Here is a 45,346-nt window from a genome sequence, read left to right as displayed (position 1 = left end):
AAAAGAAGGTCGCTTTTTCTGCGGGGTCTTCACACTGCGCATTCCCACAGGAGTCTCCGTGTTTTTCCTCCGCTAGCTAGTTTCACTACTATATTCACTCATTCATTTCAACCATAGATTTTGGTGGTGACCCAAAAAATAAAGATTGGCTTCTTCTGTTAGAAGGCCAATCTTTTATAAAATATGCCAAATAAAATGAGCATTAATCACGAAACTTTAACTTGGTGCTGTTTCATGTAGCTTCCGACATGCCTTGCAAGGTCGACTATGCGTGTTGAGTAGCCCCACTCATTGTCATACCACGCTAAAATTTTAATCTTGTTATCTTCCATCACCATCGTCGTAAGTCCATCGATAATAGCTGAATAATCGGTTGTTGTATAATCGACAGATACAAGTGGTTCCTCACTGTATTTGATAATTCCTTTCAATTCATTTTCCGAAGCCTTTCGAAAGAATTCATTAATCATTTCCTCTGTTACGGACTCTTCTACATCAATAACAAGATCAATAAGCGAAACATTCGGGGTTGGTACCCTGAGCGCCATACCATGAAGTTTTCCTTCCAAATGCGGTATCACCTCTCCAAGCGCTTTTGCGGCGCCGGTTGATGTTGGAATGATCGACTGTGTGCAACCGCGTGCACGCCGCAAATCTTTGTGCGGATTATCAAGATTTTTTTGATCGTTTGTAAACGAGTGAACCGTGGTCATCAGACCGTTAACAATCGTCAAGTTATCATCCAGAACCCTTATTACCGGTGCAAGACAATTGGTTGTACAGGAAGCATTGGAGATAACTTCATCTTCCTCAGGATTATAGGATTGTTCATTAACGCCCATAACAATTGTTTTATCAATTTGTTTTCCAGGAGCCGTAATAACCACTTTTTTGGCGCCTGCTTGAATGTGACGGCCGGCCTCTTGTTTCGTTTTGAACTTACCTGTCGCCTCAATCACGATATCAATCTCTTGCTCCTTCCATGGAAGTTTATCCGGTTCACGGGAACTAACAATATTAATGAATTCTCCGTCGATCTCCAATCCGTTTTGGAGCGCTTTCACTTCTCCATCAAAAATACCGTGGATACTGTCATACTTGATTAAGTGTGCCAGCGTGTCGGGAGGGTAATTGGCATTGATTGTTACAACATCCAAATCGTGATTTTTTAGCGCCTGACGAAAAACCATTCGTCCAATACGGCCAAATCCATTAATGGCAATTCGGGTTCTACTCATTTTCCATCCCCCAATTTATGTTATACTTTTTAAACTTTATTTGGAATTAGTATAACACATTACAATGAGAATGTGCCATTTTTTTATGAAAGATTTTTCGCGAAATTTATAGAATGCTTAATTGCTTATGTTAAAATAAGTATAAATTATTACCCACAGGGGGCGAGCGGCATTGATGAATTCATACAACAGACCGAAAGTAATGGTCCTTGGTACATTTCATATGCGTGATACACCAGATTTACACAGGGCCAAGAATGACGACATACTAACTAAAAAAAGACAAAAAGAGATCAGAAACGTTATTGAATGTCTTAAGGAATTCAAACCGACAAAAATGGCATTTGAAGTAGTTAAAGAAAAACAGAAAAGCTTAAATCAGAAATATCAACAATTTTTAAACGGTAATCTAAAGCCGGAGGTGAATGAAATCCATCAGCTGGGATTCCCTACAGCAGCTGAATTGAAGCATGACACCTTGTACGCAGTTGCTTGGACAGAACCCTTTTTATTAATCCCCTTTCATACGCTTTTCTTTAATAAAAATCACCCCAATTAAGCCAATCATTGAGAAGATAACCGGCGTAATGAAACCGTAGAAGTACCCATCACCCAGACTACCTGAAGACAGAAAATGATCCAGTACACTTCCAAAAATACTCGGTAACAGGACGGCACTAAGAAATCCACCTGTATTTGCAAATCCAGAGACAATGCCTGATTCCTTTGCAGGAAAAGATTGACGAACGACAGCAAACGTCAAGGAATTTGATCCAAATGTAAAGCCAATGATGAAGAAAAGTATTGTAAGCAAGTAAAATGGGGGGTGTCCGTTCAATAAAAGAATGGTAGACCAGCACAATAGCATTGATATATGAAAAAAAACATAGGGCATTTTAATTGTTCCCAACCGACTTGAAATCCAACCAATCAGAGGTGCACCAATTAAGGCTCCGATTAAACTAATCATTATGAGCTGACTTGCATCTAAACGTGTCATGTCATACATATCCATCCCATAGGGAACTGCCCACGAACCAATAAATCCTATATATCCGCCGACAATCCCAAAGTGACAAAAAAATAAAGCCCATGCTTGCCGACTTGAAAACATTCTACATAGTAAAACCATTGTCTTTTCATGTTGCTCATTTTTTTCGAATATCGACTCATTAAGCAAGATTTGTTTTTGTTTTTTTAAGAGCACCAAATAAAGGAGAATTCCACATAGACATATTAAAAACCCCACCGAGAAAAATGCTGTCCGCCAACCAAGTAAGACAATCAATGCGGAAAAAGGGACTGTTGCAAAAAGGAAACCAAGGCTTCCTGTCATACCTGCCACACCAATTAATCGCGTAAATTCTTTTTCGTTAAACCATCGGCTTAAAATGAGTACCAAATTAACCCAAATGGTTGCGTCCCCTACTCCTGTTAGTATTCTAGCAAAAAATAGCACAGATTCATGTGTGCTGAGACTATATATCATTGTTCCTAATCCCGTAAGTATTGCTCCTATTATCAGAAAAAAATTGGGGCCGAAACGATCAGCTAAGATACCCATCGGAATTTGTAAACAAGTATATACAAAAAATTGTATGCCTACCAGTAACCCAATCGTTGATGCCGTTACATTTAAATCCTGCATCACTTGGTCAGTTACCAACCCCGGAGCGGTCCGTTGGCTCGACATCAATAAATAAGTAAACAGTACAGAAGCAAATACAACCCATCTGAATCTAATTTTGTGTTTACCCAATAATTTCTACTCCTGTTAGTTTTTACTTATATATATGTTGATCTCAAATGATGTGAAACCAGTTTTTTTACTTCCTTATACAGGACAGGCGGAAAGCCAAAAACACCATTTATTAATCAAGGTTTTGATTAAATATAACACTTTATTTTAAGGGATTTGCTTGCTGTAAAAGTGGGATAAAACGGTAGAAGGAAATACTTCTTAATGCCTCTTCCAGCTGTCAATGGTTTGAAGCTAAATAACACCCCATTTCCGTAGAAGCGATTCCAGTTGCTGATAGGAATCATGTTTTGACCCATTGTTGTCAATGACAGCATCGGCCAGCTCCGCCTTTTCTCTAATAGGCATCTGTGCGTTAATCCGCCGGTAAGCCTCTTCCTCTGAGTAACCATCACGTTCCATCAGACGCTTAAGCTGTACTTGTTCATCAACATATACTGCAACGGTTTTATCAACAAAATGGGTCAGTTTGCTTTCAAATAACAATGGAATATCGAGAATGACACTCTTTTCGCCGGATGCACTGAATGCATCTCTTTGTTCAATCATCTTTTCCCTGACGGCGGGATGAACAATATTATTCAATTGTTTTCGTTTTTTCTCATTTTTGAATACGATCGCTCCTAATTGTTCCCGGTCAAGTGACATGTCTCCCCGTAAAACATCCTCACCAAATGTGGATACGATTAACTCATATGCTCTTTCTCCAGGCATAACAACTTCCCGAGATATTTTATCGGCATCAATCACTGGTATATTAAAATCGTCGAACATTAATGAAACAGTACTTTTTCCGCTTGCTATACTTCCTGTCAGTCCAATGACAAGTGTCATTTATAATCCTCATTCCATTTTTTGACATAAAATGCAGACGTGAGTCCCACGTCCACCAACTTTCATCTTAACAATGGGCTTCCCGCATATTTTACATGGCTCATTTTCCTGACCGTAAACAAATAGTTCCTGCTGAAACATCCCCATATCGCCTTGAGAGTTGACATACGAACGAATTGTGGTGCCCCCTTGAGCAATCGCATCTTTTAAAGTGTTTATAGCCGCTTCCCATATCATCTTCGCTTCTCTCTTCTTTAATTTATTTGCTTTTTTCAATGGATGTATGTTTGCTCTAAACAATGTTTCATCAACATAAATATTTCCAAGCCCGGCAACAACCGTTTGATCCAGTAATACTGATTTGATGACACGATCAGTCTTTTTCAATTTCTGGTAAAAATAATCCATTGTAAACGTTTTACTGAACGGATCCGGGCCTAGTTGGTTCAGTGGTTTATTCTTCCACTCATCCCCTTTTTCATATAGATGCATTGTGCCGAATTTACGCACATCATTATAACGGAGTTCTTCTCCGTCACTGAATATAAAAATAACGTGCGTATGCTTTTTGACTGGCTCTCCTGACGGATGGACACTGTATTTGCCTTCCATCCGCAAATGGGATACCAATACGACATCATCCAGTTCAAACAACAAAAATTTGCCTCTCCGGTGTATATCATGGATCGATTGTTTTGCTAAAAGATATTTAAAATAATCAATATCATCAGGCTGCTTTATAATATTTGCCCAATAGACAGACACGTCCGTAATAGTTTTATTGAGGACAAATTGCTTGAGTGTATTCTTTATCGTCTCGACTTCTGGTAATTCCGGCATGCCATCTTCCCCTTATTTTGCATCAAACCAGCTATCACCATATTCATAATCGACTTTTAATGGTACATTAAGATCCACTGTTTTCTCCATGATAGCTGGTACGATTTCTTTAAGTTGTTCAATCTCATCTATTGGTGCTTCCAGAATCAGTTCGTCATGCACCTGAAGCAGTATCCGCGCTTCGAGTTTCTCTTCTTTCAGTTTTTCATCCAAGTCAATCATTGCTTTTTTAATGATATCAGCAGCACTTCCCTGGATCGGGGTATTCATTGCTGTCCGTTCGGCAAATGAACGCCGGTTAAAATTCCTGCTTGTAATTTCAGGCAGATAGCGTCTGCGTTTCATGATTGTTGTTACATAACCCTGAAGTTTTGCCTCTTGGACAATGTCATCCATATACGCTTTTACATCAGGATAACTTTCAAAATAACGTTCAATGAACTGCTTAGCTTCTTTACGGGTGATGCCAAGATTCTGCGAAAGCCCGTAATCACTTATACCATATACAATCCCGAAGTTCACCGCTTTTGCCTGGCGACGCATACTGGCTGTGACCTCTGCCCGTTCAATATGAAACACATCCATTGCTGTCTGGGTGTGAATATCAAGATTGTTCGTAAACGCTTCAACCAGCTTTTCATCACCAGCGATATGAGCAAGTACCCTCAGTTCAATCTGCGAATAATCAGCAGCAAACATAACCCATTCTTCTTTGGACGGAACAAAAGCTTGACGGATCTTTCGTCCTTCCTCGAGCCGGATAGGGATATTTTGCAAATTTGGATCGACCGAGCTCAAACGTCCTGTCTGGGTCAACGCCTGGTTAAAACGCGTATGGATTTTATGAGTATTCTGATCCACCACTTTCAGCAACCCGGCGATATAGGTTGACTGCAGTTTGCCCAGCTGACGGTAAAGCAGCAGTTTTGGAATAATGTCATGTTCATTTTGCAGCTGTTCTAAAACATCCGCCGCTGTGGAATAACCTGTTTTCGTTTTTTTGATAACAGGCAGTCCAAGCTTTTCAAATAAGATTGGTCCAAGCTGTTTGGGCGAATTCAAATTGAACTCTTCACCGGCTAGTTCATATATTTCTTCTTCCAATTCACTCAAGCGCCGTTTCAGATCATCGCCCATTTCCTGAATGCGCTCAACATTAATCAGAACACCGGTATGCTCCATTTCACCCAAAATAAGGGCGAGCGGCATTTCCAGCTCCTTGAGCAGTTCATATTGATCATTTGATTTCAGCTGCTCTTTCATATCATCTTTTATCTGAAATAGAGCATTCGCTTTCCGAACAACATGCTCACCAAGTTGGTTCCGTTCAGGCACCTGCATTTTGGCGCCTTTTCCGTAAACCTCCTCATCAAACAGCACATCTGTCACGCCTATTCGATGTGCTATCGCCGGGATATCATGATTGTTCTCAGCTGGATTGAGCAAATACGATGTCAGCAGCATATCAAACGTAATGCCTTCAATATGAATGTCCTTGTTCAACAAAGCCACCAGCGTTTTCTTGGCATCAAAAACAACTTTTGACTTGCTGCTATCTTCTGCCCATGTCTTAAATGCTTCTGATTCTATCGCTATTTCGGTTGGAATAAAATAGGCGCCGGACTGATTCACAACACTAATGCCTTCAATGTTGCCATAATGATAATTTTCCTCAAGCATTTCCAGCACCAATGCAGTCTCTTCACCCAGCATATCTTCAGTCAGATCATCATCGACGATCGTATAATCAATATCGCTTAGTTCTGTTGTTGCTTCATCGCTGCCGCCCGCTTCACCATCAATTCGGTTTAATAGTGACTGGAAGCCCAAATCTTTAAAAATCGCACTGACGTCGGCTTGCGGATAACCTGCATACGTTATTCGTTCAAGTGAAACGTCAATTGGGGATTCACGGTCAATGATGACAAGCCTCTTGCTCATGAATGCATCACCCTTATGACTTTCCAGCTTTTCTTTTAATTTCTTGCCGGTTACGTCATCAAGATTGTCATATACGTTATCAACCGTTTCAAATTGTTTCAGAAGCTTCATAGCTGTTTTCTCCCCAACACCCGGCACCCCCGGTATGTTGTCCGAACTGTCGCCCATTAATGCTTTTAGATCTATAATCTGTTCAGGTGTTATGGACATCTTTTCCTGCATGAACTCAGGTGTATATGCTTCAATATCACTAATGCCTTTTTTGGTCAAATTCACCGTTACCTTGTCCGATACAAGCTGCAGCAGATCTTTGTCACCTGAAATGACCGTGACATCCCAGTTCTCCTCTTGAGCCTGTTTTGAAAGCGTACCGATAATATCGTCGGCTTCATATAAATCCAGTTGATAATGTGAAACACAGAACGCGTCAAGCACTTCTTTCAAAAGCGGAATCTGTTCGGACAATTCCGGCGGTGTCTTTTGCCGGCCGCCTTTATATTCTTCATATGTTTCGTGACGGAAAGTTGTTTTGCCGGCGTCAAATGCCACAAGCATATGTGTCGGCTTTTCATCCTCAATAATCTTGAGAAGCATGTTAGTAAAGCCATAGACAGCATTCGTATAAACGCCTTTATCATTATTTAACAATGGCAACGCGAAAAATGCCCGGTAAATTACACTGTTTCCGTCAATCAATACAAGCTTATTACTCATGAAAAACGTCCTCCGATCATACCGTTATAATCATTATTTTAACATAGTATAGTAAAAAGCACCCCCTGTTAAGAGGATGCCGGATCATTTTTTGGTAGATAAACGTGGAAGGTTGAACCGTTATCAGGTTCACTTTCTACTGAAATGTTTCCATCATGTACTTCGACAATGTGTTTGACTATCGCCAGACCCAGGCCAGTTCCGCCGGTGTTTCTACTTCGTGCCTTATCTACCCGGTAAAATCGCTCAAATATCCGTGTTACGGCTTGTTGTGAGATTCCGATACCATCATCCGCCACCTGGATATGGACCATTTCGCCTTCATACGCCACCGTCAGATTTACTGTGCCATTCTGACCTGTGTAACTGATGGCATTGGTTAATAAATTGATCAAAATCTGTTTGACCCGTTCACCATCAGCTTTCAGTGTTGTGTCGTTCTTCACATTTGTCGTCAGCGTTATACCCCCCTGTTTTGCCCGTTGTTCAATAACAGGCAGGATTTCCTCAGTCAGCTGATTCATATCAACATGGGACCGAGTTAATTGGAACTCATCAGCTTCAAGTCTGGACAAGGTTAGTAAATCTTCAATCAGCCCCTGAAGACGGAAACTTTCGTCATAAATAATTTTTAAAAATCGATCCAGTGATTCGTCATCATCTTTTGCACCGTTAAGCAGCGTTTCAGCAAAGCCGGTAATGGAGGTTATTGGCGTTTTCAGCTCATGCGAAACATTTGCAACAAAGTCCTTGCGCATTAACTCAAGCTTTTTCAAATGGGTAATATCGTACAGTAGAAGAACAGCACCTTTCAGTATGCCACGCTCGTTAAATATTGGTGCGCCGACAATTTCGATATATTTTGTGTCAATATCGATTGTCTGGGTGAAAGAATACTTGATATTTTTCTCGTACAGGAAAGCCTCCTGAACGGTTGCATGAATTGTTTCATTCGCTAATACATCATAATATAGATATCCTTGATAATCGTGGGCGTTTCCACCAAACATAGATATAAATTTGCGGTTGACCAAATGGATATACCCTTTTTCATCAATTAGCACCAGACCGCTCTGTGTATTGTCAATTACGGTTGAGAGCCTGTCCTCCTGCATCTGTTCCTGAATCTCAAACTCACTCAAATTTCGTGCCAGAGCATTTAATTTATTATTCAATTCAGCGATTCTGCCGCTGGCGGAGTGATGAATCCTCACGCGATAATTGCCTTTTAGCAACTCATCCACTGTGTGTGACGTCTTTTTTATCGGTTTCATAAACTTATCATAAACATGAAGCATTATAACAAGTAAAATGAAATATTCCACAAATAAAATTGATCCGAGGATAATATATTCAGACGTTAGTTGGGCTGCGGCTATACCTGTTACAACAACAAGGATAAACAGACCTGCATGATAAGCTAATAGCGGTTTTTTAAATAAGGGCAGCATTATTTCGGTTCCTCCATTTTGTAGCCAAGCCCGCGCACAGTTTTAATATAAACGGGCTTTTTTGTATCAGGTTCAATCTTTTCACGTAAATGACTGACATGGACATCAACTATACGGGTGTCTCCAACAAAATCATAATTCCAAACAGCACTCAGAAGCTGATCCCGTGATAGCACTTTTCCTTTATGCGAGGCAAGATAGTATAAGAGCTCAAATTCTTTTCTTGTAAATGTCAACTCTTCGCTTCTTATTTCAGCTTCATACCGATCTGGGTAAATGATTAATTGCCCAATTTGTATTGAAAGAGAATTATCCTCTGCCTTGTCAGACCGACGTAAAATTGCTTTTATGCGGGCAACAACTTCTTTGGGGCTGAACGGTTTCGTTAAATAATCATCTGCTCCAAGCTCCAGCCCCAATACTTTATCAAATTCCTCGCCCTTTGCAGTCAGCATCAATATCGGGGTGTCAATTTTCTGTACCCGCAACTGTTTACAAACTTCCATACCGTCCATTTCAGGCAGCATCAAATCAAGGATAATCAGGTCAAAATCCGCCGATTCTGCTTTTTTTATAGCTTCTGCGCCATCATAAGCAACATCCGTTTCATAACCTGCCTGCTCAATATTAAACTTTAATAGTGTCACAATTGATGTTTCATCATCAACAATCAAAATTTGCTTTCCCATCAGCAATCCTCATTTCTATTCCCAAGGTGTTATTTTCATCTTACAATGAAAATAACACAAAGTGAACAGATAAAAGTGTAAAGAAAAATTAACAAAGACACTGATTACCCCACCGGTATTTCACATTGATCCCAGGAAGCTTTGTTGTGATTTGATTTCTTTTTAGATCGGGGTGGTATCCAGAAAGTTCAGTGGATTCGAAAAACCATTGTTAAAAGAAATTCTCCAGGGAACTCCCCGTCCATGACTCAGGTTCATAAGCTGGAGAGACATTTAGTTTTCCCTGTAATATTATGTCACCTTCGGCATCAAAACCGACAGCGGAAAGCGTTGCTTCATGATTCTCAATGTCTATCGCTATGACTTCAAGTGTTATTTTTATTTCCGAATAATGAAACAGCGGTTTAGGAAACGTTATTTCGTGCCGAGTAATATGACTGCCTGGGCCGGGAAGGTGCATGGAAACAGTGGATGTTACCATTCCAAATAGCATAACAGACGGAACGATAGGTCGTTTATATGGTGTTTGGGAGGCATAGTCATGCTGCAGATAAAGTGGATTGGCATCGTCGGTTAAACCCAGATATAATAATAAATCCTTATCCTCGATAATATGAGATGTCGTGTATGATTGTCCGACTTGCAAAGCTTCAATCCTTTCACCAAGCTTTCTTTTTTTGCCGATCATTTCATCACCTCCGTAATTGTAAGCGCTCCCCATTATATCAAAAACCGTGTATAGTCGCTATTATATTTGGGAAAATACTTTTTAACGTTTTAAAAAGAAGAAGTTTCTTTTTATCCACAAAAGAGAAACCTCTTCTTGCACAAAATTATGTCAATACATCAAGTGTATTTTTCACGGAGTCTGCTGATTTGTCCAATTCGGTTTTTTCTTCCCTGGTCAGGTCAAGCTCAATAATTTCTTCCAAGCCATTTCCCCCGATGATGGTCGGTACCCCCAGATAGATATCCTTATAGCCATACTCACCTTCCAAATATGCAATCGATGGAAGAACACGGCGTTGGTCTTTCAATATTGCTTCCGTCATAACGGTCAGGGAAGCAGCAGGCGCATAGTAGGCGCTACCATTGCCTAGCAGACCAACTATCTCACCGCCGCCTTTACGAGTGCGCTCAACGATGTCATCAAGACGGTCTTTGGAGATCAGTTTTTCAAGCGGAATTCCGCCGGCATAGGAATAGCGGATTAATGGTACCATATCATCGCCATGCCCACCGAGAACAAACCCGGTAATATCCTTCACGGACAAATTCAGTTCATCGGCAACAAAAGTACGGAATCTTGCAGTATCCAGCACACCTGACTGTCCGATAACGCGCTCTTTAGGGAATCCGGATTCTTTAAAGACTGTATAAGCCATAGCATCTACCGGATTAGTCAATACAATAATTGTCGAATCCGGGGAATACTTTACAATGTCCTTTGTGACAGCCTTCATGATTTCAGCATTGGTATTCATAAGATCATCACGGCTCATACCAGGTTTGCGGGCAACACCGGCTGTGATTATGACGAGATCTGATTCTTTTGTATCCTTGTAATCAGCTGTACCGATAATATTGGCATCAAATCCCTGAACAGGACCCGCTTCTTTCATATCCAATGCTCTTCCTTTAGCCGGATCTTCATTATCAGGAATATCAACCAGTACGACATCCCCCAGCTCTTTTTGCGCCAGCATTAAGGCTGTCGTTGAACCGGTGAAACCCGAGCCAATGACAGAGATTTTTTTGCGTTTGATAGACATGCTAATCCCTCTTCCAATCTTAAGAAAATTTATTTTATAAATACAGCTGACAATAAATCAAGCAATGTCAGCTGTAACATACCTTTCAAATCGCTTAAAATTTGAATCACTTTCACTTTAATCCATGTTCTTAATCAATTCATCACCAAATTGGGATGTCTTTACTTCGGTTGCACCATCCATCATCCGGGCAAAGTCATAAGTGACCACTTTTGATGCAATTGTTTTGTCCATTGCTTTCATAATCAGATCACCAGCTTCTCTCCACCCCAGGTGATTAAGCATCAAAACAGCGGAAAGAATAACAGAAGACGGGTTAACCTTATCCATGCCTGCATACTTTGGTGCTGTGCCGTGTGTCGCTTCAAAAATCGCATGACCTGTATTATAGTTAATGTTTGCTCCCGGTGCAATACCGATTCCGCCAACTTGTGCTGCCAGCGCATCCGATATATAGTCACCGTTCAGGTTCATCGTTGCAACAACATCAAATTCTTTCGGACGTGTAAGAATCTGCTGCAGGAAGATGTCGGCAATAGCATCTTTAACCAGAAGCTTACCGGCAGCAACCGCTTCATCCTGTGCTTTGTTTGCTGCATCTTTGCCTTCCTTTTCGACGATACGGTCATACTCAGCCCAGGTGAATACTTTATCACCATATTCCTGTTCGGCAACTTCGTATCCCCATGCTTTAAAGGAACCTTCCGTGAATTTCATGATGTTACCTTTATGTACTAAGGTGACACTCTGCCGTCCTTCATTAAAGGCATAATCGATCGCAGCGCGCACGAGACGTTTTGATCCTTCTTCAGATACTGGTTTTACACCTATACCGGAAGTCTCAGGGAAACGAATATTGTTAACACCCATTTCATTTTGCAGGAAGTCAATAACTTTTTTTACATCATCTGAGCCTTTCTGCCATTCAATACCCGCATAAATATCTTCAGTATTCTCACGGAAAATCGCCATATCTACATCTTCAGGGTTCTTAACCGGTGATGGAACACCTGTGAAATATTGAACAGGTCGCAAACAAGTGAACAGATCCAGTTCCTGGCGCAATGCAACGTTCAATGAACGGATACCACCACCGATCGGTGTTGTGAGTGGACCTTTTATTGCAATTTTATATTCGTCAATCGTTTTAAGAGTTTCATCCGGAAGCCATTCTCCAGTTTTATCATAAGATTTCTGGCCGGCATACACCTCTGTCCAATCAATAGCTTTTTCACCATTATAAGCTTTTTCCACAGCAGCTTCGATAACGCGGCGCGCCGCAGCCCAAATATCCGCTCCAGTTCCGTCACCTTCGATAAAAGGGACAATCGGATGATTTGGAACAGTCATCTTTCCATTATTATCTACTGTAATTTTTTCCCCTTGTGTCATAAAAAATACCTCCTAATCTTCTTCAAGCCATTATCAGTTTATCATAAAGTGAAACGTCATTCAGCAGAAAAGATTTAAACTGCTGAATGTTAGTCATCAGATTTATTTTAGCGATTTTCAATAGCGACATATTCCTGCGTTTTTGGACCGACATATTCTGCACGCGGACGAATCAAGCGATTGTTGTCATATTGTTCAAGAATATGTGCAATCCATCCGGATATACGGCTTGTCGCAAATATTGGTGTGAATAAATCATGGTCAATTCCTAGACTGTGGTATACAGATGCCGAATAAAAATCCACATTGGCAGGCAGACCTTTTTTTTCTTTAATAAAGGCTTCAATTTTCACAGACATATCGTACCATTTTGACTGTCCGGTGATTTTGGTCAGTTCCTTTGACATCTCTTTCAAATATTTGGCACGCGGATCGCCGTTTTTATAGACGCGGTGTCCCATTCCCATTATTTTCTCATCATTTTCCAACTTTTGTTTAATGTACGGAATGGCATTTTCCTCGTCACCAATCTCTGAAAGCATAGCCATTACACGCTCGTTAGCCCCGCCGTGCAATGGGCCTTTCAGTGCACCAATTGCTGCTGTTACTCCAGAATAAATGTCAGACAGGGTAGCGACACAAACACGCGCAGTGAATGTCGAAGCATTCAATTCATGGTCGGCATGCAGGATGAGCGCTTTGTTGATAGCCTCTTCTTCGACATCCTTAGGTTCTTCAGCGTTAAGCATGTACAGAAAGTTAGCCGCAAAACCCAGGTCTTTTTTTGGTTTGATTGGGTCCTGACCTTTCCGGATTCGTGCAAAAGCCGTCACAATCGTAGCTATTTTAGCCTGAAGACGCACTGCTTTTCGTTTATTCGCAGCCTCATCCATCACATCGGCTTCTTCATCATGAAGCCCTAAAATAGAAACAGCAGAACGTAATGCGGCCATCGGACGAACAGTTGACAGATCATATGAACGCAGATGTTCAATAATAGCTTCCGGAAGTTCCATTTCAGCCGCAAGTTCGGCTTTGAATTCATTCAATTCCGCTTTTGCCGGCAATCTCAAATTCCATAAAAGAAAGACAACTTCTTCAAAACTGGAATTCTCAGCCAAGTCGTCGATGGTATAGCCAACATAAGTAAGCTGATCATTAATGATTGAACTGATGGATGATTCGGTTGCGACAATCCCTTCAAGCCCTTTTGCCATAACAAACCCTCTCCTTTTTCTATAAAATATTCATTAGGATAAGTAATGTATTACTGAATTCGACAATATTTTATCGTAACATTGCCATCCCCACGGACAATTATAAAGTATTATGTGTATTATGTGAATTGAAACCGATTAAAATCCGGTCATAATTTTTTTGCATAAATAAGCATGTTTATAAACTGAAACCTCATTCAACGAAGCATTTTCTTCTTTATTTGGCCAATATAAATTTTATTGACAGCCGATTCCCGATTAATACGTCTATTTTAGCGTTTGTAGTCATATGTTAGAAAAACCCGGCATTCGCCTCGTTCTATAGCGAGTGCCAAATTTTTTCTTAAAATTATGGCTGTTCACCAAAATCTATGGTTGACAATTCAGTGTCATGTTGACGTAATCAGTCGCTTCGGAAAAACACTTGGGTGCTCGTCGTCTTGCAAGCATTCACAGTGAAGACACACGCCTCGCAACGCGTAGCACATTCGGTGGAGCGTTGGCTCGTCGCTTTCCGTGGGCTTGTCCTCAGCCTCCTCAAAAAAAAAAGAAAAGCTTTTTCTGCGGGGTCTTCACACGGCGCATTCCCACAGGAGTCTCCATGCTTTTCCTCCGCTAGCTCGTTTTACTACTATATTCACAATTCAACCATAGATTTTGGTGTTGACCCGAAATTATCCATAATTCATGTCTTGTGACGTTATAAAATAGTACAGGCCTTATTCTGCCGCTTTGGAGGGTTTTGGTTGTATAAACGGAGAATGCACCAAATTTTTCGGTTCTGCATTATCATGGTATCCGTTGTCATCATATTTTCAGTTCTGCAATACACATTTTCTTATATTTATCCTTTTTTATTGGCTTTCATTCTTGCCTTATGTCTGAATCCTGCCGTTGGATTTTTAGAACAAACAATTAAATTACCCCGCGGCCTTGCTGCATTTGCTGTAATGGCATTTACAGCAACAGTATTATTGGGTATTATTATCCTTCTCATTTCAGAGTTATTTAACGGTACAACTTATATAGCAAAAAATATACCGGATTATTTCCACGTATTTGCAAAGATTGTGGAAACATTCATTGATGAGCAACTGATGCCATTATACCACAAGCTTTCTTCCTTTGTTCGTACGTTGAATCCCGACCAGCAGTCTGCTATTAATGATAGCATTGACCATATCATTGACCGGTTTACGTCATTCAGTGCCGATACCGTACAAAATTTTTTATTGCAAATACCTGCTGCGTTAACTTTATTGCCAGGTTCTTTTACGGTTTTCCTGTTTACGGTTTTGGCAGCTTTTTTCTTAACAAAAGATTGGCATCAGCTTGTTTTTCTATTCAAAAAAGCAATCCCAAAAAACGTACTGCACTCGAGCAGCAGCGTCTGGAATTACTTGAAGAAGGCAGTTTCCGGTTTTATCAAGGCACAGCTCCTGCTCATGTCCATGACATCACTGACAATATTTGCAGGGTTGCTGTTGTTTCAAATTGATTATGCATTGACGATTGCACTCATTGCAGCGCTGGTGGACATTTTTCCGTTTTTAGGAACGGGAATCATATTTGTGCCGTGGATTACCTATTTGTTTTTAACAGGCAATTACTCGATGACTATCGGTTTATCGATTATATATATGATCGTTATTATTCAGCGTCAGCTGCTTGAACCAAAAATAGTATCGGACAAGTTGGGGGTACCGCCCATCCTAACTCTGATTGCTCTTTTTATCGGGCTCCGGATATGGGGAGCCTTCGGACTGCTTCTCGGACCATTTCTGATGATTGCTGGTAAAGCTTTGTATCAGGCGGGAATCTTTCATCAGGCCAGCCGGTTTATTAAAGGATCGTGACTTACCATCTCCTATAAATAAAAGTACTCTTAGAAGCTAAGTTGCGCAAAAACCTTTCCAGCATACCTGTAAAAGGATTTCGAGTAAAGGGAAGCACTAGAAGAAAACCGACTATATCTGTTATGAAACCGGGGGCAAACAGAAAGACACCGCCAACAAAAATACATATGCCATCGATGATTGCATCACCTGGCGGCTGACCTTGATCTATCGCATTTTGTGCCCTTTTCCATGCATCAAGACCCTCTTTCCGGGCAAGTGAGACTCCAACGATCCCGGTTAAAATTATTAATCCCACTACCCACCAAGGGCCAATGATACTACCGACCCACACAAACATTCCAATTTCAACAGCAGGTACGATTATGAATAAAAGCAGCAACCATCGCATTTGTTTGCCCCCTCTTTACATCTGAATCTATGCTTGGAATTAAACGGCAATCGTATCATCTTGTAGCGAGTGCCGTAAAATTTCTTATAAGGTCAGCCATCTATACTACAGAACTCTTGCATGTCCTCTGTAAATATCACCTTTTGCACCATCTATAGTAATGTCGGTCCCATCCTCGATCTTATCAAACACATCTTTGACTCCGACAATAACCGGAATGCCAAGACTCAGTCCGACAACCGCCGCATGTGAAGTGAGGCCGCCCTCTTGTGTTACAATGGCTTTTGCTTTCTTAACTGCTTCCATCATATCCCGGTCTGTACCGTACGTAACAAGGATATCATTTTCACCAACGTACTCTATTGCTTCAGAAGCAGTTTTGGCAACGACGGCCCTGCCGTAAGCACTACCACGGCCTATGCCTTGTCCTTTAGCCATTACATCTCCTATCACATGCACTTTCATAAGATTAGTTGTTCCGCTTTCACCGATGGGAACGCCGGCTGTTATAATAACTCTGCTTCCGCGTTCAAACAGTTTCGTGCTTAATCCCATATCCACTGCAATATCGAGCATTTCATCCGTGGAATCAGCTTTGCTCCCCATAACAGCATGTACCCCCCATATAAGTGACAGCTGACGATTAACATGCTCATTAAATGTTACGGCAATAATCGGAGCTTCAGGACGGTATTTGGAAATCATTCTGGCGGTATGTCCGCTTTCAGTTGGGGTAATAATAGCGCTGACCGTCAAATTCATCGCCGTGTGCGTAACCGATTGGCTGATAGCATCAGTCATTGTCATATCAACGGATTTTGAGCGGTCGTCCAAAATTAGCTTATGATTCAGACCGCTCTCTGTCTTTAAGGCGATGTTACTCATTGTTTGCACCGATTCGACCGGATAATCGCCTGCAGCCGTTTCGCCTGAAAGCATAATGGCGTCGGTCCCATCAAAAATCGCATTGGCAACATCCGATGCTTCTGCGCGGGTTGGTCTCGGATTGCGCTGCATCGAGTCTAACATTTGGGTTGCGGTGATGACCGGCTTTCCAACAGTGTTGCATTTTGTAATCAGTTTTTTCTGTACAAGCGGAACATCTTCAGCCGGGGTTTCAACACCGAGATCGCCACGTGCAACCATCAAACCATTACTCACTTCCAGAATGGAATCAATATTGTCAATCCCTTCCTGATTTTCGATTTTCGGTATGATTTTGATGTGTGTAGCATCATGTTCTTCTAACAGCTCTTGTATTTCAAGAATATCAGATGGACGACGGACAAACGAAGCCGCAATATAATCAATATCATGTTCTATACCAAACGTGATATCTGCCGCATCTTTTTCTGTGATTCCGGGCAGTTTCACACTTACATTTGGAACATTGACACCTTTCTTGTTTTCAATAATACCCGAATTCAGTGCCTTTGTTTTCAACTCCTGATGTTCATGATCAATTTCCAGTACTTCCAGTTCAATTAATCCGTCATCAAGCAAAATCTTAGAACCAGCATGGACATCATTGATCAGACCGGGGTATGAGAGGGAAAAGCGTTCAGCACTTCCTTCCACCTCATCCATAGTGACTTGAACAATACTGTCTTTAATAATTTCAGCTTCACCATGCTTAAAGGTGCCCGTCCGGATTTCTGGACCTTTTGTATCTAAAAGAATCGCAATTGTTTTTCCAGTTATTTCGGCTGCTTCCCGTATGTTTTGAATACGCTGCTCATGCTCATCGAAATCACCATGGGAAAAGTTCAGTCGGGCAACATCCATGCCCCTCTCAATCAGCTGTGTGAGTGTTTCCACCGATTCTGATGCAGGGCCGATCGTACATACAATTTTTGTTTTCCGCATTTCCAGCGCCTCCTCTAAATTGACAGTTCTTTGGATAATTGATACATTTCCATGTCAATTGTATGTTTTTTCGCTAATACTTCGGAAATATCATGACTGACCAGTTGATTGTTTTGGATGCCGGCTATCTTTCCTGCTTGTCCATTCAGAAGCAAGTCGATTGCCTGAGCTCCAAGCCGGCTTGCCAGAACACGATCAGAAGCAGTCGGAGAGCCGCCGCGCTGAATATGCCCCAGAACAGTCACACGTGTCTCCAGGTCAGCCGTTTCCTTAATCTGGTCGGCATAATCAAACACACTGCCTACACCTTCTGCAAGAATAATGATGCTGTGCTTTTTGCCGCGCCCCTGGCCACGTCTCAATCGCTCTATAATTTCATCCAGTTCATCCTGTTTTTCAGGAATAAGAATACTTTCCGCTCCATCGGCAAGACCAGCCCATAACGCCAGGTCACCGGCGTCTCTGCCCATTACTTCAATAATAAATGTTCGTTCGTGTGAAGAAGCGGTATCACGGATTTTGTCTATCGCTTCAATCACGGTATTTAAGGCGGTATCAAATCCGATTGTAAAATCGGTACCGGCAATATCATTGTCTATGGTACCCGGAATTCCAATGCATGGATATCCTTTTTCGGTCAATTTCTGTGCACCTCGAAAACTGCCATCGCCCCCGATTACAATCAGACCTTCAATCCCAAACTTTTTCATTTGTTCAATACCTTTATTCTGTCCCTGGTCATATTTAAATTCATCACATCTGGCAGAACGTAATATCGTACCACCGCGCTGGATGATATCACCGACAGAACCAGTATCCATTTTTTCTATATTACCATCAATTAGACCCTGAAACCCATTTTTTATACCAAAAATCTCAATTCCATGATAAATGGCTTTCCTTACAACCGCACGGATAGCGGCGTTCATACCTGGTGCATCACCACCGCTTGTCAAAACACCAATTTTCTTCATGCTTTCACCTCATGTCTCCATCATTTCTACTCCCAAGATAATTGTAAAAAGCAAAAATATCAATTAATCAGCTAAATCGTGATCAAAAAAAGTATCATTAGAAAAACTCGGTATTCGCCTCGCCTTATAGCGAATGCCAAAGCTTTTCTTATAAGGTCGTCCATAATTTATACTGTCTGACGTTATAAGTAAAGTCAATAATGCGTGCTCTGTTCCATATCCATGTTTTAACGCGCTATAAAGAGCGAAAGAGGCTGACCCCTGTCAACCTCTTTATAATGGTTTATAATCACCCATTTTTTGATATTTTTCCCATCTCTTTTCCAACAACTCATCTGAAGGTATGTCACTCAGTTCTCCCAGTGATTTAGCCAAAACGGTGTCAATATGTTCAGCTTGCAGTTCAATATCACGATGTGCACCACCTCTTGGCTCTGGAATAATGTCATCTATAATATTGAGCTCTTTCAAATCATATGATGTAATTTTCATATTTTCCGCTGCTTGCTTTGCCAGACCAGAGTCCTTCCATAATAGAGCTGCGGCACCTTCAGGCGAAATTACTGAGTAGGTGGAATTTTCGAGCATATGAATTCTGTCACCGACACCTAACCCCAACGCGCCGCCGCTTCCGCCTTCTCCGATCACAATACAAATGATTGGTACGGTAAGCCCGGCCATCTCCATCAGGTTTTTGGCGATTGCCTCGCTTTGCCCGCGTTCTTCAGCAGCTTTGCCTGGATAGGCACCTTTAGTATCGATAAAGCTTACAATAGGCCGATTAAACTTTTCCGCCTGCCGCATATGCCGTAACGCTTTCCGATAACCTTCGGGATGTGGCATACCAAAATTGCGGCGGATATTTTCTTTCGTATCTTTACCGCGCTGATGACCAACAACAGTTACAGGCTTATCACGATAGAGCGCAATACCGGATACAATGGCCTCGTCATCACCGTATAATCGGTCACCATGAAATTCAATGAAATCCGAGAATAACCGTTCAGCGTATTCTAATGTTGTCGGGCGCTCCTGGTGCCTTGCCATCTGAACTCGCTGCCAAGGCTGCAAATTGCCATATATATCGTTTTCCAGGATCTCCAGCCGGTTTTCAAGTGTTGTGATCTCATCGGTTAAATCAATGTCACTATCAGTTGTGAACGTCTTTAATTCAGCGATTTTGTCTTTAAGATCTGCAATTGGCTTTTCAAAATCAAGCACTTGTTTCATGAAAATTTCCCACCTTTCTGATGCATAACAAGTATTCTGGAAAGGAGGGACTTTAATTCATGGCGATGAACTACCTTATCAAGCTGACCGTGTTTCAATAAAAATTCAGCCGTCTGAAAGTCCTCCGGCAGTTTTTCCCGGATTGTCTGCTCAATAATCCTGCGGCCCGCAAAGCCAATCAAAGCTCCCGGTTCAGCCAGATTATAATCACCGATTGATGCAAAACTGGCAGACACCCCGCCAGTGGTTGGATGCGTCATGACAGAAATCATCAGACCGCCTGATTCGGAAAAACGTTTCACGGCAAAAGACGTTTTCGCCATTTGCATCAGGCTTAAAACGCCTTCCTGCATACGGGCACCACCTGAGGCAGTAAAAATAACAAAAGGCAGTGATTGCTCGTTCGCTTGTTCAATGGCGCGTGCAATCTTTTCGCCCACCACTGAACCCATACTCCCCATCCGGAAGTTGGAATCCATCACACTAAAGGCAATCGTCTGTCCATCAAGCGACCCTTTCCCGGTCACGACTCCCTCGTTCAACCCGGTTTTTTTTCGGTCCTTCTCAACTTTCGTTTCATATTCGGGAAATTCCAGCGGGTTAGTTGTTGAAAACCGCTTATCCCATTCCTCAAAAGTCCCTTCATCGAACAAACTATCAATCCGCTCCCAAGCAGTCATTTGGTGGTGGTAGTCACAATTTGGGCAAACATTGATGTTTTTGTTCATTTCTTTTCGATAATAAATTTTATGGCAATTCGTGCATTTTTTCATTAATCCTTCGGGAACCTCAAGTTTGCTTTTTTCACTTGGTATCGTAGCATATTTTTTTTTCTTGCCAAAAAAATCCTTAAGCAAGGGAAATTCCTCCTTTTAAACAGCAAAGGCGAGCATTTATTCAATAGTACCGGGTTATACACTGCAACTGGCACAATTTGCTTCATATATTAGAAGCTGAAAAAGCCGGATATCACTTATTTGCCGGCGGTGTGTAAAATAATTCTTCTATTTTACCATAACTTTTGGAGCGAAAAAGATTTATAAGTTCCAAATAAAATGATTGATCATAAGAAAGACTGGAAATGCTATAGGAGAATTCATCCATCAATTGCCACACTCTGGCAAGTAGCAAGTTTTCAGTTTTGTAAAATAAGAGTTGAAAAAATGCTACATGCTTCTCATTGCTGTTTAAGGTACTGTCATGAATAATCTCGCGCAATTCCTCAATATCATCATCAGAAATATGATCATAGGCAATCCTGGCCGCTTCTTTTTCAATTATTTTTTTGGCAAATAATAGATCATTCTTCGTCTTGGCTCCCTGGAGAACGAAAGACGAAAGCACCTCAACTGAGTGGTAAGGCCGGTAAGGACTTAAAAAGGTCCCTTCGCCGTGCCTTGTTTCAATCAATCCCAACAGTTCCATTGCCCTAAGTGCTTCACGGACTGAAGATCTGCCGGCCTGCAATTTTTCGGAAAGTTCCCGCTCAGATGGAAGTTTATCGCCCGGCTTTAATTCATGAGAGTCAATATATTTGCGGATTTCGTGCAAAACCCCTTGATATACTTTTTGTTGTGGTGACGTGGACACCGTCGCAGTCACTCCTTTAAGAGGTTCTTACTCCTCATCTATTTTTGTTAGCCTTCTTGTTTTTTCAGCCACACTTTCCGGATTAACATTGATTCTGGCAACACCTGATTCCATTGCCGCCTGTGCAACACTCGATGCTACAAGGGGTGCAACTCTAGGATCAAATGGAGCCGGGATTACATAGTCTTCACTCAGTTCACTTTCTGTTATAAGCGATGCAATAGCTTCTGCCGCAGCAATTTTCATTCGTTCGTTGATACGCGTTGCCCGAACGTCCAATGCCCCTCTGAAAATACCTGGGAATGCAAGAACATTGTTAACCTGGTTAGGGAAGTCGGAGCGTCCGGTTCCAATGACCTTGGCACCTGCTTCCTTTGCATCACCTGGCAAGATCTCCGGATCAGGGTTTGCCATAGCAAAGATAATCGGATCGTCCTCCATCTTCTTCACCATGTCTTTTGACAGCAGATCACCGACAGACACGCCAATAAACACATCCGCGCCTTCAAGCACTTCTTCCAGCGATCCCTCCACTTTGTCTTTATTGGTCATTTTAGCAACTTCTTCTTTAACATCGTTCATACCATAGTTTCTGCCTTCAAAAATGGCGCCTTTTGAATCACACATAATCATGTCACGTACGCCAAGACTATACAATAGTTTCATAATAGCTATACCCGCAGCACCGGCACCGTTAGCCACAACCTTAATATCCGAGAATGATTTGCCGGATAATTTCAGTGCATTCATCAAACCGGCAACAGTAACAATGGCCGTTCCATGCTGATCATCATGAAAAATAGGGATGCTTGTTTCTTTTTTTAGACGTTCTTCAATTATAAAACAATTGGGCGCCGCGATGTCCTCCAGGTTGACGCCGCCGAATGACGGTTGCATCATTTTAACTGTTTCAACGATTTTATCGACATCATGCGAATCGAGGCAGATAGGAAAGGAATCCACCCCTGCAAAACTCTTAAACAGGACAGATTTTCCTTCCATTACAGGCAATGACGCTTCGGCCCCGATATTTCCGAGTCCCAGTACCGCTGATCCGTTACTTACGACTGCGACCATGTTTCCCTTCATCGTATACTCATATACATTGTCTTTATGATCATAAATTTCTTTACACGGTTCTGCCACTCCTGGCGAATAAGCCAAACTCAAATCCCGTGCATTACGGACAGGAATTTTGGCCTCGGTCGAAAGTTTTCCTTTGTTCATTTTATGAATATGCAATGCTTCATCTCTTAAATTTGGCAAACTATTCACTCCTTTATAGGGTAGCCCAAAGAGTCATTTCGTCTGTCCTTCCACAACCGTCCACGATCTGTGGAGATCTGGAAGCCACTCAGAGCTTTGGGAAACGAATTCACTAACAGGGTGGTCAGACCACTTAGTGGTTTCATTATAACAAATCGCTTGTCTATGTAAAGAAAAAAATGGATGGTCTTGTCACTTTTCTCCTTTTCGTTTTCTATTGACCGAGTCCAGCACAACATTACCTGTACCGAAATGACTTCTCAGCAAATCCATACATGTTTTATCAGGCTGGACAAGATAAGCATGGGATAGTTGATAGGTCCTGCCTTCTTTTTGATCATAAATGATGACAGGTGTCCTGCCGGGGTTTTTACTTGTGATATTTTTAATAACTGGAAGTGCATTATCACGATGATCCTCAGTTAATTTGATAAATAAGCGCTCGCCTTCATTAACTTCCCACTCTTGTTTGCTAAACATGTCCATACCAGACACAATCCATTGAAGTTGCCTGTTACGACGCTCAATCTTTCCACTGAATATTACGAGCATATCCTCTGAAAGCCAACGGTGCACTTCCCTGTACAAATCCGGAAATACAACAGCCTCCAAGTCGCCTGTTTCATCACCAAGTGTCAAGAATGCCATCGGGTCACCACGCTTCGTCCGGATTGTTTTAATTGTTTGTACGATTCCGGCACTTTTCAAGTTTCGCTTTCCTTCCATTCCTTCTGCATCCGACATGGCGATATAGCCATTTGCTTTTAACACATTACGATAATTATTAAACGGATGACTGGATACATAAATGCCCAGAAGTTCTTTCTCATCCGCTAACTTTTTCATAAGGCTAAAATCTTCTATCGAAACATAATTTTCTTCAAGGTCAATCCTGTCTCGAAAAAGATTTGACTGCCCTCTGAATTCTTTAAACAACTCCCCCTGCTCCAGGGCCTGGTCTATTGATGCCAGAAGACTTGCCCGGTTTCCATAAATCTCATCAAACACTCCTGCCATCACCAGTGTTTCCAGCGTCTTACGGTTAATCACCGAAAGTGATACCCGTAAACAAAAATCAAACAGGCTCTTGAACAGGCCCTCCTTTCTTACCTGGATTATTTCTTTAATAGCCTGATGTCCAATACCCTTAATAGCCTGAAAACCCATCCGGATTCGCTTGTTTTCCACTGAATATTTGCCAAAACTTTTGTTGATGGAAGGTTGTGCTAATGAGAGATCGAAATCTTTCAATTCTTTTATATAGACATCTGCTTTATCCTGCTGATTACCTACTGAACTCAGTAACTCTGCAAAAAAGCCGGCAGGATAATGGGCCTTCAGGTATGCAAGCTGATAGGAAATTTTACTGTATGCAACGGCATGACTCCTGTTAAAACCATAATTGGAAAACTTAACAATCCACTGGAACATTTCTTCGGCTACAGATTCCGTATACCCGTTGTCAAGACAGCCCCGAATAAAGACTTCGCGCTGTTGATCCATTACCTGCTGCTGCTTCTTACTGACTGCCCGGCGTAAAATATCAGCCTGCCCCAATGAAAACCCGGCAATTTCATGGGCAATCTGCATAATTTGTTCTTGGTATATCAGTACCCCGTACGTTTTTTTCAAAATAGGTTCCAGATCGGGATGCGGATATGTGATTTTCTCCCGGCCATGTTTGCGATCAATATAAACCGGAATGTTTTCCATCGGACCAGGGCGGAACAGGGCGTTGACGGCTACAATATCCTCAAACGTTGTCGGCTTCAGACGTATAAGTACCTGTTTCATACCTTGAGATTCCAATTGAAAAACACCATTCGTCTTCCCCTGCTGCAGCAAATTGTAAGTATCTTCATCTTCGTCTGGTATGTCCGCCAGTTTAATTGTCAGTTTTTCAGTAAACTGAAGTGTCTGAAGGATCTTTTCCAATAATGTTAAATTACGCAGTCCAAGAAAATCCATCTTCAATAACCCGATTGATTCTAAATCATTCATAGCATACTGTGTCAAATAGGTGTCGTGGGTTCCGACGTTCAACGGAACATGCTTGACGAGCGACTCCTCGCTGATGACAACCCCGGCCGCATGTGTAGACATATGTCTCGGCAATCCTTCCAATTTTGCGGCAATTGTAAAGAGAACTTTCAATTTCTCAGATTGCTTAATATACTGCTGCAGATCCTGAGATTCTTTTACACAGGTTGCAATTGGTCCCCTTGCCTGAGCGGGTATTTCTTTTAAAATAAAATAAGCATCCTGTTGGTCGACATCCATCGTTTTAAACAGCTCCCGCAATACGGATCTGGCTGCAAACGTCCCGAATGTAATGATTTGTGCGACATGATCGTCTCCGTATTTGTCACGTACGTATTCAATCACTTCATCCCGTCTGTGATCGGAAAAATCAATATCGATATCAGGCATCGTGACACGTTCGGGATTCAGGAACCTCTCAAACAGCAAACCATATTTCATCGGATCAACTTCTGTAATTCCCAATACATAAGCAACAAGTGAACCGGCAGCAGAGCCCCGACCCGGTCCGACCAAAATGTCATGTTTTTTTGCATAGTCAACAAAATCCCAGACAATCAAAAAGTAATCACTGAACTGCATCGACTGAATAACGTTCAATTCATACGTAAGGCGGCTATATATTTCTTCTGTCATAATCCTATATTTTTGCCTGACATTTTCAAAGCATATTTTCTCAAGGTATGTATGGGCATCTGTGTATCCCGGAACTGGATAAGAAGGCAGCATTCTCATATCAAAATTCAGCTTCACATTACAATTCGCAGCAATGACAGCTGTTTCCTCAATCACTTTCGGCCAAGTCTGCCCAAACAGTTCTTCCATCTCAGACACTGAGCGCAAATAGCGTTCTTTAACTGTGCGATCTGTGATCCGAAGCGGCCATTTTTTGTCATCCTTCATCGAGCGCAGACAATCATACGCCGCATCATCCTTCTGATCGATGTATCTGACGTCATTCACTAAAACCGCTTTCGTCTGATACACTTCCCGGAATGCTTTAACAGCCTGATTAATCTTGTGTTCTTCGGGCAGGCCATGGTCCTGAACACCAAGATAAAAGTCATCCTTATTAAACATATGCCATCTTGTATCCAGGTAATCCTTCACCCTGTTATATGGGTCATCTGCCAGCAGCGCACCCAATTTGGAGTCCGCTGTAATAATGACACATATCAGATCATCACTGTATGATACAAGCTCAGAATGGTCTATACCGTTATGGTGTGATAACTGAATATGAGTGCTCAATTGAATTAAATTTTGATAGCCATGATTATTTTTAGCTAACAAAATGCAGTAGTCCGGCTCTTCCTCTGAAGAAGTGACCATCACGTTCATGCCGATGATCGGCTTTATCCCATTTTGCTGACAAGCTTTATAAAAAGGGATGGCACCATACAATACATGTTCATCGGTGAGAGCCAACGCATCAAATTCTAATTCCTTAGCTTTTTCAGCCAGTTTTTCAACGGTTATGGTGCTTTTCATAAAACTGTATCCGCTTCGGACTTGTAAATGCGTGAACGACATGCTGCTCCACTTCTCCTTTTATTTATGTACACTCATTATAGCTAATCTTGCTAAAAACTGCATTTGATACATTTCATGCACTCAGACATATCTTGTCCATGCCGCTCATAAAATTTAGTAATATATAGACAAGGAGCGTTCATGATGGAAGAACGGTTTATAGCTCAACTCATTCATTGTTTTTTCATAGCGTTCGGTGTCATTGTGGGCGGTGCCATAATCGGCAGCATTGGCGCATTTGTGACAGGAGATGCACCTTTCACCCAAATGAACAGGATTGCTGACAGACTTCGAATTTGGGCAATTGTAGCAGCAATTGGTGGTACATTTGATGCCATTGCCAATTTTGAAAAAGGACTTCTGAACGGATCCACTTTTGACCTGTTTAAACAGATCATGCTTATTTTAACAGCAATGGGTGGAGTTAAAGCCGGTATTACCATCATTGGCTGGCTGATTCAGGAGGATGTCGGGTAATGCATATTCCGCCATATTATAAAAAAAAATCCGTTCAGCGCTTCCTGGCAGGGGCCTTTGCCGGTGCGGTCTTTTCCTATTTTATTTTTATATATATGCATGGTTCTATGTATGGTGAGCTTTTGGCAGAAAACCGCAACCTGAAATCAGAAGTAACAGAGCTTAAAAACCAAAATGAAGCATTACTAGAGGACAACGAGAATCTTGATGAAAAATCAAAAGAACCGATTAAAGTGGAAACGATTGACATATCGATAACGAACGAAGAAGATTTGCCTGATAGTTTAATTATACATGACTTGGAGGAATTAATAAAAGAGGAAATCACACATATTGTCGGAAAAGATGTATCCATCATTTCCGAAAGTGATGGCTTATTAAAAGCTACAATTGAGAACAAAGATTTCACAGTTGATGATTTCACTTATCAATTTACTGTCGATACACTCATTATCCATCACACAGTCAAGCTGGCAGTTGAAGCTGAGATAGCGGAATAGTGTGAACATTTTATGAAATATTGATACTTTTACGGTCATTTCCCCTCTAAACATATATAATAAAATTAGCACCGAACTACTCTTTGAGAGGGAGTTGGATTAATATGCCCGTAATGAGTTACCGTCGTCTGCGTGATGCGAAAATTGCCGAGCTAAAAGAGGGGAAAACAGCATACGCCGAGTCTGCAGAATTAATCCGGCTGATGCAGCGTTCAATTGACCGGGAAGGCCTTTATGTGCATCGTGACCATACGAACACCGGGTGCTGGTTTATTCCTTTACCTGCACAAAAAACTCTTAGAAACGAATGAGGCACACTTGCCACCTCAGTCACAAGAATACAATCCGCCCATCGTTATACAGATGAATAATTATTTTTCGAATAAAGAGGCTATTCCCAAATTGGGGATAGCCTCATTCATCATCGTGACTTAAAATTCATACATACCTGATCAAGGTCCTTTATCACGCTGTCTGCTTCTTCCCATGTCTTGACAGTGGCTCCTGAAGCCATAGGATGTCCTCCACCGTTATATTCAGCGGCAACTTGATTAATGGAAGGCCCCTTTGAACGAAGACGCACCCTGATGATATCATCTTCTTCAATAAATAATGCCCAGGCCTTAATACCTGCAATATTCCCCAATACGCTTACAAGCTGACCAGTTTCATTCGGACTGACCCCATATTTGTCCAACAGTTTTTTTGACAGTTTAACAGTACTCAATCCTGCATCCGACAGTTCAAATTGCTGCAGAATATAGCCCTGCAGTTTCGCAATATTATCTTTTATATTATAGATGTTGTCATACAGACTTGGCCGGTCAAATTGATAGGTCACGAGGTCAGCGGCATGCTGAAATGTTTTCTTGGTTGTACTTGGAAATAGAAATCGTCCGGTATCACCAACGATGCCGGCATAAATAAGCCGGGCTGCTTCATCGTTGACAATAAACCCATCTTCTTTTGCCTGCTGATACAAATCATAAATCATTTCGCAGGTCGAACTTGCACTTGTATCCACCCATATCACGTCACCATATGGGTCAACTTCCGGATGGTGATCGATTTTAATCAGTTTTTCACCAAGCTTATACCGCTGATCATCGATACGAGCGGCATTAGCCGTATCACAGACAACTACAAGCGCATTTTCATATGTATGATCGTCAATTTCATCCATTCGTGCTAGAAACTCCAAAGATGGATCCGCTTTTCCGGTAATATAAACGTCCTTATCAGGAAATGATTGCTTGATGATTTCTTTAAGACCGGCCTGGGAGCCAACCGCATCCGGATCCGGTCGTACATGTCGGTGAATGATAACCGTATCATATGTTTTGATGGCCTGGATAATAGGTGGTATGCTCATTTAATTCTCCTTACTTTGTCACATTTCAATGGAGGATATCACTTTTCTGTTAACCCAAAAAAAGCTACAATATAACAAGACTTACAAACAGGAGCAGATGAAATGATTATTTTTCCCATTATTATCGTACTTTCACTCGTATTTTGGGTCTATTACAAAGTTGCCATCATCAAGAGCAATGATGAGCTGACTCAAGCTTATTTTAACGCAAAATCCCGTATCTGTCTCGGAAGTTTTATTTTCTTTTTTGCCATTAACCAATATTTATTTTATCAAACACAGTTATCTTTGTTTATTGGTATCGTTTTTTTGGTTTTCGGCAGCGCAAACTTATATGTTGGGTTAAAGGAGGCCAAACACTACCGTCAGGAATGGAAGCGGCTGAACGCACAATAAAACTACCTAGGAGCGTTGGACAAAAGTAGTTTTGATAAGGAAAAATCCGAACTAGTTAGCGTATATAATCCGCTACGGAAATATACTTCGCGCACCTTAGGGCGGCTGGTGAGCCTCCTCGTGCTGACGCACCGCGGGGTCTCACCGAGGCCTTTCCTCCCGCAGGAGTGTACGTATATTTCCTTCGCTTAAGCGGAGTATCGTTCGTCTTTAGCATTGTATATCTTAATTATGTTTAAGACTCCTAGTGGGACAATCCCAGAATCGGTAATACAGCCGATTCTTTTTTGTAACGTCAGAAAGTATAAATTTTGGATGACCTTATAGAAAAACTCGGCACTCGCTATAAGACGAGGCGAATGCCTGCGTTTTTCTGAATGAGTTGCTTAACGGTCAATCAACTGGGCCATCAACAATCCTTTTCCGACCATCTTTTTACCGTTGAAGACTTCGACATCCATTTTGGCATAAATACGTCCGGCTTCCATCAGTTTCGGTTGAATAATCAAGTTACTGTCAATCTGAACCGGTTTTAAATAGTAGACGGTGAGATTTTCGACAACGAGATCACCTTTTTTATAATGGCGCAACAGCTGGCTGCTTGCTTCTGTCATTAGCGCTGTGAATACACCGTTGGAAAGAGTTCCGAGCTGATTTGTCATTTGCGGTGTTACATGTGCATGAAAAACTGTCTGATCTTCTTCTGCCGGAACCAAATTACTTGCAACAATGTCATCAATTGTCTCGCCGGTTTGCGGCTGGCGCTGTGTTTGCTGTAATGCCTTCAGAACATCCTGTCGTGACACAACACCGATCAGCTTATAGGAGGTATCGACCACAGGAACTAATTCAATCCCTTCCCACACCATAATATGAGCTGCATAAGCCAGCGACGTTTTTTTCTGAACAGTAATCGGATTCCGTGTCATGATTTTTTCAACAAGAACGTTTTTATCTTTTCCTATCAAATCCCTTGATGTAATCATTCCGGCGACCCGCTCTTTTGTATCGACGACCGGATATCTTGTATGAGCAGATTGCTCGTTCAGCTCATACCACCGTTCCAGTTTATCTTTTGCATACAAGTATAATGATTCATTGTAAGGTGTATAAATATCGCCGACAGAAACAATTTCTTTTTTGATCATTTGATCATAAATTGCCCGGTTGATCATGGCGGCGACCGTAAATGTATCATAGCTTGTAGACATAATCGGAAGTTGTTTATCGTCTGCAAGTCGCTTAATGTCATCGTTCGTATCAAAGCCACCTGTAATCAAGACTGCGGCCCCTTCATTTAAAGCCAATTCATGTGCTTTTACCCGGTTACCGACGATCAACAATGAGCTTGCTTCGGTATAACGCATCATCGCTTCAAGCTGCATCGCCCCGATGACGAACTTATTCAGTGTTTTATGCAGTCCTTTACGTCCGCCTAGAACTTGTCCATCCACAATTTTAATGACTTCAGCATATGTCAAACGTTCAAAGTTTTCCTTCTCTTTGCGCTCAATCCGGATCGTACCCACACGTTCAATTGTGCTGACAATTCCCTGATTTTCAGCATCTTTAATAGCCCGGTAGGCAGTCCCTTCACTGACATTCAACGATTTGGCAATCTGCCTTACTGAAATTTTATGCCCAATTTCCAATGACAAAATATGCTGCAAAATTTGTTCATGTTTGGTTGCCATCCGGTTCACCGTCTTTCAAACTGTACTAGTATTTATACTTACCAATTATTATACAGTTGAAACAGTTAAACCTCAATGGTTAAGCTTGTTGACGCTCATTCACTCTTTCCTGTTCCATAACTGGCGGCTCTGTCATTTGTAAAAGCGCAGCAAAATTTGCACCCACCACCAGAATGAAAAAAACAAGCCAGGCACCCCAAAACAAAAACGCTTCTGTTGATACAGCGCTGGGGATAACAGGCCAGGCTACATACAAGAAAAAACCCGCCAAAAGCAAACGCAAAATTGCAAAATGCTGCAAAGCGATCCCTCCTTTGATTTTAATCTATGAAATATACGGCTGGTACAGAACTGCCCGAGAGAAAAACTTTCTTTCCTTTACATCAAACTGTTAAAATACCAGATTATTAAAGTGTCTCCAAAAAAATAAGTTATCACCGACGCAACTACAATATAGGGACCGAATGGAACCGGTTGTTTACGATCAATCACCTTAAATAGGAGCAACCCAATTCCAACAACAGCGCCAATCATGCAGGAAATAAATAACGCCAGTAGCACTTTTTCCAACCCCAGGACAATACCAAGAAGACCAAATAACTTCATATCGCCTGCACCCATACCACCGCGGCTCATGAGAATAATCACTGCCAGAATCAAGATCCCCGCAAAAGCACCAGCAATGGAAGACCACCAAGGTTCAAGCGGCTGAATAACACGCATAGTGATAAACAAAGGCAAAAAGAAGCCAAGTATTTTGTTGGGAATTAACATATATTTAATATCCGAAACGAGAATCATTATTAACATTGATATTAAAGACAATGCAGTGACCAGCTCCGGCGTCAGTCCTGTCTCAATATAACATAATACAAATAATACCCCTGTTATCAGCTCAATGGCCGGGTACAGCAACGAGATATTTTTGTGACAATATCTGCATTTTCCACGCTGAAATATGTATGATGAAACGGGAATGAGTTCATACCATTTCAATGGGCGGCTGCAATGTGGACAAATGGATCTGTCATTGACGAAGGGGAGTTTCTGAGGAACCCGTATCCCGACAACATTGAAAAACGAGCCAAAAATTAAACCGAGAAGAAAAAACAGCAGTATTAACATGGGATTCATATGTACTCCTTGTTAAATTTTTTGAAAAATAGTAAAATGAGAGATAAAAGAGGTTGTTAATCATGTACACTTATATTATAGCATGTTCGGCATATCTGTTGGAGGAATTTAACAAAAAACGTGAGCATCAGCGCTCACGTTAATAAATATTGTTTATAAATCTACTGCGTCACCTATTTTCATTGCGAGACCATCGCCGGTTTTAACTCTGGAAACAAATTCCTCAGGATCTTGTTCAATCACAGGGAATGTATTGTAATGAACAGGGACAACTGTTTTTGCATTAATCCAATCTGTGGCAACTAATGCATCATCAGGTCCCATCGTGAAATTATCTCCAATTGGTACAAAAGCCATATCAATATCATTCATATCACCAATTAGCTTCAAATCACTGAATAACCCAGTATCGCCAGCATGATAAATTGTCTTGCCATCAATTGTCAACAATATCCCGGCTGGCATTCCCGTATAGATAATTGTACCATCTTGTTCTGTAAAGGATGAACCGTGAAAAGCCTGAGTATACTTCACTTTTCCGAAGTCGAATTCATGTGCCCCGCCAATATGCATATTGTGAGTGTCCAGACCTTTGTTACCGAGGTAATCAGCCAATTCATTCGGGGCAACAATCAGTGAATCATTGCGCTTGGCTATTTCTTCAGTATCTCCAACATGATCGTTATGTCCATGAGTCAACAGGATAACATCTGCTTCAACAGACCCCGGATCAAGGTCACATCCTTCGTTTCCGGTAATAAACGGATCAATTAAAATGGTGTGCTTTTGTGTTTTAACTCGAACTACAGAATGTCCATGATAAGATACTTTCATGAATATCGCTCCTTTTACAAAATGATTTCCACTCTATATATTCAATAGAGACCCGTAAAATCCTTTACCCGTTTTTGAGAATTACTATTCATATTAAACCAAGGAAAAGTACTGCATTTTCCAGGAGGCATAATTAGCAACCCCATTGTTCGAATGTGCTTTGGATAAAAAAATATTTTCCCTGGACCTTGTGTATCATATTATTCTTTCCCCATTTTTTTCTTAAGTTCAGCCAATTCATCATCAACATCACTATGGTTTTTCAATTTCTTAAATTCCTCATCCAATGAACGGCTCGCTTGTGACAGGTCTTCACTGGTATCGGCTTCCGCCTCATACTGCAGCACTTTTTCTTCCATCCGTTCAAAACCTTCTTTGGATTCGTCACTTCCTATCGCTGACATAGTCCGATTCATTTTTGTTTTCGTCTTGGCAGACTCCGCACGTGCCTGTAACGAATCTTTCTTCAATTTCATTTGCTGATATTCTTTTTTCATTTCATCCAGTTTATCCCGCAGTTCAGTGCTGTCTTTGCTTGCCATTTCCCATGATTCTTGCAACATTTCAGCTTGTTTTTGATGTTCTGCTTTGTCTTCAAGAGCCCTTTTGGCTAGATTGTCATCATCTGCCTCGATGGCTTCTTTAGCTTGAATTTCGCGTTTGTCGACTTTCGCCTGAGCATCGTCAGCTTTTCGTTTCAGCATTTTTTCGTTTGCCACTTGTTTAGCAACCGCAGATTCGACCTCTTGTATGTCATTTTCCATGTCTCTTATAAACTGATCGAGCATTTTTACCGGATCTTCCGCTTTGTCCAACATAGCGTTTAACTCAGAACCGACAACGGTCGACACGCGCTTAAAAAATTTAAACATTGATTATCCTCCCTTTTTTAATTTTCCATTTTTCCATCTCATTCAAACTGTTGGTGGCAATCTATCAGTAATACGTCTTGTATTTTCAAAAGGTTTCATTAATTTTTCCAAAAAAACTCAGGCTTAGTCTCGTTTATAGTGATTACCAACGCTTTTTTATCAGGTCATCCATAATTTATACTTTCTAATGTTACAATAAATGGAGTTAGCATCAGCTGAAAACGACTAATTGGGCATGGTTTGTTATACTGGGGTATATTATTACAATTGAGGAGTGTTTATTATAATGGAAAGACTTAACACACTTTACAACAGGCTTAAACATAATGATCTGGACAGTATTCTTGTCACATCCAGTGCCAATTTTTATTATTTAAGCAATTATTACACAGATCCGCACGAACGGTTGATCGCGGTTTATGTCAGTCAATATCATGACCCATTAATGATTATTCCCGCGCTTGAAAAAGATGATGCCAAGCATGTAGGCTGGGAATATAATATGATTTCATATACTGACAGCGAGGATCCATGGGAATTGTTTTACCAATTCCTGAAACGTAACGAGAGTATCCCAAAGTCCACAGCAGTGGAACACAATCATTTAACAGTGGAACGATTCAACCAGGTAAAATCAATACTCCCAGCTACAGAATTCAGTGATGCACAGGAATTATTGGCCAATTTAAGACTCATTAAAGATCAACAGGAATATGCGAAGCTGAAACAGGCAGCTGAACTTGCTGATTTTGGAATAAAAACGGGCGTTGAAGCCATACACAGCCATATGAGTGAATTAGAAATCATAGCAAAAATTGAGTATGAATTGAAGAAACAGGGTGTACAACAGATGTCTTTTTCAACAATGGCTTTATCCGGTGCTAAAACGGCGTCACCACATGGTACACCATCCATGAAAAAAATAGAACAGGGCGATCTTGTTTTGTTTGATCTTGGGGTCGTTTTTGAGGGTTATTGTTCTGATATCAGCCGGACTGTTGCTTATAAATCCGTCAGTTCTGAGCAGGAACACATTTACCATACTGTATTAGAGGCTGAAACAAAAGCACTTCAAGCTTCCCGGAACGGAACAACCGTCGGCGAAATTGACTTAGCCGCACGGCGTTATATTGAACAAGCCGGATATGGCGACTATTTTCTACATCGCATTGGGCACGGATTAGGGATTGAGACGCACGAATATCCATCAATGCACAGCCAAAACAGACTGGAACTTCAGAATGGCATGTGCTACACGATCGAGCCTGGGATATACGTACCGGGACAAGGTGGTGTGCGAATTGAAGATATGGTTTTTATGACAGATGACGGTGCTGAAGCCTTAACCAAATTCCCAAAAGAACTGCAAATTGTTGATTAACAAACTCTTAAAACAATTGCTGGCGTGACTATATCAATGACGGTTAATCTTCATATGCTTACGTTCAGCCCTAACCATTAGGCGGTCCCTGTTCTATCAGGAACCGCTTTTTATTAGCTGTTAAGCAACGAATGGACATCATCATAATGTAGCTCATGTGCTTCGGCAACTGCTTTAAATGTCACATAACCATTCAGTGTATTGATACCTTTCAACAATGCTTCATTATCAAGACATGCTTGCCGGTATCCTTTATTGGCCAGCTGCAGCGCATACGGCACAGTAACGTTTGTCAGACCAATGGTTGCTGTACGCGGTACTGCCCCGGGGATATTAGGAACAGCGTAATGCAAGACACCATGCTTTTTATATGTCGGATCATCATGTGATGTGATCCGATCACTAGTCTCAACAATCCCCCCTTGATCAATAGCAACATCCACAATAACCGAATCTTCCGGCATAGCCTTGACCATATCTTCTGTGACTAAAGTAGGTGCCTTGGCTCCAGGAATCAGCACAGCCCCTATAACAAGATCAGATTCTGAAACCGCCTCAGCAATATTTTTTGGATTAGACATTAATGTATTAATATCTGATCCAAACATCTCATCAAGTTCACGCAATCTTCCCGGGTCCAAATCAATAATAGTCACATCAGCACCGAGACCCATTGCGATTCTTGCGGCATTTGTTCCGACACCGCCACCGCCGATCACAGTCACTTTTCCGCGCTTGACGCCTGGTATTCCTGAAAGCAGTATACCTTTTCCGTCTTTGGTTTTTTCCAGAAACTGTGCACCAATTTGTGAAGCCATCCTTCCGGCAACTTCACTCATTGGTGTCAGCAATGGCAATGTGCCATTAGCAATTTGTACTGTTTCATAAGCGATACCGACTACTTTTCTATTAATTAAGGCTTCTGTCAATTCCGGCTCAGCCGCCAGATGTAGGAATGTCAATAAAATCTGACCCTCATAAAAATAGGTATACTCTTCAGGGAGCGGTTCCTTAACTTTCATTACCATTTCTTTTGACCAGGCTTCTTTTGCAGTGGAAACAATCACTGCTCCTTCATCAGCATAAGCCGCATCCGTAAAACCCGACCCCAGCCCGGCACCTGTTTCCACATAAACTTCGTGACCAGCACCGATTAATGTGACCACTCCGGCAGGCGTCATAGCAACCCGGTTCTCATTGTTCTTAAGTTCCTTTGGCACACCAATTTTCAAAGCAATAATCCCCCTTCTGAATACTATGTAAATGAATTATTTTGAAAGCATTTTCATTATAACAAATTCCCATTGAAAACACATCAAAACACTAGCGATAACGATTAATCACATCAATGCCGCCTGTAATTTCAAAAACGGTTCCTGTTATCATATCAGAATCCTGATCACATAAGTACAATATGGTTCGTGCAATATCCTCTCCGGTACCTGGTCTACCGATCGGTGTTTTATCATCGGGGACTTTTCTGCTGTCGGCGATTCCTGCCTCCTTCATCTTACCAGTGATATTCCCTGGACAGACCATATTCGAAGTAATCCGATTTTCAGCCTCTTCAAAAGCGATTGTCTTCGTCAATGAAACCAATCCGCTCTTAGCTGCCGCAAATGCAGCGCGATACGGCCAGCCGGATGCACTGTTTGCCCCTTGAAAACCATAGTTGACAATTCTGCCAAATCGCTGTTTGCGCATATAAGGGACTGTCAGCTTAAGTAAATAAAAAACAGCATCAAGATTACCGTGCATCATTTCATTCCACTCATCATCTGAGTAGTCAAGCAGTTCTTTTCGCTCGAATACAAAAGGACCCGCATTGTTTATTAAATAATCGATACCGCCATGATGTTCTACTGCATAACTCACCAGTTTATTCAAGTCTGCTTTTTTTGTAACGTCCACGTGTTCGATATGTAATAAATGACTGTATGAAGCGAGTTCATTTTGAACCTCTCGAGCTTTTTCAGCGTTACTGTAATATGTTGTTGTGACACGATGCCCGGCTTCCAAAAACTGTTGAATCACTTGCCTTCCTAATCCAGATGTCCCTGCCGTTATTAATGCATGTCCCATCAACTGTCCTCCTCTTTCGACATTCATTAGAAAAACTCGGCATTCGCCTCGTCTTATAGCGATGCCGAAGCTTTTCTTATAAGGTCATCCATCATTTATACTTTCTGACGTTATTAGAAAACTTGGCTTATCGCCAAGCTTTAATGGCGAAAGCCTTAGTTGCACTTATGCAGTAAGAAATAATTTATACTTTCTTAACTGCTAAAAAATGACCTTCATTATATATAAAATTATAACATAACTTTGAGATTCCCACGTCTAAAGACGTAAGCCCTGGTTTAACGGGTGGGATTCTTGAGTGACTAAGCGTTCGCAGTCGACTGGTTCTTGTCGTCTGTCTAATATTCGCTAATTGCTTTAAACGCATGACAGAAATCTGATTTTCTTTAGCAAAATTAACAATCGCACGCCTCACTTTTTGGTCAATGAAAGCCTGTTCTTTTGCAGGCAACAATTTGACTTTTACAGTTATTGTTTGGGGCATGGTTTCATCCCTTTGTTTTTTGTTGTTCAACATATCGTTTTATGGTTTGACTCGATACATTTCCTGCGGTAAATACAAAGTAGGGACGTGTCCAAAGACTTGGCAAGTGCTGAAGATGAGGGAAATTCCTCTCTCAATTGCTTAGATGTCACGCCTTTGATTTTTGCCATTATGTTCGCAGGACTTAGCGTAGGAAGTACATTTAGAAAAATGTGTGTATGGTCTTTGCCGCATTCTAAGGCTACCACTTTTATTTTTAGCTATTCACATATTTCGTAAATCTTTGTTCTACTTTGGCAACAAGAAATATCTTCCTTCTATAGCGAGGACAAAACACAACGTGATAGTTAATTAATGATACGGTTGTCTTTGTTCTTCTATATTCTTCCACGTCTATATTTTATCAGTTTTACCTATAACTGCAATTAGTTTATTAAAAAACATCGTGCTTCCCTGTTATTGATATACTTACCGATCAGTAAGCTATGGTCAACTAAAGCCCGCCGATGAGCTGTTTTCGTTTTCAAACCAAAATCCTTTATTAAATTTCGTGAATGACCATATTAGCAAGTTTGGGTGTCATTTTGACTGGAAAAAAGCGAACAAATTGTGAACTTGAGCCGAAAATTTGTGAACTTGAGCGGAAATTGTGTGAACTTGAGCCGGAATTATGTGAACTTAAGCGAAAATCATGTGAACTTGAGCCAATCCAATAGCACTGCATCTTGAACGAAAACCAAAATTTAAGAAAAACTCGGCATTCGCCTCGTCTTATAGCGAATGCCGAAGCTGCCCGGCGCATTCGGAATTTGCACCCTATAGCGTATGTGCTGCCACTCGCGAAAAAAAACCACCCTTAAGGAAGGGTGGATTAATTAGCATTAATTTTTCTGGTTGTTGTACTTGTGGATACCCCGATTATTGGAAAGCTTATCTTTATCTTCAATAACACCGCTCTGGTAGCTTTCCAATAATTGGTTTCTTACTGCTGAAATACCCTTTTTATCTTCAAAGAACTTATCTTCCTTTGCCAAGTTTCATCACCTCCATTTTTAGTGTGCTCATAAACAGGACACAAAAACAATGATTTATATTTCCAGTATTGGTGAATATGATTGTAATAAGGGTGAAAAGGGTATTAAAATAATAAATAGGAGGAGGGATTGACGTTGGAATACAAGCATATTGTTGTGGCAGTTGATGGTTCAGAGGCTTCTGAAAAAGCATTCCGTAAAGCATTGGATATAGTTAAAAGGAATAACGCCCGAATGATATTGGCGCATGTAGTTGATTCAAGAACATTTGCAACAGCGGAAGCGTATGACCGCACACTCGCAGAACGTGCAGAAGAGTATGCTAAAGACCTCGTGGACAGTTATGTCGAAAATGCCAAGGTAGCCGGGATAACCAATTTAGCAAGATGTGTGGAGTATGGATCGCCAAAGGTAAAAATTGCCAAAGACATTGCCGGCAGCTTTGCGGCAGATTTGATTGTGTGTGGTGCAACGGGTATGGGAGCAGTTGAGCGCTTCCTGATCGGCAGTGTATCTGAAAGCATTACACGTTATGCCAGCTGTGACGTACTGGTTGTCCGCTGAGATCGTGATTTTCAACTTGATTCCTGCTATAAAAATGATGCCGCCATCGCGCGATTTCTTAGAAAAACTCGGCATTCGCCTCGTCTTATAGCGAATGCCGAAGTTTTTTATATGGTCCTCCATAATTTATACTTCTGAGGTTAGAACATAAGTCGCGCGATTTTCCAAATTTTAGCCTCAACGGACATCTTTTTTTAATTCATTCACGACATGAGCCAACTCGGGAATAATCAACTTGTTCATGGCTAACTTAACAGCACCTGATGATCCGGGGGTGGAAAACACCGCCATATTGTCAATCACACCGGCAATCGCTCTTGACATGATGGCGGAGGAACCTATGTCTTCCTGATAGCTTAACATACGGAAAATCTCTCCAAATCCTGTCATCTCTTTATCAAGCATCGGCTTAATTGTTTCAATCGTGATATCACGATGTGCAATACCGGTTCCACCATTTGTGAGTATTACGTCTATATTTTCCTGCTCACTCATTTTCAGCACTTTTGATCGTATAGCATTTTTTTCATCGGTCACGATAGTCCGTTCTTTGACCTTGTGACCTGCTTCAACTAGTAAATTTGCCATCAAATTTCCGCTTTTATCGGTTTCCTCGGTTCTTGTATCACTTATCGTCATAATCATACAATTAACTGGGACTCCCGCCCGCTTATGCTGATGAACAGACAAAACACTTCCCCCTATCATCTCAATTGGTAAGACGTACAGTATCCCGCGCAATCACTACCTCTTCGTTCGTTGGTATAACCATAACTTTCACCGGAGAATGGGGGTAATTGATGAATGCTTCTTTACCGCGGACTTTGTTTCGGGATGGATCCCAATACACGCCCATAAATTCAAGACCGTTCAGCACTTTCCCCCGGATTACATCACTATTTTCACCGACACCTGCTGTAAAGATAATCGCATCGACACCGGACATTCTCGCAGCATACGATCCCAGATATTTGTGAATGCGTGCCGCAAAAACTTCCAGAGCCAGTTCAGCACGTTCATTTTCACCAGCGTGCTGTTCAATATCGCGCAGATCGCTCGAAAAACCTGATAAAGCAAGCATTCCGCTTTTCTTGTTTAAAATATTAACGATCTCATCTGCTTCTTTGCCTGTTTTCTCCATAATATACGGCAGGAGCGCCGGATCTATATTCCCTGACCTTGTCCCCATTGTTACACCAGCTAAAGGCGTAAAGCCCATAGACGTATCAATTGATCTGCCTTTATCAATAGCAGCAATACTCGCACCGTTTCCTAAATGACAAGAAATAAGCCGCAGCTGTTCGACCGGCAAGCCAAGCATTTCAGCTGCTCGTTGTGAGACATATTTATGAGACGTACCATGAAAGCCATATTTTCGTATACCATATTTTTCGTAATACTCATATGGCAAGCTGTACAAATAAGACTTCTCCGGCATTGTCTGATGGAATGCCGTATCAAATACTGCCACCATCGGAACATCAGGGAGAATCTCTTGGAACGCCTTTATCCCGGTGAGGTTTGCCGGGTTATGCAACGGGGCCAATTCAGATACTTCTTCTATCGTTTTAATGACATGATCTGTTATGACAACCGAATCACTGAACTTCTCGCCGCCATGGACCACACGATGACCCACCGCATTAATTTCATCCATTGATTCAATGACACCGGATGATTTGAGTTGTTCCAAAAGCAGTTCGACAGCTGTTTCATGTTCCGGTATATCGATCACCGATTCATTCTCATTTTCATCAATAGCCATTGTGAAAACAGAATCGGAAAGGCCTATCCGCTCAACGAGGCCTTTTGCCAAAACTTTTTCTTCGGGCATCCGGATCAGTTGGAACTTCAATGAGGAGCTGCCGGCATTAATAGCGAGTACATTGGACATATTAATCCTCCTTCATGCAATCACTTATTCATATTTGTTGAAAACCAATCATTCATCTGTGACAGAATATCATTCATAGCATCGGTATTTTTAAATGACGGTACTTGGGCTAGCAGCGGCTGTTTGAGAGCGATTGTTTCCGGACCCTTCTTTTGCAATATTAAGATGCTTTTTCGGTTTTTTTCTGATTTGAATGCTGATTCCGGCAACTGTAAAACACCTATAATGTGCGCATTTTCCTGGATATAAGCATGCAGTTTATCAGATTGATCACTGTCAAAGAGGAATTCGGGAATAACAAAAACCAAAAAACCGCCCGCTTTGGTATAATTCAAGCTTTGTTCAATGAAAAGATGATGCGCATAGGAATGGCCTTCATCCGCTTTCAGTTCATAATCATTTGCTCTGATGTCATCAGGATAATAACCGACCGGCAAATCACTGATAACTAAATCAACAGGGTCCATCAAAAATGGACTTAAACTGTCCTGATGGAAAAACTCAATTTCCTTTTTTTGAAGATTGGCATTCAACACAGCTAGCTTTATCAGGGTGGGATCAACTTCCCCTGCTGCAGCATGTCTCAGATTGTCCACCTGTTCCAAAACAGTTGTCAGAAGGTTTCCTGTCCCGCTAGCAGGGTCGAACACCCTGAGATTCTCTTCACCTTTAGTAACCTTTGCAGCAAGATATCCGACAAACATGGCAACTGTTTCCGGAGTCATCAGATGCTGCTGCTGTGTAGCTCCTTTCATTCCCTTTAAGATCGCCAGCTGAACAGCTTTTCGAATCTCAACGACCTCATAAGATGCCGTTTCCGGAAAGGTCGGGAGTTTTTTGATAATATTCTCATCCATATCATCAGGCGGCTCCTGATAAAACATGGCATCGAGTGCTATTGTTAAACTATCCAAATACGTTTCATTCATCGATTGTTGGATTGCCTCAGCTAAAGTGTCAATCTTTTCAAACAGTCGTTCCACGTTTGTTTGATCCATATTATAAATCCTCCGATCAATTGTCTCACAAGACGTTTTCATTGTATCAAAAGACCGGCGGATCCAAAAACAAAAAGCTCCCCTGCCAAGTCTTCAGCAGGAGAGTCATGAACATCATTCTGCTTTTTGCGCTGCTTCTAAAGCACTATCAAAGTCCGGGAGGTTGGTAACCTCATTCACATATTCAACGTATGTGACATTATCATTTGAGTCAACTACAAATACGGCTCGCGCCAAAAGACGGAGTTCCTTTATGAGCACGCCGTATTTTTCCCCGAAATCTGAATTGCGGTGGTCCGACAATGTATCCAGATTTTTTACACCATTAGCAGCACACCAACGTCCTTGAGCAAATGGCAAATCCATACTGATCGTCAAGACGTGTACGTTTTCCAGTTTGTCTGCCTCTTCATTAAAACGCTTAGTCTCGTCTGAACAAACACCTGTGTCAACAGACGGTACAGCCGCAATCAGTTTCACTTTGCCTTTATAGTCGCTGAGTGAGACCTCTTGAAGGTCATTGGCCAAAACTGTGAAGTCAGGTGCCTTATCACCAACTGCTATTTCATTCCCCAACAGCGTTACCGGATCCTGGTTGAAAGTTACTTCCGCCAATTGAATCATTCCTTCCTTTATAAATTAATCTATAGTTTTTATTATGAACGGAATGACCATACATGTCCACTGTTAGAGGCATTGAAATATGTGAAAATTTTATGAATTAAATATCGTAATCCTGATCAAATTCATCGTCAAATTGTTTTGATTTACGTTGGCGTCTTTGACCCTGCTGAGGCTGCTCTTCCTGTTGGGATGTTTCCTGCTGTTCTTCCTTCTTCTTTTGTTGTCCCTGTTCTTTTTGGCTTTGTTCCGGTGCGGATTGCTGTTTCATTTTATCCGGCAGTCCCGACTCTTTTAAGAGCTGTTGAACTTTTTCAACCGCTTTCGGCGCCGATTCCATTATTTTTTCATATATATGTGTGCTTTCGTCAAGATGAATCATTTTAATTCCTTTTGGATTTATAATTAAAAATGCGACAGGGGTTACGGATACACCTCCACCGCTTCCGCCACCGAAAGGCATGGAATTTTTTCCGGATTCCCCGGAACTTCCTCCATTAAATTCGCTCCCACCTGCAGCGAATCCAAATCCCAGCTTCGATACTGGAATTATCACACTTCCATCCACCGGTGATTCAATGGGATCACCGATAATTGTATTAACTTCTGTCATGTCTTTCAAATTTTCCATTGCTGTTGTCATTAAACCCTGTATTGGATGTTCATCCATGATAATCCTCCTTAGATGGTAGCTTCCCGTTTCACAGGATATTTTCGTATGATTTTCAGTAATGCGTAAATAGCTTGCCCTACCCTGATGGATATCATGCAGTCAAAAGTCGAACTAATGTGTTTTTGATTAAAAAGCGGCGTTACTGTAATCGTCGGTTCACAAAGAAAATGGCTTTTTGCAGTTAATATCCCCATCACCGCCCCGATTGAGGTCCATACGCCACCGACAGCTATACCTGTTGTATGCGCTTTGCCGGTGCCTATCTCCGTTCGCCATGAAAGATTGTGAAACCGAAGCCGTATCAAAATAAATGATACGGTCTCATGAAACGCTTGTGCTTTTTGAGCAAAATTTCGACTACTTTTATGTAAAAACGATATACTATCCTGAAATGTTTCCTCCTTCTGATCTCGATCTGCTTCCGCTAAATCAATTGACTTTTCAAATAGCCGTATCCGATAAAAATAACAGACAACCCGAATAACGTGTTCTTCCTGAGTTAACATGACGGAGTTGAACAATTTAATACGAGAACATAAGATAATTATAAAAAAAACGAACAGAAATGTTAGAATGCCAATAGCCATCAACTCACCCCAAACCAGTTACCTTTTTGCCATTATGCTTCCGCAATTTCCTCTTTTTACACATATCCGGTGTAAATTATTTTATAACTAAACATTAATTTTGTCGGAGATGTAGATGGAGTGATAGAATAAAGTCAACTGATAAATGGGGGGATTCTCATATGACGAATCGAAATAATTTGTATTTTTACTACCCTGCCGATGAAGAGCTTGAACATAAATTAGAGCCACTATTTAAGTTAGCCGAAGAAAACAATTTTCATATTGTGGAAAACCCTGGCGACGCTAACGTCGTGATAAGCGTTGGTGGTGACGGTGCATTTCTGCAGGCTGTCCGTCAAACCGGCTTCCGGCAGAACTGTTTATACACTGGTATCACCCGCTCAAATGAATCAGGATTATACTGTGATTTTAATATGGATAACTTTGATGACATGCTATATACCATGCAGCATGAGGAGATGGAGGTTCGCCGTTTTCCGGTCATCGATGTGCAAGTCAACGGTGAAGCCACATTTAACTGCTTGAATGAACTCAGTATCCGCTCAACTATTATCAAATCAATTGTTATTGATGTCAATATCGATGATCTGCATTTTGAAACATTCCGGGGAGATGGGCTGGTTGTGGCAACACCGACCGGAAGTACCGGCTATAATAAATCGACACAGGGTGCTGTTATCGATCCTAAAATACCGTGCTTCCAGGTGTCTGAAATTGCGTCACTCAATAATAACCGTTATCGGACGCTTGGTTCGTCGTTCGTCTTAAGCAAAGACCGTACTCTGACACTAGAGGTTGTTCAGGATGGAAATGATCATCCGATAATCGGATTGGACAATGAAGCCTACCCTGTCAGGAATATTCAAAATATAACTGCTAAATTGAGCGATAAATTAATCAAAACCGTAAAACTGAAAAACAACTCCTATTGGAATCGTGTGAAGCGAACATTTTTATAGGCAAATAATTTTGGTCAACACCAAAATCTATGGTTGAAATGAATGAGTGAATATAGTAGTGAAACTAACTAGCGGAGGAAAAACACGGAGACTCCTGTGGGAATGCGCAGTGTGAAGACCCCGCAGAAAAAGCGACCTTCTTTTTCGAGGAGGCTGAGGACAAGCCCACGGAAAGCGACGAGCGAAACATCCAC

General features: G+C 41.4%; 43 protein-coding genes and 2 pseudogenes. 9 read left to right on the top strand and 36 right to left on the bottom strand.

Translation table 11 applies throughout. The annotated features are described in order from the left end of the window. Window positions 1-206: 206 nt before the first annotated feature. A complete protein-coding gene (locus tag IEW67_RS09815; protein WP_188632891.1) occupies window positions 207-1,238 on the bottom strand; it encodes a glyceraldehyde-3-phosphate dehydrogenase in 1,032 nt (343 codons plus the stop codon). A 175-nt stretch (window positions 1,239-1,413) separates the two neighbouring features. Here IEW67_RS09815 and IEW67_RS09810 point away from each other — a divergent pair, with 175 nt between their 5' ends. Continuing rightward, window positions 1,414-1,797 (top strand): DUF5694 domain-containing protein, encoded by a 384-nt coding sequence (locus tag IEW67_RS09810; RefSeq protein ID WP_229671731.1) that lies wholly within the window; start codon window positions 1,414-1,416, stop codon window positions 1,795-1,797. On the opposite strand, the gene IEW67_RS09805 is transcribed toward IEW67_RS09810, so the two are convergent. The 10 genes from IEW67_RS09805 to citZ form a co-directional block, all read right to left on the bottom strand. Beyond that, window positions 1,750-2,997, bottom strand: a complete 1,248-nt coding sequence (locus IEW67_RS09805) for an MFS transporter (protein ID WP_188632889.1) — start codon at window positions 2,995-2,997, stop codon at window positions 1,750-1,752. The two genes, IEW67_RS09810 and IEW67_RS09805, sit on opposite strands and share 48 nt — an antisense overlap. 234 nt (window positions 2,998-3,231) lie before the next feature. After that, window positions 3,232-3,831: a dephospho-CoA kinase gene (gene coaE / locus IEW67_RS09800; RefSeq protein WP_188632888.1), complete on the bottom strand. Its 600-nt coding sequence runs from the start codon at window positions 3,829-3,831 to the stop codon at window positions 3,232-3,234. Window positions 3,832-3,840: 9 nt separating this feature from the next. After that, window positions 3,841-4,671 carry a DNA-formamidopyrimidine glycosylase gene (gene mutM / locus IEW67_RS09795; RefSeq protein WP_188632887.1) on the bottom strand — a complete coding sequence of 277 codons (831 nt, stop codon included), beginning with the start codon at window positions 4,669-4,671 and terminating at the stop codon, window positions 3,841-3,843. A 12-nt stretch (window positions 4,672-4,683) separates the two neighbouring features. Then, the gene (polA, locus tag IEW67_RS09790) at window positions 4,684-7,326 is read right to left on the bottom strand and encodes a DNA polymerase I (RefSeq protein WP_188632886.1); all 2,643 of its coding nucleotides are present in this window, start codon (window positions 7,324-7,326) and stop codon (window positions 4,684-4,686) included. Window positions 7,327-7,394: 68 nt separating this feature from the next. Beyond that, on the bottom strand, window positions 7,395-8,777 hold the full coding sequence (pnpS, locus tag IEW67_RS09785) for a two-component system histidine kinase PnpS (RefSeq protein WP_188632885.1): 1,383 nt from the start codon (window positions 8,775-8,777) through the stop codon (window positions 7,395-7,397). Further along, entirely contained in the window at window positions 8,777-9,466 is a 690-nt protein-coding gene (locus IEW67_RS09780; protein WP_188632884.1) for a response regulator transcription factor, read from the bottom strand. The genes pnpS and IEW67_RS09780 overlap by 1 nt, the downstream gene beginning before the upstream one ends. 211 nt (window positions 9,467-9,677) lie before the next feature. After that, on the bottom strand, window positions 9,678-10,154 hold the full coding sequence (locus IEW67_RS09775; RefSeq protein ID WP_188632883.1) for a MaoC/PaaZ C-terminal domain-containing protein: 477 nt from the start codon (window positions 10,152-10,154) through the stop codon (window positions 9,678-9,680). Between the two features lie 145 nt (window positions 10,155-10,299). Beyond that, window positions 10,300-11,238 (bottom strand): malate dehydrogenase, encoded by a 939-nt coding sequence (gene mdh / locus IEW67_RS09770; RefSeq protein WP_188632882.1) that lies wholly within the window; start codon window positions 11,236-11,238, stop codon window positions 10,300-10,302. Window positions 11,239-11,355: 117 nt separating this feature from the next. Further along, entirely contained in the window at window positions 11,356-12,630 is a 1,275-nt protein-coding gene (icd, locus tag IEW67_RS09765) for an NADP-dependent isocitrate dehydrogenase (RefSeq protein ID WP_188632881.1), read from the bottom strand. Between the two features lie 107 nt (window positions 12,631-12,737). Further along, complete coding sequence (gene citZ / locus IEW67_RS09760; RefSeq protein WP_188632880.1) at window positions 12,738-13,847, bottom strand: citrate synthase; 1,110 nt, start codon at window positions 13,845-13,847, stop codon at window positions 12,738-12,740. Between the two features lie 746 nt (window positions 13,848-14,593). Between citZ and ytvI the strand changes: the two genes are divergently transcribed. Continuing rightward, the gene (gene ytvI / locus IEW67_RS09755) at window positions 14,594-15,703 is read left to right on the top strand and encodes a sporulation integral membrane protein YtvI (protein ID WP_188632879.1); all 1,110 of its coding nucleotides are present in this window, start codon (window positions 14,594-14,596) and stop codon (window positions 15,701-15,703) included. Between the two features lies 1 nt (window position 15,704). On the opposite strand, the gene IEW67_RS09750 is transcribed toward ytvI, so the two are convergent. The 8 genes from IEW67_RS09750 to dnaE all read right to left on the bottom strand — a co-directional run bounded on the left by IEW67_RS09750 (window position 15,705) and on the right by dnaE (window position 26,593). Beyond that, complete coding sequence (locus IEW67_RS09750) at window positions 15,705-16,094, bottom strand: FxsA family protein (RefSeq protein WP_188632878.1); 390 nt, start codon at window positions 16,092-16,094, stop codon at window positions 15,705-15,707. 105 nt (window positions 16,095-16,199) lie between these two features. Then, window positions 16,200-17,960, bottom strand: coding sequence for a pyruvate kinase (gene pyk / locus IEW67_RS09745; RefSeq protein ID WP_188632877.1), 1,761 nt, complete (start codon window positions 17,958-17,960; stop codon window positions 16,200-16,202). A 14-nt stretch (window positions 17,961-17,974) separates the two neighbouring features. Further along, entirely contained in the window at window positions 17,975-18,934 is a 960-nt protein-coding gene (gene pfkA, locus IEW67_RS09740) for a 6-phosphofructokinase (protein WP_188632876.1), read from the bottom strand. Window positions 18,935-19,207: 273 nt separating this feature from the next. Then, complete coding sequence (gene accA, locus IEW67_RS09735) at window positions 19,208-20,164, bottom strand: acetyl-CoA carboxylase carboxyl transferase subunit alpha (protein WP_188632875.1); 957 nt, start codon at window positions 20,162-20,164, stop codon at window positions 19,208-19,210. Continuing rightward, window positions 20,161-21,021 carry an acetyl-CoA carboxylase, carboxyltransferase subunit beta gene (gene accD / locus IEW67_RS09730; RefSeq protein WP_188632874.1) on the bottom strand — a complete coding sequence of 287 codons (861 nt, stop codon included), beginning with the start codon at window positions 21,019-21,021 and terminating at the stop codon, window positions 20,161-20,163. Before accD ends, accA begins: the two co-directional genes overlap by 4 nt. Before the next feature lie 112 nt (window positions 21,022-21,133). Continuing rightward, complete coding sequence (locus IEW67_RS09725) at window positions 21,134-21,754, bottom strand: FadR/GntR family transcriptional regulator (RefSeq protein WP_188632873.1); 621 nt, start codon at window positions 21,752-21,754, stop codon at window positions 21,134-21,136. Window positions 21,755-21,781: 27 nt separating this feature from the next. Then, window positions 21,782-23,020: an NADP-dependent malic enzyme gene (gene ystJ / locus IEW67_RS09720; RefSeq protein ID WP_308430726.1), complete on the bottom strand. Its 1,239-nt coding sequence runs from the start codon at window positions 23,018-23,020 to the stop codon at window positions 21,782-21,784. A gap of 192 nt (window positions 23,021-23,212) precedes the next feature. Continuing rightward, on the bottom strand, window positions 23,213-26,593 hold the full coding sequence (dnaE, locus tag IEW67_RS09715; protein ID WP_188632872.1) for a DNA polymerase III subunit alpha: 3,381 nt from the start codon (window positions 26,591-26,593) through the stop codon (window positions 23,213-23,215). Window positions 26,594-26,737: 144 nt separating this feature from the next. Between dnaE and ytrH the strand changes: the two genes are divergently transcribed. The 3 genes from ytrH (at window position 26,738) to IEW67_RS09700 (ending at window position 27,881) form a co-directional block, all read left to right on the top strand. After that, complete coding sequence (gene ytrH, locus IEW67_RS09710; protein WP_188632892.1) at window positions 26,738-27,070, top strand: sporulation membrane protein YtrH; 333 nt, start codon at window positions 26,738-26,740, stop codon at window positions 27,068-27,070. Then, a complete protein-coding gene (gene ytrI, locus IEW67_RS09705) occupies window positions 27,070-27,570 on the top strand; it encodes a sporulation membrane protein YtrI (protein ID WP_188632871.1) in 501 nt (166 codons plus the stop codon). Before ytrH ends, ytrI begins: the two co-directional genes overlap by 1 nt. 104 nt (window positions 27,571-27,674) lie before the next feature. After that, window positions 27,675-27,881: a YtzJ family protein gene (locus IEW67_RS09700; RefSeq protein ID WP_188632870.1), complete on the top strand. Its 207-nt coding sequence runs from the start codon at window positions 27,675-27,677 to the stop codon at window positions 27,879-27,881. A gap of 110 nt (window positions 27,882-27,991) precedes the next feature. Here the strand turns inward: IEW67_RS09700 and IEW67_RS09695 are convergent, their stop codons facing one another. Next, window positions 27,992-28,942, bottom strand: coding sequence for a DHH family phosphoesterase (locus tag IEW67_RS09695; protein WP_188632869.1), 951 nt, complete (start codon window positions 28,940-28,942; stop codon window positions 27,992-27,994). A gap of 102 nt (window positions 28,943-29,044) precedes the next feature. Between IEW67_RS09695 and IEW67_RS09690 the strand changes: the two genes are divergently transcribed. Then, entirely contained in the window at window positions 29,045-29,338 is a 294-nt protein-coding gene (locus tag IEW67_RS09690) for a YtpI family protein (RefSeq protein WP_188632868.1), read from the top strand. A gap of 386 nt (window positions 29,339-29,724) precedes the next feature. On the opposite strand, the gene IEW67_RS09685 is transcribed toward IEW67_RS09690, so the two are convergent. The 5 genes from IEW67_RS09685 to IEW67_RS09665 form a co-directional block, all read right to left on the bottom strand. Continuing rightward, a complete protein-coding gene (locus tag IEW67_RS09685; protein WP_188632867.1) occupies window positions 29,725-31,032 on the bottom strand; it encodes a DRTGG domain-containing protein in 1,308 nt (435 codons plus the stop codon). Between the two features lie 79 nt (window positions 31,033-31,111). Next, window positions 31,112-31,333 (bottom strand): hypothetical protein, encoded by a 222-nt coding sequence (locus IEW67_RS09680; RefSeq protein WP_188632866.1) that lies wholly within the window; start codon window positions 31,331-31,333, stop codon window positions 31,112-31,114. Between the two features lie 77 nt (window positions 31,334-31,410). Continuing rightward, window positions 31,411-32,166 carry a prepilin peptidase gene (locus IEW67_RS09675; protein ID WP_188632865.1) on the bottom strand — a complete coding sequence of 252 codons (756 nt, stop codon included), beginning with the start codon at window positions 32,164-32,166 and terminating at the stop codon, window positions 31,411-31,413. Between the two features lie 153 nt (window positions 32,167-32,319). Then, entirely contained in the window at window positions 32,320-33,000 is a 681-nt protein-coding gene (locus tag IEW67_RS09670; protein ID WP_188632864.1) for a metal-dependent hydrolase, read from the bottom strand. Between the two features lie 200 nt (window positions 33,001-33,200). Beyond that, window positions 33,201-33,872, bottom strand: a complete 672-nt coding sequence (locus IEW67_RS09665; RefSeq protein WP_188632863.1) for a PspA/IM30 family protein — start codon at window positions 33,870-33,872, stop codon at window positions 33,201-33,203. A 283-nt stretch (window positions 33,873-34,155) separates the two neighbouring features. Between IEW67_RS09665 and IEW67_RS09660 the strand changes: the two genes are divergently transcribed. Continuing rightward, window positions 34,156-35,253, top strand: a complete 1,098-nt coding sequence (locus IEW67_RS09660; protein WP_373288513.1) for a M24 family metallopeptidase — start codon at window positions 34,156-34,158, stop codon at window positions 35,251-35,253. A 113-nt stretch (window positions 35,254-35,366) separates the two neighbouring features. On the opposite strand, the gene ald is transcribed toward IEW67_RS09660, so the two are convergent. The 5 genes and pseudogenes from ald to IEW67_RS09640 form a co-directional block, all read right to left on the bottom strand. Beyond that, window positions 35,367-36,485: an alanine dehydrogenase gene (gene ald / locus IEW67_RS09655; RefSeq protein ID WP_188632861.1), complete on the bottom strand. Its 1,119-nt coding sequence runs from the start codon at window positions 36,483-36,485 to the stop codon at window positions 35,367-35,369. 91 nt (window positions 36,486-36,576) lie between these two features. Further along, a complete protein-coding gene (locus tag IEW67_RS09650; protein ID WP_188632860.1) occupies window positions 36,577-37,335 on the bottom strand; it encodes an SDR family oxidoreductase in 759 nt (252 codons plus the stop codon). A 316-nt stretch (window positions 37,336-37,651) separates the two neighbouring features. After that, window positions 37,652-37,759, bottom strand: a pseudogene (locus IEW67_RS18535) (RNA-guided endonuclease TnpB family protein); the annotation flags it as partial. Between the two features lie 64 nt (window positions 37,760-37,823). Continuing rightward, a pseudogene (tnpA, locus tag IEW67_RS09645) lies at window positions 37,824-38,210 on the bottom strand (IS200/IS605 family transposase). A 490-nt stretch (window positions 38,211-38,700) separates the two neighbouring features. Then, window positions 38,701-38,853 (bottom strand): hypothetical protein, encoded by a 153-nt coding sequence (locus IEW67_RS09640; protein WP_188632859.1) that lies wholly within the window; start codon window positions 38,851-38,853, stop codon window positions 38,701-38,703. Between the two features lie 135 nt (window positions 38,854-38,988). Between IEW67_RS09640 and IEW67_RS09635 the strand changes: the two genes are divergently transcribed. Then, window positions 38,989-39,417 carry a universal stress protein gene (locus IEW67_RS09635; protein ID WP_373288511.1) on the top strand — a complete coding sequence of 143 codons (429 nt, stop codon included), beginning with the start codon at window positions 38,989-38,991 and terminating at the stop codon, window positions 39,415-39,417. A gap of 177 nt (window positions 39,418-39,594) precedes the next feature. On the opposite strand, the gene IEW67_RS09630 is transcribed toward IEW67_RS09635, so the two are convergent. The 6 genes from IEW67_RS09630 to IEW67_RS09605 form a co-directional block, all read right to left on the bottom strand. Further along, a complete protein-coding gene (locus IEW67_RS09630; RefSeq protein ID WP_188632857.1) occupies window positions 39,595-40,107 on the bottom strand; it encodes a MogA/MoaB family molybdenum cofactor biosynthesis protein in 513 nt (170 codons plus the stop codon). Between the two features lie 19 nt (window positions 40,108-40,126). After that, window positions 40,127-41,311: an acetate kinase gene (locus IEW67_RS09625; RefSeq protein WP_188632856.1), complete on the bottom strand. Its 1,185-nt coding sequence runs from the start codon at window positions 41,309-41,311 to the stop codon at window positions 40,127-40,129. Window positions 41,312-41,331: 20 nt separating this feature from the next. Then, window positions 41,332-42,309: a class I SAM-dependent methyltransferase gene (locus IEW67_RS09620; RefSeq protein WP_188632855.1), complete on the bottom strand. Its 978-nt coding sequence runs from the start codon at window positions 42,307-42,309 to the stop codon at window positions 41,332-41,334. 114 nt (window positions 42,310-42,423) lie between these two features. Further along, window positions 42,424-42,924 (bottom strand): thiol peroxidase, encoded by a 501-nt coding sequence (tpx, locus tag IEW67_RS09615; RefSeq protein WP_188632854.1) that lies wholly within the window; start codon window positions 42,922-42,924, stop codon window positions 42,424-42,426. 106 nt (window positions 42,925-43,030) lie between these two features. Continuing rightward, window positions 43,031-43,600: a GerW family sporulation protein gene (gene ytfJ / locus IEW67_RS09610; protein ID WP_188632853.1), complete on the bottom strand. Its 570-nt coding sequence runs from the start codon at window positions 43,598-43,600 to the stop codon at window positions 43,031-43,033. An 11-nt stretch (window positions 43,601-43,611) separates the two neighbouring features. Then, window positions 43,612-44,190: a DUF2953 domain-containing protein gene (locus IEW67_RS09605; protein WP_188632852.1), complete on the bottom strand. Its 579-nt coding sequence runs from the start codon at window positions 44,188-44,190 to the stop codon at window positions 43,612-43,614. Between the two features lie 161 nt (window positions 44,191-44,351). On the opposite strand from IEW67_RS09605, the gene IEW67_RS09600 reads away from it, so the two are divergent. Beyond that, window positions 44,352-45,152 (top strand): NAD kinase, encoded by an 801-nt coding sequence (locus IEW67_RS09600; protein WP_188632851.1) that lies wholly within the window; start codon window positions 44,352-44,354, stop codon window positions 45,150-45,152. Window positions 45,153-45,346 lie beyond the last annotated feature (194 nt).

It is taken from the genome of Lentibacillus kapialis (assembly GCF_014646635.1).
In the GTDB taxonomy this organism is placed as follows: domain Bacteria; phylum Bacillota; class Bacilli; order Bacillales; family Amphibacillaceae; genus Lentibacillus; species Lentibacillus kapialis.
This window is presented reverse-complemented; position numbering and strand designations above follow the sequence as displayed.

Coding starts and splice junctions, on each gene's coding strand:
- IEW67_RS09650 (WP_188632860.1), bottom strand. CDS start 37,335: ATGGGACATGCATTAATAACGGCAGGGACATCTGGATTAGGAAGGCAA.
- IEW67_RS09780 (WP_188632884.1), bottom strand. CDS start 9,466: ATGGGAAAGCAAATTTTGATTGTTGATGATGAAACATCAATTGTGACA.
- citZ (WP_188632880.1), bottom strand. CDS start 13,847: ATGGCAAAAGGGCTTGAAGGGATTGTCGCAACCGAATCATCCATCAGT.
- accA (WP_188632875.1), bottom strand. CDS start 20,164: ATGAAACAAGTGCTTGATTTTGAAAAGCCAATTGCAGATCTTAAAGAC.
- IEW67_RS09750 (WP_188632878.1), bottom strand. CDS start 16,094: ATGCGATGGTTGCTGCTTTTATTCATAATCGTACCTGCTGTTGAAATT.
- IEW67_RS09600 (WP_188632851.1), top strand. CDS start 44,352: ATGACGAATCGAAATAATTTGTATTTTTACTACCCTGCCGATGAAGAG.
- ytfJ (WP_188632853.1), bottom strand. CDS start 43,600: ATGGATGAACATCCAATACAGGGTTTAATGACAACAGCAATGGAAAAT.
- IEW67_RS09775 (WP_188632883.1), bottom strand. CDS start 10,154: ATGATCGGCAAAAAAAGAAAGCTTGGTGAAAGGATTGAAGCTTTGCAA.
- IEW67_RS09620 (WP_188632855.1), bottom strand. CDS start 42,309: ATGGATCAAACAAACGTGGAACGACTGTTTGAAAAGATTGACACTTTA.
- mdh (WP_188632882.1), bottom strand. CDS start 11,238: ATGTCTATCAAACGCAAAAAAATCTCTGTCATTGGCTCGGGTTTCACC.
- ytrI (WP_188632871.1), top strand. CDS start 27,070: ATGCATATTCCGCCATATTATAAAAAAAAATCCGTTCAGCGCTTCCTG.
- IEW67_RS09685 (WP_188632867.1), bottom strand. CDS start 31,032: ATGGCAACCAAACATGAACAAATTTTGCAGCATATTTTGTCATTGGAA.
- IEW67_RS09690 (WP_188632868.1), top strand. CDS start 29,045: ATGATTATTTTTCCCATTATTATCGTACTTTCACTCGTATTTTGGGTC.
- IEW67_RS09815 (WP_188632891.1), bottom strand. CDS start 1,238: ATGAGTAGAACCCGAATTGCCATTAATGGATTTGGCCGTATTGGACGA.
- pfkA (WP_188632876.1), bottom strand. CDS start 18,934: ATGAAGAAAATTGGTGTTTTGACAAGCGGTGGTGATGCACCAGGTATG.
- IEW67_RS09670 (WP_188632864.1), bottom strand. CDS start 33,000: ATGAAAGTATCTTATCATGGACATTCTGTAGTTCGAGTTAAAACACAA.
- mutM (WP_188632887.1), bottom strand. CDS start 4,671: ATGCCGGAATTACCAGAAGTCGAGACGATAAAGAATACACTCAAGCAA.
- IEW67_RS09625 (WP_188632856.1), bottom strand. CDS start 41,311: ATGTCCAATGTACTCGCTATTAATGCCGGCAGCTCCTCATTGAAGTTC.
- pnpS (WP_188632885.1), bottom strand. CDS start 8,777: ATGCTGCCCTTATTTAAAAAACCGCTATTAGCTTATCATGCAGGTCTG.
- pyk (WP_188632877.1), bottom strand. CDS start 17,960: ATGCGGAAAACAAAAATTGTATGTACGATCGGCCCTGCATCAGAATCG.
- IEW67_RS09700 (WP_188632870.1), top strand. CDS start 27,675: ATGCCCGTAATGAGTTACCGTCGTCTGCGTGATGCGAAAATTGCCGAG.
- icd (WP_188632881.1), bottom strand. CDS start 12,630: ATGACACAAGGGGAAAAAATTACAGTAGATAATAATGGAAAGATGACT.
- polA (WP_188632886.1), bottom strand. CDS start 7,326: ATGAGTAATAAGCTTGTATTGATTGACGGAAACAGTGTAATTTACCGG.
- ytrH (WP_188632892.1), top strand. CDS start 26,738: ATGGAAGAACGGTTTATAGCTCAACTCATTCATTGTTTTTTCATAGCG.
- IEW67_RS09665 (WP_188632863.1), bottom strand. CDS start 33,872: ATGTTTAAATTTTTTAAGCGCGTGTCGACCGTTGTCGGTTCTGAGTTA.
- IEW67_RS09605 (WP_188632852.1), bottom strand. CDS start 44,190: ATGGCTATTGGCATTCTAACATTTCTGTTCGTTTTTTTTATAATTATC.
- dnaE (WP_188632872.1), bottom strand. CDS start 26,593: ATGTCGTTCACGCATTTACAAGTCCGAAGCGGATACAGTTTTATGAAA.
- IEW67_RS09810 (WP_229671731.1), top strand. CDS start 1,414: ATGAATTCATACAACAGACCGAAAGTAATGGTCCTTGGTACATTTCAT.
- IEW67_RS09675 (WP_188632865.1), bottom strand. CDS start 32,166: ATGAATCCCATGTTAATACTGCTGTTTTTTCTTCTCGGTTTAATTTTT.
- IEW67_RS09695 (WP_188632869.1), bottom strand. CDS start 28,942: ATGAGCATACCACCTATTATCCAGGCCATCAAAACATATGATACGGTT.
- coaE (WP_188632888.1), bottom strand. CDS start 3,831: ATGACACTTGTCATTGGACTGACAGGAAGTATAGCAAGCGGAAAAAGT.